The 56,261-nt window shown below is 63.7% G+C and carries 50 protein-coding genes and 3 pseudogenes (1 of these 53 running past the window's edge); 11 read left to right on the plus strand and 42 right to left on the minus strand.

The genetic code is table 11. The features are described 5' to 3' along the window. From AC1DRE_RS19830 to AC1DRE_RS19840, 3 genes are all read right to left on the minus strand, one after another. Positions 1-935: phosphoglycerate dehydrogenase (locus AC1DRE_RS19830; RefSeq protein ID WP_476986214.1), on the minus strand; the 935-nt coding region annotated here is incomplete at its 3' end. Positions 936-1,051: 116 nt separating this feature from the next. Continuing rightward, positions 1,052-2,425, minus strand: a complete 1,374-nt coding sequence (locus AC1DRE_RS19835; protein WP_476986215.1) for a cation:dicarboxylate symporter family transporter — start codon at positions 2,423-2,425, stop codon at positions 1,052-1,054. A gap of 93 nt (positions 2,426-2,518) precedes the next feature. After that, complete coding sequence (locus AC1DRE_RS19840) at positions 2,519-3,685, minus strand: mandelate racemase/muconate lactonizing enzyme family protein (protein WP_476986216.1); 1,167 nt, start codon at positions 3,683-3,685, stop codon at positions 2,519-2,521. Positions 3,686-3,920: 235 nt separating this feature from the next. On the opposite strand from AC1DRE_RS19840, the gene AC1DRE_RS19845 reads away from it, so the two are divergent. Continuing rightward, positions 3,921-4,622 carry a GntR family transcriptional regulator gene (locus AC1DRE_RS19845; RefSeq protein WP_476986217.1) on the plus strand — a complete coding sequence of 234 codons (702 nt, stop codon included), beginning with the start codon at positions 3,921-3,923 and terminating at the stop codon, positions 4,620-4,622. A gap of 984 nt (positions 4,623-5,606) precedes the next feature. On the opposite strand, the gene AC1DRE_RS19850 is transcribed toward AC1DRE_RS19845, so the two are convergent. The 4 genes and pseudogenes from AC1DRE_RS19850 to AC1DRE_RS19865 all read right to left on the minus strand — a co-directional run bounded on the left by AC1DRE_RS19850 (position 5,607) and on the right by AC1DRE_RS19865 (position 9,525). Continuing rightward, a complete protein-coding gene (locus tag AC1DRE_RS19850; protein WP_476986218.1) occupies positions 5,607-5,861 on the minus strand; it encodes a hypothetical protein in 255 nt (84 codons plus the stop codon). A gap of 248 nt (positions 5,862-6,109) precedes the next feature. Next, a pseudogene (locus AC1DRE_RS19855) lies at positions 6,110-6,516 on the minus strand (SDR family NAD(P)-dependent oxidoreductase); the annotation flags it as partial. Between the two features lie 52 nt (positions 6,517-6,568). Further along, a complete protein-coding gene (locus AC1DRE_RS19860) occupies positions 6,569-7,030 on the minus strand; it encodes a hypothetical protein (RefSeq protein ID WP_476986219.1) in 462 nt (153 codons plus the stop codon). Then, a complete protein-coding gene (locus AC1DRE_RS19865) occupies positions 7,027-9,525 on the minus strand; it encodes a molybdopterin oxidoreductase family protein (protein ID WP_476986220.1) in 2,499 nt (832 codons plus the stop codon). Before AC1DRE_RS19865 ends, AC1DRE_RS19860 begins: the two co-directional genes overlap by 4 nt. A gap of 449 nt (positions 9,526-9,974) precedes the next feature. Between AC1DRE_RS19865 and AC1DRE_RS19870 the strand changes: the two genes are divergently transcribed. Both AC1DRE_RS19870 and AC1DRE_RS19875 read left to right on the plus strand, forming a co-directional pair. Continuing rightward, complete coding sequence (locus tag AC1DRE_RS19870; protein ID WP_476986221.1) at positions 9,975-10,121, plus strand: lmo0937 family membrane protein; 147 nt, start codon at positions 9,975-9,977, stop codon at positions 10,119-10,121. Positions 10,122-10,161: 40 nt separating this feature from the next. Beyond that, on the plus strand, positions 10,162-10,416 hold the full coding sequence (locus AC1DRE_RS19875; protein WP_476986222.1) for a nuclear transport factor 2-like protein: 255 nt from the start codon (positions 10,162-10,164) through the stop codon (positions 10,414-10,416). Positions 10,417-10,682: 266 nt separating this feature from the next. Here AC1DRE_RS19875 and AC1DRE_RS19880 read toward each other — a convergent pair whose 3' ends face one another. The 8 genes from AC1DRE_RS19880 to AC1DRE_RS19915 form a co-directional block, all read right to left on the minus strand. Beyond that, positions 10,683-11,528, minus strand: a complete 846-nt coding sequence (locus AC1DRE_RS19880; RefSeq protein ID WP_476986223.1) for a fumarylacetoacetate hydrolase family protein — start codon at positions 11,526-11,528, stop codon at positions 10,683-10,685. A 2-nt stretch (positions 11,529-11,530) separates the two neighbouring features. Beyond that, the gene (locus AC1DRE_RS19885; RefSeq protein WP_476986224.1) at positions 11,531-12,316 is read right to left on the minus strand and encodes a 2-keto-4-pentenoate hydratase; all 786 of its coding nucleotides are present in this window, start codon (positions 12,314-12,316) and stop codon (positions 11,531-11,533) included. Positions 12,317-12,411: 95 nt separating this feature from the next. Next, complete coding sequence (locus tag AC1DRE_RS19890; RefSeq protein ID WP_476986225.1) at positions 12,412-13,992, minus strand: aldehyde dehydrogenase (NADP(+)); 1,581 nt, start codon at positions 13,990-13,992, stop codon at positions 12,412-12,414. A 46-nt stretch (positions 13,993-14,038) separates the two neighbouring features. Next, positions 14,039-14,455: an ester cyclase gene (locus AC1DRE_RS19895; protein ID WP_476986226.1), complete on the minus strand. Its 417-nt coding sequence runs from the start codon at positions 14,453-14,455 to the stop codon at positions 14,039-14,041. Then, positions 14,452-15,057 (minus strand): flavin reductase family protein, encoded by a 606-nt coding sequence (locus AC1DRE_RS19900; RefSeq protein WP_476986227.1) that lies wholly within the window; start codon positions 15,055-15,057, stop codon positions 14,452-14,454. The genes AC1DRE_RS19895 and AC1DRE_RS19900 overlap by 4 nt, the downstream gene beginning before the upstream one ends. 31 nt (positions 15,058-15,088) lie before the next feature. Then, on the minus strand, positions 15,089-15,604 hold the full coding sequence (locus tag AC1DRE_RS19905) for a flavin reductase family protein (RefSeq protein ID WP_476986228.1): 516 nt from the start codon (positions 15,602-15,604) through the stop codon (positions 15,089-15,091). Beyond that, entirely contained in the window at positions 15,601-16,902 is a 1,302-nt protein-coding gene (locus tag AC1DRE_RS19910; RefSeq protein ID WP_476986229.1) for a flavin monoamine oxidase family protein, read from the minus strand. The genes AC1DRE_RS19905 and AC1DRE_RS19910 overlap by 4 nt, the downstream gene beginning before the upstream one ends. Before the next feature lie 42 nt (positions 16,903-16,944). Beyond that, entirely contained in the window at positions 16,945-18,342 is a 1,398-nt protein-coding gene (locus tag AC1DRE_RS19915; RefSeq protein WP_476986230.1) for an LLM class flavin-dependent oxidoreductase, read from the minus strand. Between the two features lie 300 nt (positions 18,343-18,642). Here AC1DRE_RS19915 and AC1DRE_RS19920 point away from each other — a divergent pair, with 300 nt between their 5' ends. The 4 genes and pseudogenes from AC1DRE_RS19920 (at position 18,643) to AC1DRE_RS19935 (ending at position 22,357) form a co-directional block, all read left to right on the plus strand. After that, the gene (locus AC1DRE_RS19920) at positions 18,643-20,004 is read left to right on the plus strand and encodes an MFS transporter (protein WP_476986231.1); all 1,362 of its coding nucleotides are present in this window, start codon (positions 18,643-18,645) and stop codon (positions 20,002-20,004) included. 96 nt (positions 20,005-20,100) lie between these two features. After that, positions 20,101-20,907, plus strand: coding sequence for an HpcH/HpaI aldolase family protein (locus AC1DRE_RS19925; RefSeq protein ID WP_476986232.1), 807 nt, complete (start codon positions 20,101-20,103; stop codon positions 20,905-20,907). Positions 20,908-21,034: 127 nt separating this feature from the next. Further along, positions 21,035-21,413 (plus strand): annotated as a pseudogene (locus AC1DRE_RS19930) (zinc-binding dehydrogenase); the annotation flags it as partial. A gap of 107 nt (positions 21,414-21,520) precedes the next feature. Further along, positions 21,521-22,357, plus strand: a complete 837-nt coding sequence (locus tag AC1DRE_RS19935; protein ID WP_476986233.1) for an IclR family transcriptional regulator — start codon at positions 21,521-21,523, stop codon at positions 22,355-22,357. A 62-nt stretch (positions 22,358-22,419) separates the two neighbouring features. Here AC1DRE_RS19935 and AC1DRE_RS19940 read toward each other — a convergent pair whose 3' ends face one another. Together AC1DRE_RS19940 and AC1DRE_RS19945 are read right to left on the minus strand one after the other, a co-directional pair. Next, complete coding sequence (locus tag AC1DRE_RS19940) at positions 22,420-22,665, minus strand: hypothetical protein (protein ID WP_476986234.1); 246 nt, start codon at positions 22,663-22,665, stop codon at positions 22,420-22,422. Then, positions 22,662-22,874 carry a hypothetical protein gene (locus AC1DRE_RS19945; protein ID WP_476986235.1) on the minus strand — a complete coding sequence of 71 codons (213 nt, stop codon included), beginning with the start codon at positions 22,872-22,874 and terminating at the stop codon, positions 22,662-22,664. Before AC1DRE_RS19945 ends, AC1DRE_RS19940 begins: the two co-directional genes overlap by 4 nt. Positions 22,875-22,967: 93 nt before the next feature. Between AC1DRE_RS19945 and AC1DRE_RS19950 the strand changes: the two genes are divergently transcribed. Both AC1DRE_RS19950 and AC1DRE_RS19955 read left to right on the plus strand, forming a co-directional pair. After that, entirely contained in the window at positions 22,968-23,231 is a 264-nt protein-coding gene (locus tag AC1DRE_RS19950; protein WP_476986236.1) for a hypothetical protein, read from the plus strand. Positions 23,232-23,373: 142 nt separating this feature from the next. Continuing rightward, complete coding sequence (locus AC1DRE_RS19955; RefSeq protein WP_476986237.1) at positions 23,374-23,637, plus strand: hypothetical protein; 264 nt, start codon at positions 23,374-23,376, stop codon at positions 23,635-23,637. 191 nt (positions 23,638-23,828) lie between these two features. Here AC1DRE_RS19955 and AC1DRE_RS19960 read toward each other — a convergent pair whose 3' ends face one another. The 14 genes and pseudogenes from AC1DRE_RS19960 to AC1DRE_RS20025 all read right to left on the minus strand — a co-directional run bounded on the left by AC1DRE_RS19960 (position 23,829) and on the right by AC1DRE_RS20025 (position 39,279). Next, positions 23,829-24,830 carry a sugar phosphate isomerase/epimerase family protein gene (locus tag AC1DRE_RS19960; RefSeq protein WP_476986238.1) on the minus strand — a complete coding sequence of 334 codons (1,002 nt, stop codon included), beginning with the start codon at positions 24,828-24,830 and terminating at the stop codon, positions 23,829-23,831. Position 24,831: 1 nt separating this feature from the next. Further along, entirely contained in the window at positions 24,832-26,025 is a 1,194-nt protein-coding gene (locus tag AC1DRE_RS19965) for a Gfo/Idh/MocA family protein (RefSeq protein WP_476986239.1), read from the minus strand. A gap of 10 nt (positions 26,026-26,035) precedes the next feature. Next, positions 26,036-27,172, minus strand: coding sequence for a Gfo/Idh/MocA family protein (locus AC1DRE_RS19970; protein ID WP_476986240.1), 1,137 nt, complete (start codon positions 27,170-27,172; stop codon positions 26,036-26,038). Next, the gene (locus AC1DRE_RS19975; RefSeq protein WP_476986241.1) at positions 27,169-27,912 is read right to left on the minus strand and encodes a sugar phosphate isomerase/epimerase family protein; all 744 of its coding nucleotides are present in this window, start codon (positions 27,910-27,912) and stop codon (positions 27,169-27,171) included. The genes AC1DRE_RS19970 and AC1DRE_RS19975 overlap by 4 nt, the downstream gene beginning before the upstream one ends. A 49-nt stretch (positions 27,913-27,961) precedes the next feature. Continuing rightward, on the minus strand, positions 27,962-28,855 hold the full coding sequence (locus AC1DRE_RS19980) for a carbohydrate ABC transporter permease (RefSeq protein ID WP_476986242.1): 894 nt from the start codon (positions 28,853-28,855) through the stop codon (positions 27,962-27,964). Between the two features lie 12 nt (positions 28,856-28,867). Next, a complete protein-coding gene (locus tag AC1DRE_RS19985; protein ID WP_476986243.1) occupies positions 28,868-29,824 on the minus strand; it encodes a carbohydrate ABC transporter permease in 957 nt (318 codons plus the stop codon). A 2-nt stretch (positions 29,825-29,826) separates the two neighbouring features. Continuing rightward, positions 29,827-31,116, minus strand: a complete 1,290-nt coding sequence (locus AC1DRE_RS19990; protein ID WP_476986244.1) for a sugar ABC transporter substrate-binding protein — start codon at positions 31,114-31,116, stop codon at positions 29,827-29,829. Positions 31,117-31,288: 172 nt separating this feature from the next. Then, positions 31,289-32,362 (minus strand): LacI family DNA-binding transcriptional regulator, encoded by a 1,074-nt coding sequence (locus AC1DRE_RS19995; protein ID WP_476986245.1) that lies wholly within the window; start codon positions 32,360-32,362, stop codon positions 31,289-31,291. Between the two features lie 255 nt (positions 32,363-32,617). After that, positions 32,618-34,082: pseudogene (locus AC1DRE_RS20000) on the minus strand (glycoside hydrolase family 32 protein). 443 nt (positions 34,083-34,525) lie between these two features. After that, positions 34,526-35,647 carry an NAD(P)/FAD-dependent oxidoreductase gene (locus tag AC1DRE_RS20005; RefSeq protein WP_476986246.1) on the minus strand — a complete coding sequence of 374 codons (1,122 nt, stop codon included), beginning with the start codon at positions 35,645-35,647 and terminating at the stop codon, positions 34,526-34,528. 55 nt (positions 35,648-35,702) lie between these two features. Beyond that, positions 35,703-36,749, minus strand: a complete 1,047-nt coding sequence (locus AC1DRE_RS20010; protein WP_476986247.1) for a Gfo/Idh/MocA family protein — start codon at positions 36,747-36,749, stop codon at positions 35,703-35,705. After that, positions 36,749-37,534: an amino acid ABC transporter ATP-binding protein gene (locus AC1DRE_RS20015; protein ID WP_476986248.1), complete on the minus strand. Its 786-nt coding sequence runs from the start codon at positions 37,532-37,534 to the stop codon at positions 36,749-36,751. Before AC1DRE_RS20015 ends, AC1DRE_RS20010 begins: the two co-directional genes overlap by 1 nt. After that, positions 37,531-38,316, minus strand: a complete 786-nt coding sequence (locus AC1DRE_RS20020; RefSeq protein ID WP_476986249.1) for an amino acid ABC transporter permease — start codon at positions 38,314-38,316, stop codon at positions 37,531-37,533. The genes AC1DRE_RS20015 and AC1DRE_RS20020 overlap by 4 nt, the downstream gene beginning before the upstream one ends. A gap of 96 nt (positions 38,317-38,412) precedes the next feature. After that, a complete protein-coding gene (locus tag AC1DRE_RS20025) occupies positions 38,413-39,279 on the minus strand; it encodes an ABC transporter substrate-binding protein (protein ID WP_476986250.1) in 867 nt (288 codons plus the stop codon). A 161-nt stretch (positions 39,280-39,440) separates the two neighbouring features. On the opposite strand from AC1DRE_RS20025, the gene AC1DRE_RS20030 reads away from it, so the two are divergent. Further along, positions 39,441-40,571, plus strand: a complete 1,131-nt coding sequence (locus tag AC1DRE_RS20030; RefSeq protein WP_476986251.1) for a LacI family DNA-binding transcriptional regulator — start codon at positions 39,441-39,443, stop codon at positions 40,569-40,571. A gap of 399 nt (positions 40,572-40,970) precedes the next feature. On the opposite strand, the gene AC1DRE_RS20035 is transcribed toward AC1DRE_RS20030, so the two are convergent. The 7 genes from AC1DRE_RS20035 to AC1DRE_RS20065 all read right to left on the minus strand — a co-directional run bounded on the left by AC1DRE_RS20035 (position 40,971) and on the right by AC1DRE_RS20065 (position 49,359). After that, positions 40,971-41,783 (minus strand): biosynthetic peptidoglycan transglycosylase, encoded by an 813-nt coding sequence (locus AC1DRE_RS20035; protein ID WP_476986252.1) that lies wholly within the window; start codon positions 41,781-41,783, stop codon positions 40,971-40,973. A gap of 280 nt (positions 41,784-42,063) precedes the next feature. Beyond that, positions 42,064-43,749, minus strand: a complete 1,686-nt coding sequence (locus AC1DRE_RS20040; RefSeq protein WP_476986253.1) for a purine-cytosine permease family protein — start codon at positions 43,747-43,749, stop codon at positions 42,064-42,066. Between the two features lie 541 nt (positions 43,750-44,290). Continuing rightward, on the minus strand, positions 44,291-45,157 hold the full coding sequence (locus AC1DRE_RS20045; protein ID WP_476986254.1) for an AraC family transcriptional regulator: 867 nt from the start codon (positions 45,155-45,157) through the stop codon (positions 44,291-44,293). Between the two features lie 179 nt (positions 45,158-45,336). Next, the gene (locus AC1DRE_RS20050; RefSeq protein ID WP_476986284.1) at positions 45,337-46,188 is read right to left on the minus strand and encodes an SDR family NAD(P)-dependent oxidoreductase; all 852 of its coding nucleotides are present in this window, start codon (positions 46,186-46,188) and stop codon (positions 45,337-45,339) included. A gap of 11 nt (positions 46,189-46,199) precedes the next feature. Continuing rightward, positions 46,200-46,850 carry a hypothetical protein gene (locus AC1DRE_RS20055; RefSeq protein ID WP_476986255.1) on the minus strand — a complete coding sequence of 217 codons (651 nt, stop codon included), beginning with the start codon at positions 46,848-46,850 and terminating at the stop codon, positions 46,200-46,202. A gap of 591 nt (positions 46,851-47,441) precedes the next feature. Further along, positions 47,442-48,404: an adenosine deaminase gene (locus AC1DRE_RS20060; protein ID WP_476986256.1), complete on the minus strand. Its 963-nt coding sequence runs from the start codon at positions 48,402-48,404 to the stop codon at positions 47,442-47,444. Between the two features lie 277 nt (positions 48,405-48,681). After that, on the minus strand, positions 48,682-49,359 hold the full coding sequence (locus AC1DRE_RS20065) for a transposase (protein ID WP_476986257.1): 678 nt from the start codon (positions 49,357-49,359) through the stop codon (positions 48,682-48,684). 583 nt (positions 49,360-49,942) lie between these two features. On the opposite strand from AC1DRE_RS20065, the gene AC1DRE_RS20070 reads away from it, so the two are divergent. Further along, positions 49,943-50,629, plus strand: a complete 687-nt coding sequence (locus AC1DRE_RS20070; RefSeq protein WP_476986258.1) for a class I SAM-dependent methyltransferase — start codon at positions 49,943-49,945, stop codon at positions 50,627-50,629. 182 nt (positions 50,630-50,811) lie between these two features. Here the strand turns inward: AC1DRE_RS20070 and AC1DRE_RS20075 are convergent, their stop codons facing one another. The 4 genes in view from AC1DRE_RS20075 to AC1DRE_RS20090 are tightly spaced (at most 37 nt apart) and all read right to left on the minus strand, a layout consistent with a single transcriptional unit that may run on beyond the window. After that, the gene (locus AC1DRE_RS20075) at positions 50,812-53,208 is read right to left on the minus strand and encodes a bifunctional salicylyl-CoA 5-hydroxylase/oxidoreductase (RefSeq protein ID WP_476986259.1); all 2,397 of its coding nucleotides are present in this window, start codon (positions 53,206-53,208) and stop codon (positions 50,812-50,814) included. Positions 53,209-53,221: 13 nt separating this feature from the next. Next, the gene (locus AC1DRE_RS20080; protein WP_476986260.1) at positions 53,222-54,871 is read right to left on the minus strand and encodes an AMP-binding protein; all 1,650 of its coding nucleotides are present in this window, start codon (positions 54,869-54,871) and stop codon (positions 53,222-53,224) included. A gap of 37 nt (positions 54,872-54,908) precedes the next feature. Then, positions 54,909-55,862 (minus strand): acyl-CoA thioesterase, encoded by a 954-nt coding sequence (locus tag AC1DRE_RS20085; RefSeq protein WP_476986261.1) that lies wholly within the window; start codon positions 55,860-55,862, stop codon positions 54,909-54,911. After that, a protein-coding gene (locus AC1DRE_RS20090) for a cupin domain-containing protein (RefSeq protein WP_476986262.1) crosses the window boundary here: on the minus strand, positions 55,831-56,261 show its 3' portion. 58 nt of this gene lie beyond the right edge of the window; the window shows 431 of its 489 coding nt (coding positions 59-489); the start codon falls outside the window, past its right edge; the stop codon is at positions 55,831-55,833. The genes AC1DRE_RS20085 and AC1DRE_RS20090 overlap by 32 nt, the downstream gene beginning before the upstream one ends.

Consider the following 56,261-nt stretch of genomic DNA (forward strand, 5'->3'; position numbering starts at 1 on the left):
ACCGGGTGTGCCGGTTCGCGGTTTTCGAGGACGTCGATGACGGCGTGCGCGGCTGCCAAGCCGGCCCGTGTCCGGGCTTCGGTCGTTTGTCCGGCGAGGTGGGAGGTGATGAGCACGTTGTCCAGTCCCCGAAGGGGGCTGTCGCCTGGCAGGGGTTCGATCGCGAGCACGTCCAGCGCGGCGCCGGCGATGGTGCCGTCGGACAGAGCCTTGGCCAGAGCCCTTTCATCGACGAGTGAGCCGCGGGCCGTGTTAATGAGGACTGCGGTGGGCTTCATCGCTTGCAGCCGGGGCGCGTTAATGAGTTTGCCGGCGCCGTGGCCTCCGCGGGTGTGCAGCGAGAGGTAGTCGGCGTCGCGGATGACGGTGTCGAGATCGGCGAACCGGACCGCGTTGTTATCGGAGTCGGGGTGGGTGGTGCTGACCAGGACGGTCATGCCAAGGGCGACCCCCAGGGTTGCGGTGGCGCGTCCGCTGGGGCCGTAGCCGATGATGCCCAGGGTGGCACCGCGTAGTTCGTGGCCGGCGTCCCGGGGCCAGTGGCCCTGGCGGACGGCGGTGGTGACCTCGCCGAGGCGGCGTGCGGCCATGAGGATCAGCCCGATGGTGAGTTCAGCAACGGAGTGGTGGTTTGTTCCGGGGGCGTTGCAGACCCTGATTCCTTGTGCGGCCGCGGCCTGGACGTCGATGGAGTCGTACCCCACGCCGCTGCGGGCGATGACTTGCAGGGAGGCGGCGGTGAGCATGTCGGCGGTGACCGGTTCGCTGGCGAGGATCGCGCCGGAGATGCCTTCGAACAACGAGCGGCGTTCCTGCAGGGTCCGTGGCCCCCGCGACGGCGAGTAGACAGGTTCCAGCCCGCGTTCGCGCAGGAGCTGGTCAACTTTATCTCCGGGGTGGAGGTAGTCGGTGGTGATCAGGATGCGTGTGACCATGGTGCGGGTAGGTTCCTCTTGGCGTCGGTGGGGTTGCGCTGCCGTCAGCGGCTGTGGGTTCACGGTTCACGCGGTCAGGGCCGCCGCGTTGTGCGGCAGCCCTGACTGGTGCGGAGTTAGTGGACGTCGACCTTGTCCGCTTCCACGGTGGCCGGTGTCTTTGCCTCGATTTCGTTCTTCTTCTGGCCATGGGCGTGCAGGGCCTTGCGGGCCTGTTCCGGGTCGTAATCCTTCTCCCACTTGCCGACGACGACGGCTGCCATCACGTTGCCCAGGACGTTGATGAACACCCGGCCTTCGTTCAGGAGCCGGTCGATGCCGACAATAAGGGCGAGAGCGGCCAGCGGGATTCCGCCCACTGAGCTCAGAGTGCTGGCCAGGACAATGAACGCGCCGCCGGCAATTCCAGCGGTGCCCTTGCTGGTGAGCATCATGACGCCGACCATGACGAGCTGCTGTTCCCAGGAGAGGTCCATGCCGACGGCCTGGGCCAGGAACACTGAAGCCATGGTCAGGTAGACGGCGGATCCGTCGAGGTTGAAGGAGAACCCGGACGGGATCACGATGCCGACGGTGGACTTGCCGACGCCCATGGCTTCGAGCTTCTTGATCAGCTGCGGAAGGACCGCTTCGCTGGAGCAGGTGCTCAGGGCGATTAGCAGTTCTGCCTTGAAGTAGCGCATCACTGTGAAGATGTTCAGTCCGCAGGTACGGGCGATAATGCCCAGGACCACGAGGACGTAGAGGATGCAGGTCGCGGTGAACAGCAGGACGAGGTAACCCAGTTGCTGCAGACTCTGGGTGCCGTAGTTGGCCACCACGGCCGCCAGCGCACCGAACGTGCCGATCGGGGCAAGTCGCATGACCCAGGTGACGATCTTGAAGATCACCGTGGACAGGGCCTGGATGCCCTTGGTCAGGAAGGCACCGGCTTCGCCGGAGACGTTCATGGCGGCACCGAAGATGATGGAGACCATCAGCGCGGCGATGATGGTGTGGCCGGTTAGGGCACCGAACAGCGATTCGGGAATGATGTTGCTGACGAACTCAAGGCCGTCGAAGCCCTTGTTGGCGGCCGCCGGAACCTTGCTGGAGTCCAGCTGTGACGGATCGATGTTCATGCCCTCGCCGGGGCGGAAGACATTGGCCACGACCAGTCCGATCAGCATCGACACCAGTGACAGGGCCAGGAAGTAGCCCAGCGCCTTCACACCGATACGGCCGGCCTTTCGCAGGCTGTCCATCGAAGCGATGCCAAGGGATACGACGCAGAACACCACGGGAATGACGATCATCTTCACCAGGGCGATGAACCAGTCGCTGAGCGGTGTGAGCTGTTTACCGACGGAGGGCAGGAGCAGGCCGACGGCGATGCCCAGGACTGCACCCAGGACAACTTGGAACCAGAGTTCCCGGATCAGCCGGCCGAACCGGGATCGCTGCTGGGGCGGGGCGGAATGTTGCGGGTTCTGCATGGTGTGGGACGACATCTTGGGTGCTCCTTTGCACGACAGACAGGGAAAATTGGGGAGGTGCGGTCCCGGGCAGTGATGCTGCCCGGGACCGGGGCACTACCGGATTGGTTAGTTGTGGAGTGCGCGCAGGACCTTGTAGAACTCGGCCTTGCCTTCGAGCCCGATGCCCGGCAGGTCGCCCGGGGCCACTCGGCTGTTGACGATGACAGCGTCGTCGGTGAAGCCACCAGTGGGCTGGAACTCACCCGGGTAGGACTCGTTGCCGCCAAGCTTGAGGGCTGCGGCGATATGCAGGGAGAACTGGTGTCCGCCGTGAGGGATGCAGCGGCGTGAGGACCAGCCATGCTGGACGAGCATGTCCTGGATCCGGCGGTATTCGGTCAGGCCGTAGCTCAGGGCCGGGTCAACCTGGATGAAGTCGCGGTCCGGGCGCATCCCGCCGTAGCGGACCAGGTTCCGTGCATCCTGAAGGGAGAACAGGTTCTCTCCGGTGGCGATCGGGTTTTTGTAGTGCTCGGAGAGGGTCGCGTTCAGGGCGTAGTCCAGCGGGTCGCCGACTTCCTCGTACCAGAAGAGCCCGTACTGGTCGATGGCTTTGCCGTACGCCAGTGCGGTCTCCAGGTCGAACTTGCCGTTGACGTCCACCATCAGGCGGGAAGCGTCGCCGTCGAGGACCTCGATCACGGCTTCAATGCGGCGAAGGTCTTCGGCCAGGTCGGCGCCGCCGATCTTCATCTTGACCACGTTGTAGCCCTTGGCGAGGAAACCGCGCATTTCGTTCTGCAGGTCTTCGAGGCTCTTGCCCGGGGCGTAGTAGCCGCCGGCGGCGTAGACGAACACGTCCTTGTCCGGGTTTCCGTCACCGTAGTGATCCGAGATCCACCGGTAAAGCGGGACGCCGGCGATCTTCGCGGCGAGATCGTGCAGGGCCATGTCGGCCACGCCGATGGCGACCGAGCGTTCGCCGTGTCCGCCGGGCTTCTCGTTGGACATCATCAGGTCCCACGCCTTCTCCGGCGAGAGCTGGCCGTCCTCATCGAGAAGGTCCTCGGACGGGGCATCCATGAGGCGCGGAAGAATGCGGTCTTTCAGGATGCCCGTGGCGTTGTAGCGGCCGTTGGAGTTGAATCCGTAGCCAACCAGAGGCTTTCCGTCGACGAACACATCACTGACCAGCGCGATGATCGTGCAGTCCATCTTGGTGAAGTCAATGAAGGCGTTCCGGATCGAGGAACTGATGGGAATGGTGCCGACATGGGCGGAAACGATTTTCATCTTTGAATCTCTCTTTAATGGTTATCTTATTTCTTATAAGACTGGGATCAAAGCTAATCCGAGGCGGCGAGTGGCGTAAGCCTTCGTGCGAATATCTTATAAGACCTTGCCTCAACAGTAGCCGGGGGTGATGGGGAGTACAAGTCTTCCGTGGGATTTTCTTATAAGATGTTTCGAGGGCAGTACACTGTAAGCAACCAGGGCCACAACCCCGACGAGGGACTCGGAGCAGCAGATGAGCACCACGAACGTCTTTTCCAGTAAGGGCAGTCTGGCGTACAGCGAACTACGCCAGCTGATCCTCTCCGGTGGCCTTGCGCCGGGCTCGCGCGTCTCCCAGTACGAGCTGGCCGACAACATGCAAATGAGCATCACCCCACTGCGGGAAGCGATCCGCCGACTCTCAAGCGAGGGCCTGATCATCATGGACACCCACCGGGACTCCCGCGTGGCTGACGTCAGTGCTTCGGAGGCCCGCGAGCTGCTGGAGGTCCGCCTCTCGCTGGAGCCGTCGGCGACCGAGCTGGCAGCTTCCCGCCGGACTGACGCTGACATCGCTGCAATGCGCTCAGCAGCCGAGAAGCTCCTGCCTGTCACCCGGGTCTGGGGCGAGGACGCGATCACGGTGCACCGGGAATTCCATCGGGCCGTCTATGCCGCCTCCCACAATGCCACCATGATCAAGCTCCTGGATGACCTGTGGGACAAGTCTGACCGCTACCGCCGCCTTGGCCTGGAACTTCCTTCCGGCGATGAGCCCCGGACTCTCGACCTGAATCAGCACCACCAGATTCTAGAACTTGTAGCCTCCGGCGATGGTCCCGGCGCGGCCGAACTCGCACGGACCCACATCGCCAACAGCCTCACGGCCTCAGTCACCGGAGCCCTGGAAGAACGCGAAAACGTCCGGCCAGCAACCCTGGAGAAACCCGCCTAGTACCCGGTGGCGGCTTCCCTCCGACTGTCAGAACCGGCCGCTGCCGTCGCCCCATCGGCTGGCTCAATGCGAAGGACCCCCAAATGCTTTCTGGCGTCCGGCCAAGGAAGGTTCGACAGGTACGCAGTTCAGTGGCTGATGAGGTCTGAAGCAGACGCGGTACAACCGGCATTTGATCTCCTCGAGAAGGTGCCTCTAACGATGTCTCGCTCGACGCCACTGCCCGGTTGATTGCCTTGCATCTCGTCAGGCGCTAGCCACCGGGTCTGCGGGCTTGCCGGTTTGGCGGTTTCCCGGCCCCGTCATGTGTGTCTTCGTCGCGCGGGTAATGAGATGACTGAAGAGGAAGGTGACGGTGACTGTGGAGGTCCGTGAAGCTGACGAAGGGGCTGGACGGGCGTCCTGCTCTTTTGTGGCGTCCCGTCGTTCTCGGAATCTGAGGCCGCGGAAGTTCTTGCAGCTGAGCAGAATCTGTCAGGACAAAGAAGAACCGCATCCCTCGTTACGGGGTGCGGTCGGTGTCAGCGGTCTGTGCCTGGCGCCCCGGTGGTCTCTGAAGATGTGTGAGGGGTGGGGGGTGCCTGGCTGGTGGCCGCTCCGCCTGCTGGAATCTAGGGTTACGGGTCGTCCCTTCTTGCTGTTTCCGGTGGCCAACTGTTGGCTGTCATTCGTTCATGACCAAGAGTTGTGGTGACGATATGACCAAGGCGAATTTCCTTCGAGGATCTTCCTCGGATGGCTGCCTTCTGCGAACCAGGCCGACCAGGGCATCCAGCAACCGCAACGTCAAGCTCCGTGACGTCCCGGCATCTGTCATCGCCTCGATCTGCGGCGAAGCGGACATCCCGCCCTAATTCACGGAGTGACCGCAACGTCGGGAACGGGTCAGACTCGACGGGCAACGCATCGGATGACTGGTCCGACGACGTAGTTCGGGGACTGGGCTATACCCGGCAGCGGGTTTGTGCTGGTCGACGGAAGTGGTCAGGCAGTTGCCGGGTAGCTGGCCAGGATGTAATCCGCCGCCACGGGTCCTATCATCCGTCGCCGGCTGGTGCGCAGATCGATGCCGCGGCGCTCCATAGCGTCCCGGAAGGCGGTATCGCCCACGGGGCTGATGTTGTGAAGCAGGCACCAGCTTGTGTACAGGCCGTAGAGACAGTCCGGCCCCAGAGGGCAGTGTGTTTCATCCGGAACAGTGGCATCGAGGAGGAATCGTTCAAAGTGCGAGGTGGCCATTTCGGGCTCTTTTCCGCGGGTGCATCATTGTGCCACCGTTCGGCTACAGCGGCTCTCTTTGCCGCCGTGCACCCGGCGACAAAGGGTCCCCACCCGCGAGGGTGAACAGGACTGTTCCGAATTTACAAAGTTCAGGCGCATCTGTCCAGAGCACGGCCAGCGCACCAGATGCGCGCTCCAGACTTAGCTGGTGGGCGCAGGCCGGACAGGTTCACTATTCCTCGTCCCGTCGAGGTCCTTGCAGAACTGAGGATGTCGATACCACCCAATTCACGCAACGCGCGGTCTCTACCAGGGGCCGGCACATGGCGGCGTCCTTCAGGTCGCCCGGTGCCCGGACGGCTTTGCGGCCGGCCTTTTCGATCAGTCCGGCAATCCGGGCCGAGTCCTCTTCCTCCTCGGGCAGATAGGACAGCACGACGTCGGCTCCCTCGCGGGCGAAGGCGACGGCCGTGGCAGCCCCGATGCCCGACTCTGCACCGGTGACGATCGCTATTCGTCCCTCAAGGCGTCCCGTGCCGCGGTAGCTGTCGTCACCCAAGTCGGCTTTGGGCTCCGGCTCGGTGTCGAGGCCGGGTTCGGGCTGGTGCTGTTTGGGTGGTTCGATGTGCTCGTAAGCGGTGACAGGGTACCGGAAGGTGTACTGGTCGGTCATGGTGCTCCTCTGCGCGGTGGGATCAAAAGCCCTTACTGCTGTATTCGGCGCGTTAGGATGCCGCGATGAGCGCCTGGGGGGCAGCCTGCTTCATCCGTGTCTGGAGCCAGCGCAGCTGGCTTGACGTTTGTGCGTCGCAGTGCTGAACGACGGCAAGCAGCTCGTCGTCGCGCAAGGCGGATGCGGCCTGCCTAATCATGGTCCAGGTGTTGTCCACGAGGCTGGCCAGGAGGTACAGGTCCTGAAGGTCCCGCAGGAGGCCCACCGGTCCGCCGCGTGTGGTGGACAGGCCATCGGCGTGCAGCCGTTCGGGTTCGTTGTCGGTGGTCACTTCGCCGTATCGCTGTGTGATCGGCTCCAGGAGGTCCCGGTGGTGGTCGCACTGGCTCGCCAAGGTGTGGCAGAGGAAGTGAATATCTGGTTCGGCGCCGTGACCCTCGGCCACTTGGCGGAAGGATTCGGCCAGTGTCTTTTCGGCCTGGCGGAGCATGCCCAGATAGATGTTGAAGTTCATGGGTGACTCTCCTTGCCGTTTGTCGTGGCATCGAGGAACTTGCCCGGCTCCCGAGGGAAGGTCTCGGCGGCTTCCCCGTCCGGGCCCGCTGCTGTTGGCGGGACGTTCGGGGCGCCGGAGTGGTCGGCAGGCTTGGACGCTGTGGTTGTCGGCGCCGGCGCGGCGCCGGTACCGTCCGCGATCTTCTGCACTTTTACAGCCGCGTTTTTGAACATCGGCTGCTTGGACACGGGATCCCATTCGGTCAGGGTCAGTTCGTTGGCTGCTGTCGGGTGCTGGCCGGGACTGCCGCCGGTGTCCCAGTATCCGTAGTGGAACGGAGCGAAGACGGTGCCGGGCCGGATCCCGCTGACCTGGGCGGGGACTTCGATCAGGCCACGCCGGGAGGATACCCGCACCAGGTCGCCTTCGGTGATTCCGAGCCGGTCCGCATCGACGGCTGCCAGTTCCACCCACGGCCCGGGCGCGGCCGCGGAGAGTTGCCGGGACCTGCCGGTCTTAGTGCGGGTGTGGAAGTGATAGGCGGTGCGGCCAGTGGTGTAGCGGAACGGGAATTCCCCGTCGGGTTCCTCGTGCGGGGGATGGTACCCGGCGGTCTTGAGGAACGCCCGGCCGTCCGGGGCCTGGGCACGGAAGGCCTGCTCGCCGACTGTGGCCCCGGTCAGCAGATCGTGGCCATAGTCTTCGCAGTAGTCAGGGTCTGTGGGGAACACACCGTCCTCGTATAGCCGTGTCCTGCCGTCCGGGTTGTCCTCATTGCAGGGCCAGGGGATTCCGCTGCCGCCGCGCAGTCGCCCGTAACTGATGCCCGTGTAGTCGCAGGGCCTGCCGCGCGAGCAGGCTTTCCACGCTTCAAACGCGTCCTCCGGCCCGCTCCAGGGCAACAGCGGTGTGCCGTCCCGGCTGGTGAATCCCATCCGGCGGGCATAATCGAGAAAGATGTCGAGATCGCTGCGGGCGTCCCCGGGCGGATCGACAGCCTGGTCCGAGAGATGGACGGTGCGGCTCGCGTTAGTGAACGTCCCGGTTTTCTCACCCCAGCCCGCCGCCGGGAGGACCACATCGGCGTACTGTGCTGTTTCGGTCAGGTACAGGTCCTGGACCACGAGGAAAAGCTCCTGTTTGGAAAGAATGTCCCGGATCCTAGGAAGTTCCGGCATGGACACTGCCGGGTTGGTCGCCGAGATCCACAGCAACCCGATGGATCCCTGCTCTGCGTACCGGAAGATCTGCATTGCATGGGTCGGCGGTGCCCAATGCGGGATGATGGCCGGGTCCACGTTCCAGAGTTCGGCAAGTTGCTCAACGTGTTGTGGGTTCTCCCAGTTCCGGAACCCCGGCAGGTCGCCGTCGGCGCCGCACTCCCTGTTGTTCTGTGCCGTCGGCTGCCCATTCATTTGCAGGATCCCGCAGCCCGGCCGGCCCAGCATTCCGCGCAGCAGGTGCAGGTTGTTGACTTGGCAGGAGGCTGCTGTTGCCTGCGAGGACTGGTAAAAGCCCTGAAGGACCGTGGACAGGACCCTGCCTGAGGTTCCAAAGATCCGGGCCGCTTCCTTAATGTCAGCGGCCCTGACATCACAGACGACCGCGGCGGCTTCGGCCGTCCAGGGTGCCACTGTCTCGCGCAGGGCCTCGAACCCAAGGGTGTGGTTCTGAACGTAGCCGGGATCGTCCCAGTGGTGGTCGAGGATTTCGTGGATTAGGGCGTTCATCAGGGCGAGGTTGGTTCCGGGGCGGAGGGCGAGGTGAACGTCCGCGTGGCGAGCGACATTAGTGTCCCGGGGGTCGATGCAGACCAGCTTCGGCCGGTCCGGGCCGGCCAAACGGTCCAGAATCCTCGACCACAGCACCGTCTGGGTTTCGGCCATGTTGTGACCGTAGAGGAAGACGGCGTCGCAGCTATCGATATCCTCGTACGCGCCAGGCTGCCCATCGGCCCCGAAAGTCTCCTTCAGAGCCGCTGCCGCCGTGGCCGTGCACAGGCGTGTGTTGCCGTCCATGTGCGGGGTGCCGATCCCGGCCTTGCCGATGACAGCGAGAGCATAATACTCCTCGAGAAAGAGCTGGCCGCTGGTGTAGAAGCCGTGGCTGAGCGGTCCGCGTTCCCGCAACAATGCGGTGCTGCGCCCGACGATCCGGGTCATGGCAGTGTCCCAGTTGCACTCCACCAGGACCCCGTTTTCGCGGATCAACGGCCGCGTCAAACGATCCCGATGGGAAACGCCCTGCCAACTGGCGAAGAGACCTTTCGGCCCGAGCCGCCCGTGGTTTACCAGGTCACCGGCACGGCCGCGGATGCCAACCATTGCGCCGTCCTTGACCGCGATGTCGCAGGCGCAACCGTTGCTGCACAACACGCACGCTGACTGCACCCACCGGTCAACATCTTCCTCGGCGACGTTTGCGTCCAGCGCCTGATCAACACGGACCGGCCAGAGAGCGTCACGGCCATACACTGTGCGCGTTCCCCAAATATCCGCAATCCTGTCCGACATGGGAACTCCTCCTTCGCTGTGCCATCCAATGCTGCTGCAAGCCTGACATCAGAATTATCAGCACACTTATGATTAGTCCATAGCTTGCGACTCCTGGTTGCGCCCGGCCCGGGCCCTGACCGCCCGAAACGGGTGAATGGATCAGGAACGAGCGCGCTCCGCTACGCGCTCGATAGCTCCGCCCACCCCCGGACCGTCACCTCCTGCACGTACGAGGCACTCTTAGCATATGAGCAGGCAACTTTGCTGTCCCCGGCTGCCACTGCGGCACTCGAGCACGATCCCACGAGTGCCGCCTGCGGTGATTTCCTGACCGGGCCACTCCGCCATCGGGCGAGGTTCCACGTCACCCGACAATAGAAGACCGCCGCCCAGGCTGAAACAACCCGATCCCGACGTATAGTGATAGGCGCCACACGATTTTGGCTTGGCATTTGAAGGAGAATCTCATGCTGCTCTGGATAGCTATCGTCATCGCAGTTCTCTGGCTTCTCGGCCTGCTTGGCAACATCGGCGGCGGGTTAATCCACATACTTTTGGTTATCGCCGTGATCGTCTTGGTCGTCCACTTCATTCGCGGCAGGTCACGCGTTTAAATACGAAACTGTCGCCCGGACGGCGAGGGGAGTCCCGACCGTGAAGGGCAAGGACGTCGTGCTGGCGCAGATGGCCGAGATTGGCGGCAAGGTTGAATCCCTTGCCCACCCATTGATTAACGGCTGGCAGGAAGAAGACGGCGTGGTGGTGTTCGAGGTCGATAGCGCCTGGTGCTTCCTGGACGGGATCGAGTTGACGATCAGGGCGTGCTCGATTTTCACCGTCTCCGATGGCACGTTCACCGATCAGCGCATCTACGTCGACAACAGCCCTATCAACTCCTACCTCAGTTGAGCCGGGCGGGAAGAATTAGCGGCGCCCTGGCGGAGTCTGGGTCCGCCGCTGCACTTCCCAGTCGCCAAGCATGCCCCGTTCGAAACGATCCGAGAGGTTCCCTTCGCAGAAGAGGAAGTTCCCGTCCCAGAAGAGCCAATTGAGTGCAAGGCCCTCAAAGGGATAGGCCCCCAAAAGAGGATAGGAGCGCCGACCGGTCGTCGAAATCGTAGACGCGAGCGGGCAGCCTCAAAGTGTCGGGCAGTCCGCTGTCTATTTGGCGCCCGCTACTGCATTATGTGCCGCATCTCACCGACGCCGCGAACATAGGTGACTAGTTCGTCCTCGGGCTTGAGGAAGCGCTGCGGCACCCGGCCTACACCCACCCCGGGAGGCGTGCCGGTAAAGATCACGTCGCCGGGCAGCAGCGGCGTCACCTGCGAAAGCCGGGCGATGATCTCCGGCACCGGGAACACCATGTCGAGGGTGTTCCCCTTCTGGACTTCCTCACCGTTGATCGAACAGCCCAGTTCGATGCGGTCCGGGTCATCAAACTCATCCGGCGTCACCAGCAGCGGCCCAATGGGTCCAAACCCGGGAAACGACTTTGCCAGGCTGTATTGCGGCGCTGGCCCTGACGACTGCAGCGTGCGCTCTGAGAGGTCCTGTCCCGCGGACAGCCCTGCCACATGCTTCCATGCCTCCTCAACGGGGATGCGGGTTCCGCCGCGGCCGATGACGACGACGAGTTCGACCTCCCAGTCCACGGTGCCGGGCGGGAGAACGATGGTTCCGCGCGGCCCGGTCAGGGAAGTCACGAATTTCGTGAACACCGTCAGGTCATCGGGCACGGCCAGCGCGGCCTCGGCGGCATGCGCCGCGTAGTTCAGCCCGATCGCAAAAACCTGCCGGGGCTGCGGCGCGGGGTTTCCAAAGGACGACGGCGGCACGTCGGCCAGCGGGGTTCCGCTCCATTGCTCCAGCGTGAAGGCAACGCTGCGAAGCTCCTGCCAGCGCTCGTAGCAGTCCTGGATCCGGGGACTGAAATGTCCGCCGGTTTCCAGCGAAACGTCGATGAGGTGGTCGTCCGGCGTGACGAGGTGGAGGCGTCCGGAGATATTGGCCAGGCGCACGATCAGGCCGAAACGTCGAATTCGACGGTGCCCCAGCCTTCGAACGTCCCGGACCAGCGGCCGGCCTCGTTCATCGGAACGGCCTGGAGGCAACTGCCGGGAAGGATGACCTGGCCCGCTTCAAATTCCACGTCGTAGTCGGCAAGGCGGTTGATCAGCCAGGCGACGGCGGCGAGGGGGTTTCCCAGGATGTTGCCGGTGGTCCCGGAGATGACTTCGCGGTGGTTGAAGGTCAGGACTCCGCGGGTGTCGCGCAGGTTCAGGTCGGTGACTTTCCGGGGTGTGCCGCCCAGGATGACGGCGCCGGTGGAGCCGTTGTCTGCCAGGGTGTCCGGCAGGCCGATGGCCCAGTTCTTCACGCGGGAGTCGATGATCTCGATGGCGGGCAGCGCGTAGTCGATGGCGTTGATGACGTCCGCGATGGTGGTGTTCCGTCCGCCCAGGCGGGAGCGGAGCACGAATGCCGGTTCGAGTTCCACGTAGGGTGCGATGAAGTTCTCCCGCTGGAGGGTGGCGCCTTCGAATTCGAAGATGTCTGCAAGCAGGTGGCCGTAGTCCGGCTGGTCCAGTCCGAAGGCGTCCTGCATGACTTTGGCGATGTTGCCGAGCTTGTAGCCGACGAGCCGGTCACCTCCGGCGATGGCGTGTTCTACGTTGATTTTCTGGATCTGGAACGCGGCGTCGGCGTCAAGCGCGGGCCAGGTTTCCGTGGGTGGAGAGACGGGCTGTCCCTGCAGTCGGGCGGTGCGGAGCGTGTCGGCGATGTCTTCAAGAGTGATGGTTGGCATGGGGTCTCTCAATTTCTGCGGTTGGGGTTCCGGCCCCGGGCGACTCGTGCGAGAGGCGTGCCCGGGGCCGGAAGTTGCGGGTTGTGGCGCCGGGCCTAGTGCTGTTCCGGTTTGCCGTCGATGAGGCGGTTGACGTTCCAAGGGTTGGCGTCCTGCAGAGGCGCGGGCCGCAGCTCCTCAGGGAAGTCCTGGTAAGCCACAGGGCGGAGGAATCGTTCAATGGCCAGGGTGCCCACCGACGTCGTTTTTGCATCGGACGTTGCCGGGTAGGGGCCGCCGTGGACCATGGCATGGCCAACTTCGACGCCGGTGGGCCAGCCGTTGATGATGATTCGGCCAACCTTGCGTTCGAGTGCCGGGATGAGCGGAGCGGCTGCGGCGTAGTCTTCCGCGGTGATGTGCAGCGAGGCTGTCAGTTGGCCGTCGAGCTTGGTTGTTGCTGCAATCAGGTCCTCGACGCCCTTGTAGCGGACCACCAGGCTGGCCGCGCCGAAGATTTCCTCGTGCAGGACCGGGTTTTCGGTGAAGACGTCCAATTCGGAACTGAAGACCGCTGGTGCGGGTGCGTTCTCGCCGTGGCCCTTGCGGCCCCTGCCGAGGAGTTCGACGTCGGCAGCGGCCTCGAGGGCGTCGTGGCCGTGGTACCAGGCCGAGGCGATCCCGCCGCTGAGCATGGTCTGCCCGGACAGCGGGGTGATTTCGCCGGTGATCGCGGCCGCGAAGCGGTCGCCCGCTTCGCCGGCGGGAACGAAGACCAGACCCGGGGAGGTGCAGAGCTGCCCGGAACTGCCTGTCACCGAGGCGACGTATTGCCTGGCCAGAGCCTCGACGTCGCCGTCGAGGGCTCCGGGGAAGACGTAGACCGGATTGATCGAGGACATTTCGGCGTAGACCGGGATGGGTTCGGGCCGGGCTGCGGCGGTGCGCATCAGTGCAGTACCGCCGGCACGGGATCCGGTGAAGCCCACGGCCTTGATGGCGGGATCGGCAACCAGGGACTGGCCAATGCTGGCGCCGGAGCCATAGACGAGGGAAAACACGCCCGGATGGAGGCCCAGGTCGCGGGCGGCCTTGGCGATGGCTTGGCCCACGAGTTCAGCGGTGCCGGGGTGGGCGTTGTGGGCTTTGACGACCACGGGGCAGCCCGCGGCAAACGCCGACGCGGTGTCGCCGCCGGCCACGGAGAAGGCCAGCGGGAAGTTGCTGGCGCCGAAGACAGCCACCGGACCCAGCGGAATTTGGCGCTGACGGATGTCGGCCCGGGGGAGCGGTGCCCGGTCCGGCACGGCGGGATCGATGCGTACGCCGCGGAAGTCGCCTTGGCGCACCACGTCGGCGAACAGCCGCAGCTGGCCGACGGTGCGGGCGCGTTCGCCGCGGAGACGGCCCAGGCCGAGGCCGGTTTCGATGGACGCCCGCTCGATGAGTTCCTCGCCGATGGCTTCGATGTTTTCGGCGATAGCGTCAAGGAACCGGGCGTGCTGTTCCGGAGCGAGGGCGCTGAAGGAGTCAAAGGCGTCCGCCGCGGCTTCGGTGGCCGTCCGCAGCTGGTCGTCGCTGATCAGGGTATAGCCCGGTTCCAGCTGCCCGTTGGTCGCGGGGTTGATGCCGTAGGTGGTTCCGCTGTTTCCGGCGGTGGGGTCCCCTGCGATGAGGGAATGTCCGTGAAGTGTCATGATGGCGCCCTCCTGGGCGGTAGAAAGTAGGTCGGAGAGGTTCGGTTCAGGCGTTGCCCGGGCCCAGGTGCCAGATCCCGAGTGCGGAGAGGAGTTCGCGGGGATCCCAGACCACCCATTCCTCGGCCAGCATGTCGCCGTCGAAACGGAGGAAGGATGCGCCGGACACGGCGATGGTGCGGCCGGTGGCGGGTACGTCCATGAACTCGCCCTGATGGGTTCCCTTGGTCTGCCAGTGGATCGCGGCGGTGGCCCCGTCCTCGAGGATGTGCAGGATCTCGGTAGTGGTATCGGGGAAGGCCGCGTGGGTGGCCTCAATGGTCTTCCGCAGCGTGGCATAGTCTTCGCTGCCCGACTTGGACCGGCGGACGTAATCCGGTGCAAGCATCTGTTCGAAGGCGGTCAGGTCGCCGTCGCCCCATGCCCGGTTCCATGCGTCGAGGATGGTCTGCTGGCGGGTCATGATGCGCTCCTTGCCGGTACGGATTCAGCTGGTACGGATTCCTGTGCCGCGGGTGCGGCTGTATTTCTTGCCTGTTCGGCGGCCGGAATCTCGATGGGGAGGTATTGGCCGAACTTGCCGGCCCGGAAGAGCAGCGCCTCGCCGCTTCCTTCTTCCATGTTGGTCACGGCGCCGACCACCATGTAGTGGTCTCCTACAACGACCTCTGCAGTGACCACGCAGTCGATGTAGGCGGTGGCGCCGTCCAGGTGCGGGGTGCCGAGGGATCCCGCGGTGCAGGGCAGGCCTTCGAACTTCTGCGGTCCTTTCCGGGACAGCGACCTGCAGATGCTGATCTGGTCATCGGAGAGGATGTTGGCGGTGAATTTCTGCAGCTTGCGCAGCTTCGGCCAGCTGGAGGAAGACTTGTCCACGCAGAACATGACCAGCGGCGGATCGAGCGAGAGGGACTGGAAGGTGCCCACCACCAGGCCGAGCTTCTCGTCGTCGTCGTTGACGCCGGTGATGGCGGTGACGCCGGTGGGGAGTTTGCCTAGGATCTGGCGGTAGTGGGCGGGTGTGATCTCGGCCAGGACGGTGGTGCTGGCTGGGGTAATATCCATGTCAGTTTCCTTAGATAAGGGGTGTCGAGGCTCAGGCAGCTTCGCGGAAGCTTCCGAAGCGGCCGCCGTGGAAGATGAGCGGGGCGGAGGCCCGCTCAGCGGGTGTCATTTCCAGGACGCTGGCGATGACGACGACGTGATCCCCGGCTGTGAACTGCTGTTCAACCCGGCAGTCGAACCAGGCCAGGGAACCGTGAAGATGCGGGGTGCCCCACTCCGACGCGGACCAGCCAACGGAGCCGAGCTTGTCCTCGCCCTTGGCGGACAGTGCCCGGCAGACCTGCTGCTGGTCCTCGGCGAGCAGGCTGACGCTGAAGGTCCCGGCTTCGGAAATCTTCGGCCAGCTGGTGGAGGAATGCATGACGCTGAACGTCACCAGGGCCGGCTCCATGGACAGGGACGCGAACGTTCCCACGATCATGCCGTTCTGGATGCCGGTCATCGGGTCCGTGGAGCAGACAGCCGCGACACCGGTGGGCAGGTGCCGCATGACGGAACGGTAGCGTTCGGAGTCGATGGGCCGGGGGGCAAGGGCGGTGGCGGTCATGGCTGTTCCTTTAGCTCTGCGTGGACAGTGCGGCCCGCGCGCAGCCCGCTTTCTACGGCGCCGTCGAAGAAGCCGGCCCAGATATTGGCAATGTCACCGCTGGCAAAATGCAATGCGCCCTCGCTGGCTTGCTGCGCGGCGTGGTACTTGGTGAGCTGGCCGGGGCGCTGGATCTGCCAGGTTTCCTCGGCGTAAGGGTCTTCGCCCCACTTGTGACCGGTGACCTCAAGGACTTCCAGGTCGTCGCGCCACACCCGGATGGCTTCCTGCACCTGTTCGATGTCGGTGACGTCGATGCGGTTCGCGTCGGCACCGAAGCCCACCAGCACGGCATCGTCCTCGCCTACGAACTCGGTGCGGATCACCGAGAGGGGCTTGTCCTGGGCGGAGTACGCGAAGAAGGGCTTGATGGGACCCCTGACCCGGATCCACGCCTTGACACCCTGCGACGCGGTCTTTTCCCGGCTGGGTGCCAGCTTGCCTTCGGAGAGGGAGGGTCGGACATCGAGCTTGTGCAGCACGTTTTGCGGGAGGGTAATGACCACTTTCTTGGCCTGGATTTCCAGGCCGTCGCCGTAACTGACCGTGGCTCCGTTGCTGTCGTGGCGGATCGCAGTGACCGGGGTGCTGAGGCGGATGTCCGCGTTGGTGTCCTCGGCAATGGCGGTGACCAGGGTGTCGTTGCCGTCCTTGATGCGGTAAATCGCCGAGGCCTCGTGCATCAGGTGCCAGTGCCCGGAGGAGCCGGAGGTCCAGCGCAGGGCGTTGACGTAGGCGCACTGGTCCAGGGGTGCGTTGAAGTGGCCTACCCAGGCGGCCTCATTGGCGTTGCGCTCGTCCTCGGAGAGGTCCAACTTGTCCAACATCTCCTGCAGGTTGTACTGGTCGGCCTCGGCCAGGTTCTCGACGGTCAGCGGTGCGTCCGGGCGGGGCAGCCACTTCACGGTGTCTTCGAGCAGGCGGGTCATGCCTGGGTCGATCAGTTTCATGAAGTCGTCCAGGTTGCCGCGGCGCACTTCTTTGCCGGCCAGCCAGTAGGTTTCTTCCGACCGCGGGCCGCGGGAGACCTCCAGTCCGTAGCGGGTGACCTCGGCCCAGACGTGCGGCTGGGTCCAGTGCAGCCAGTTGCCCCCGAGCTCCAGTTTCTGGCCCAGGCGGCGCTCGGTCCACAAACGGCCGCCCAGGCGGTCTCGGGCTTCCAGGACGACAACCTTGTGGCCGCGGTTGCCGAGTTCGCGGGCAGTGATGAGGCCGGCCAGGCCGGCGCCGATGACGACGACGTCAGTTTGTTCAGTCATTGAAGGGTCCTTCGTTGATAATTCCGTTGGTGGCTGCAGCGTTTAGCGGGCAACGTCGCTGAGGTGCCTGGCGCGCTGTGCCGTGGCCGGGTGGCCGTCCAGTGTGTATTTCTGGCCGAAGAGCTTTTCGCGCAGCGTGACCGGTTCCTGGTCCTCGCCGCGTGCCGGAGCGACCAGTCCCTGAGCGCGAAGTTCTGGGAGCGCCAGTTCGATGAACTCCTCCCAGCCTCCGGGCTTGGTGATGTAGCTGAGGTTGATCCCGTCGATGTCTGCCTCGTCGCGCCAGCGGCGCAATTCGGCTGCAACGGTTTCCGGTGAGCCAACGATCGTGGAGCCGGTCCCGCCGACGGCGAGGAACTCGGCAATCTGGCGCGGGGTCCAGTCCCGGTCCGGGTCTGCCTTGGAGAACATGTCCACCATGGACTGGCCCGCCTTCGTGCCTACGGAGCGCAAGGGGGTGTCGAGTTCGTACTCGGACATGTCGATGCCGGTCCAGCCGCTGAAGCGGGCCAGGATGCCGTCGATCGGGGCTGTTTCCACGGCCTTGCTGTACTTCGCCTGGGCTTCCTCGTCGGTGGCTGCAACGACGACGGTGAGCAGGATGACGATCTTAATGTCCCGGGGATCACGGCCGGCGTCGGCCACTGCCTGCCGGAGCTTGGCCACCGTGCGCTTGGCGCCTTCCACCGACGTGCTTTGAATGAAGACGGCCTCGGCATGCTTGCCGCCGAATTCCATTCCCCGGGCGGAGGACCCGGCCTGGAACAGGACGGGAGTGCGCTGCGGGGAAGGTTCGCACAGGTGGAATCCGGGTACCGTGAAGTGCTCGCCCGCATGCTCGATGGGGTGCACCTTGGCCGGATCGATGTATGTCGCCGATTCAACATCGTGCACTACGGCGTCCTCTTCAAAGGAGCTTTCCCAAAGCTTGTACACCACGTCCATGTACTCATCGGCAAGGTCATAGCGCTCGGCCGGGGTCAGCTGCTGCTGTTTGCCCAGGTTACGGGCAGCTGCCTCCGAGTAGGACGTCACGATGTTCCAGCCGACGCGGCCGGCGGTCAGGTGGTCCAGTGTGCTGAACTTGCGAGCCAGCAGGTAGGGCGGCTCGTAGGTTGCCGAGACGGTTACCCCGAACGTGAGGTGTTTGGTTACTGCGGCCATGCCGCTGATCAGCACCGTCGGGTCGTTGATCGGAAACTGTGCGGCATCCCGGAGGGCTGCATCGCCGTTGCCGCGGTAGACATCGTGGTAGCCCACGTTGTCGGCGAAGAAGATGCCGTCGAAGCCGGCACTTTCCAGCATCCGGGCAATGCCGGTCCAGTACCGGAGATCGGTGTAGCGGTGGCCCTGGTCACCCTCCGCGCGCCAGGACCCGGAGGTCAGGTGGGCAGGGGCGAAGACGTCAAATGCGAACAGGCTGAGAGGTTCGTTTTTCATGGCAGCGGTGCTTCCTTGGACTCGTGCCGGATAATTCCGTGACTGAAGATGGAAACGTTCAATTTCTGAACACTGCGTTCAATTTAGAATGTTAGCCAGCTCACTGTCAAGAGGTGGATCTTGCGGGAACTTGCTTCGTCGTAACTATTGACACCGGATGTGGCGCATGCCATATTTTTGATCACGACGTTCGAAAGATGAACGAACTGGGCGTGAACAGCCGCCCCTCAATGACCCGGCATCACCAAGCCGGCGCTTGGAAAATTTCCCCAAAAAGCACGATCTACAAGGAAGTCCATCGTGAACACACCTGTTACACCCGCACCGAGGCCCCCAGTGCAGTCATCGGTTCCCCAGGACCCGCAAAAGAAGAAGTTCCTCGTCAAGCTCAGCGGCGTGATCGCCGGCGGCATGTTCATTGACGGCTTTATCCTGGGCGGCATCGGCCTGGTCATGCCGGCCCTGACCGCTGACCTGAGTCTGTCCGCCACCATGCAGGGGCTTATCGGAGCTTCGGCCCTGATCGGCATCTTCTTTGGCGGCCCCATCGGCGGATACCTCGCGGACAAGGTCGGCCGCAAGCCGATGTTCATTGTCGACCTCGCCATCTTCCTTGTTGGTTCCGCAGCCCAGTTCTTTGTGGCGGACGCCTGGCAGCTCTTTGTGATCCGCCTGCTCATGGGCATGGCAATCGGGGCCGACTATGCCATCGGCTGGCCCCTCCTTGTCGAATTTTCGCCGGCCAGGCTGCGAGGCAAACTCATGGCCTTCCAGGAGGTCGCCTGGTACGTGGGCTACCTGCTTTCCTACGCCGTGGGCTACTACATGTCCACCTCAATTCACGCAGACTGGCGCATCATCCTGGGCATGAGCACCGTGCCGTCCCTCATTGTGTTCCTGCTCCGGTTGGGATCGCCCGAATCTCCGCGCTGGCTCATCAGCAAGGGGCGGCGTGAGGAGGCGTTTGCCATCGCCCACCAGTTCATGGAGGACGCGGATGTCCAGGATCTGGAACACGAGAAACCCGAGAAGCCGAATTTCGGCAAGCTCTTCTCTCCGCAGTACCGAAATTCAACCATCTTCGTCTGCATGTACTGGGTCTGCAACGTCACCCCCTACTTCGCCATCGCCACCTTCGCCCCCATCGTCCTCGAAAGCCTGGGGGTTGAAGACGGCCTGGCCGGAGCACTCGTGCTCAATGGCGTCGTGGTGGCCGGCTCGTTGGCCGCGATGTTCCTCATTGAGAAGGTGGGACGCCGCAAGCTGTCCATCCCGCCGATGTGGATCGCCGCCGCCGCACTGGTTGTCATCGGGTTGTTCTCACACATGTCGCCGATGATCATCCTCATCAGCTTCATCGTCTTCTCGTTCTTCAACGCCGTCTCCACGGCCCTGACCGGCGTTTATCCCGGCGAGGTTTTCCCCACGGAAATCCGCGGCGCGGGAGTCGGCTTCGCCACGGCGATTTCGCGGATCGGCGCGGCTGCAGGAACGTTCATCCTTCCTTTGTCCGTCGCTGGTCTGGGCGTCGGAACCACGATGCTGATCGCCGCAGGCATCTGTGTCCTGGGCGCGGTGATCTCCCAGTACCTGGCGCCGGAAACCAAGGGCCTGAGCCTGAGCGACACCTCCGCGCCGCTACTGAAGGCGGCAGCGCAGTAGCTTTCACTTCATGCAGAGAGGCGCCTGGCCGGGCTGATTCCGGCCAGGCGTCCTTCGTAACCGCCAAGCATCGTCGACACCCCTCCGAAGGAAGCCATGAAAATCTACGGCGAAAGCGCCCACTCCACCGGACTCCCCACACCCCGCCTGACCCTTGACGACGGCGGCACCCACCCGGGGGCGTGGGTCAGCTTCCGCGATCCGGCCGTGGTGGATACCCTGGCCGCCGAAGGATTCGACTGGATCTGCATCGACGGCCAGCACGGCGGTCCTGAAACCTCCGGGCTGCAGACCCTGATTGAAGCCGCGCACCTCTTCGACGTGCCGTCGATCGTCCGCGTGCCTGGCCACGAAACGGGTACGCTCGGCAGGGTGCTCGACGCGGGCGCAGGCGGGATCATTTTTCCCACCGTCGAAAACCCCGCGACCGCAGCCACTCTGGTTGCCGCCACCCGCTTCGCTCCCCGCGGCAAGCGCAGTTACGGCCCCACCCGCCGCAGCCCCCGATACCCAAAGCCGGTCCCCGGGAGCCTGCAGGACGACGCCCTGTGCATCCTCATGATCGAAACGGCCGAAGGCCTGGCCAACCTTGATGCCATCCTGGCCACCAGGCCGGACGCCATCTTCGTTGGCCCCTACGACCTCTCCCTCAGCCTTGGAGTTTCACTGGAGGAACTCACCGGCGAAGGCCCGGACGGGATCCTCGCGGACATCGCGCGCCGCTGCACAGCAGCCGGCGTGGTCCCCGGCATCTACACCGGCGAACCCGCCTTGTCCGAAAGGATGATCGTGCTGGGCTTCCGCTTCATGCCCACGGCCTCGGACACCGGCCTGCTGGCCGTCGCAGCACGAGACGCCGTCGACGCCTCCAGGCGCTTGGTTGCTGAAAAGACCATGAACTAACCAGACGTCCAAGGAGGAACCCAGCATGCCCTATGCCATGCACATCCCGCGGGCGGGCGGCCCGGAGGTCTTCGAACGCGTCAACGTCCCCCGCCGGCACCCGGGCCGGGCCAGCTGCTGCGCACGGCCGGGCGACGCCGTCCTGGCCTACGCTGGGGCCGGGGGAGTCGGGCAACTACTGACCCAAATGCTCAAACATCGCGGTGCCACCGTCGTTACCACCACATCAACCCCTGAAAAAGCGGAACTGGCCCGGAATGCCGGAGCTCATCACGTCCTCACGTATCCGGAGGTTCCCGAGGACGTGCGTGAACTGACTGACGGACGGGGCGTCGACGTCGTCGATGACGGCGTAGGCAAGGACACGTTCGAAGGATCACTGGCCGCCCTGCGCATCCGAGGCATTGTTGGTGCTCTTCGGTGGCGCCTCCTGGCAAGTGCCCCCGTTCGACCTGCAGCGGCTCAATGCCCACGGGTCACTGACTGTCACCCGCCCAAGACTGGCGACTGAAACACTCTTGAACGCCCCGTTCGCTTCTTGAGGCATAGGATGGTGGGACATCCAACCGGGGCACCGTGCCCTGGGCAGACGTGAATGGAACCGGGGTTTAGTGTGGCAGCGGAAACAGGCGTGGACGTACAGGCGGCAGCAGACGGCGAGGACGCGGTGCCGGCCGAGGCTGTAGACCTCACCAACAAATCCGTTATCAAGGCCACTGTCCTGCTCAGTGAGCTGGGCCGGCACAGGGGCGGAATCACTGTCACCGAGCTTGCCCAGGCTGTGGGCATGACGCGTCCGACGGCTTTTCGCCTGCTGCTGAGCCTGGAACAAACGGGATTCGTGGACCGCGTGGACAACCGCTATACGCTCGGCTGGGAAATGGCCCGGCTGGGCCGGCTCGCTGACCCCTACACCGGTGCGGTGGCTCGGATCCAGCCCATCCTAGAGGAATACGCGCTCAGGCTTAACGAGACCGTGAGCTTCGCCATGGTGCGGGACACCGTGAACTATGACGTGATTGCCGAAGCTTCGAGTTCCCGGTATCTGAATGTAAAAATGTACGTCGGCGAAACCTACCCGGTGCACGCCAGCGCCACCGGAAAGCTGATGCTTGCGGAAATGAGCGATGAAGACGTGGCTCAGGCACTGCCAAAGAAACTGGAAGCGTTCACTCCGGGCACCATCACCAAGCGCGAAGCCCTCATCCAGGAACTGCACAAAGTCCGGGAGCAGGGCTACGCCATTCTTGACAACGAACTCGAAGAAGGTCTCTTCGTGGTGGCACTTCCGGTCCGGGACGTGGCAGGTGCAGTGGTTGGCATCGTCTCCGTCAACGGACCAGAGCAGCGGCTGAAATCGGAGCGGCTGCCGGACACTATTGAACAGCTGCGCACGGCCAGCAGGGACATCGCCAAGGCGCTGCTCGGTATTAGCCCAGGGGACTCCTGAGCGGATTTTCTGCCCGGCCTGGTGCTGAGCCCCGCCGTTCGCGGTGTTACGGCATCTCCCTACTAGGCTCCAGCCATGGCGAGAAGATGCTCCACGGAGGGATATTTCCAGCGCACGTACTGGACCGGCACTCCTGCCCGATCGGCCACCCGGTTGTGCGTTACTCCCTGCGGTCCCTCGCCCCGGCTCATCTCCCTGACGCATTGTGCGAGTGCAGCGGTCCTGCGCGCATCGCGTTCCCGTAGCATCTCGGCGGGTTCCTTGCGGCGCTTCTGTTTCTGCTTGTGGCGCCAGTAGGGCATCGTCATCCTGCAAAGTCCGGGAAAAGCGTCTGCTCGTAGTCCGGTGGCAGAACGGCGAGTGCAGGTGGCCGCGCGGTTGTTGGCGCGCCGAGCCGGGGCGACAGGTGTCGGAGGCCGGTGTTGGTGGGCTTCTCACGTCTTTTCATGGCCATCATCTCCATTGATGGAGGTCCGAGGACGGACTCATCGGGTATTATTTTGAACGTGGCGTTCATTTAATGAACACTTCTTATTGTGCCCCCTCCTTACGTTTTTTGGCAAGGAGGCGCCGCGTTCCATCTGCCACTCGAGTCGAACGGCCTACGAATATGTACGCAAACCCCAAAACCGCCACGCGTCGCCCGCGCCCGCCGCAGCCTGTGGCTGTCCCGGACTGGTCAAAGTTGTCCAGGGGCGACATCGTGCGGGTGTTCCGCAGGGACGGCAGTATTACTGCCGGCCTCATTGACATGCTCGCGCTGGATCGCAGCGTCCTCTGGATCATCCAGGATGGCGGCCGCGGGCGGGTCATGATCTGCAGCGCCGACAACCCGCGGGTGGTTGTTGCGGCTCCGACCGAAGGTGCCTGCTAGAAAACCCGTTGCGTCCACGGGTGAGCTGTGCCACACTATTTCTACGTTCAGTTCTCGAACGTCACGTTCAAGTTTAGCTCCTAGAAAGATTTGGCTCCGGAACACAGTGGTTCAGAAGCCAGCAGCAGAAAGGAAAGCGACCATGTCGATTTCAATTGGCCACCGCGCCATTTTTACCGCTTTCGGCCATAGCAGCTCCGCGCTGCGTGCCCATACCCCGTCCAAGCAGACGCCGTTGCCGGCCCAGACCGAAGCCCCTGTCTCCTTTGAGGGCGGTGAGCTGAAGTGCTCGCCGTGGGAAGGCCTGTACCTTGAGCAGGCACAGCCGCTCACGGCGAAGGGGAATGAATTAGCCGTGGGCCGCCAGCTGGACGCGTTCCTCGCCAGCCTGATGTACGGCGAATAGGCCATGACCAGTACGGCCCGCACGGTGGGCCGTTCCAGCTGTTCCGCCGCAGCAATGCGTTGATGACCGTCCGCGGGGAGCAAGATGTCGTCAAGGAGTCAGGCGGGGAGTTCCCTTGTCGGACGCTGTAGCCGCGTTGGAGACGTCTGTCGCACCGGCCGCACCCGTGACTTCCAGAGAACGAGCAGTGCCTAGTCTTTGCTGCTGAAGGCGGCGTCGAAGCTGGTTTGGGAGGCGGGGAAGTCGAACTTTTTCAGGGCTGCGAGGGCTTCGGGGGCGCCGTGGAGGCGGTCCATGCCGGCGTCTTCCCATTCGATGGAGATGGGGCCGGTGTAGCCGATGGCGGTGAGGGCGCGGAAGGATGATTCCCAGGGGACGTCGCCGCGGCCGGCGGAGACGAAGTCCCAGCCGCGGCGGGGGTCGCCCCAGGGCAGGTGGGAGCCGAGGACGGTGTTCCGGCCGGTGGGCCGGAGCTTGGTGTCTTTGCAGTCCACGTGGTAGAGCCGGTCTTTGAAGTCCCAGATGAAGGAGACGGGGTCGATGCCCTGCCACATGAAGTGGGAGGGGTCCCAGTTCAGGCCGAACGCTTCGCGGTGGCCGATCGCTTCGAGGGTGCGGACGGTGGTCCAGTAGTCGTAGGCGATTTCGGAGGGGTGGACTTCGTGGGCGAAGCGGATGCCGCATTCGTCGAAGACGTCCATGATGGGGTTCCAGCGGTCTGCGAAGTCCTGGTAGCCGGCCTCGATGACTTTTTCCGGGACGGGCGGGAACATCGCGACGTACTGCCAGATGGAGGAGCCGGTGAAGCCGACGACGGTGTCCACGCCGAGGGCTTGGGCGAGCCTGGCGGTGTGTTTCATTTCCTCGGCGGCGCGGGTGCGGACGCCTTCGGGGTCGCCGTCGCCCCAGACCCTGGACCCGACGATGGCTTCGTGGCGGAAGTCGATGGGGTCATCGCACACGGCCTGGCCCTTGAGGTGGTTGGAGATGGCCCAGACCTTCAGGTTGTATTTGGCCAGGACGGCGAGTTTGGCTTCGATGTAGCCGGGTTCGTCCCAGCGCCAGGCGTCCAGGTGGTCCCCGGAGATGGCGATTTCGAGGCCGTCGTAGCCCCAGCCGGAGGCCAGGCGCGCGACTTCCTCGAAGGGCAGGTCGGCCCACTGGCCGGTGAACAGGGTGTACGGGCGGGGCATATCAGGCTCCTTCGGTGGCGAGCGTTGCCTGGTCAACGATGCTCAGGGTGCTCTTGTTGTTGGCTGATTTTTCGACGGCTGCAATGACGCGCTGGACCTGCAGGCCTTCCTCGAACGACGGCGAGGGCTGGCCGCCGTCGACCGCGGTCAGGAAGTCCCGGATCTGGTGAGTGAACGTATGCTCCCAACCGATCACATGGCCTTGCGGCCACCATGCCTCCATGAACGGGTGCTCGGGTTCGTTGACCAGGATCCGGCGGAACCCCTGCTCCCGGACCGGGACTGTGGCGTCCAGGAAACTGAGCTCGTTGAACGATTCGAGGTTGAAGGTCATGGCGCCCTTCGTGCCGTAAACCTCGATTTGGAGGCTGTTCTTCTGGCCGGTGGCCACCCGGGATGCTTCGACTGAGGCGCCGATGTCTCCGGTGAGCCAGAAGGTTGCCCACGCGGCGTCGTCCACGGTGACGTCCTCCAGCCCGTCCGGACCTGGGCGCTGGGTTACGAACGTTTTGAGGACCCCGGAGGCCTCGAGGATGGTTTCCCCGGTGAGGTATTGGATCTGGTCGATGGCGTGGGAGGCGATGTCGCCCAGCGCGCCGGATCCGGCGGTTTCCTTGCGGAGGCGACAGCTCATGGGGGACCCGGCGTCGGAGAGCCAGTCCTGCAGATAGGCAGCCCGGACGTGCCGGACCGTCCCAAGCCTGCCTTCGGTGATGAGTTCCTTGGCCAAAGCCAGGGCGGGGACGCGGCGGTAGTTGAACCCGATCATGGACTGCACGCCCTTGGCGCGGGCGGCACGCGCGGCTACGGTCATGGATTCGGCCTCGGCCAGGGTGTTTGCCAGTGGCTTTTCCACCAGGACGTGCTTGCCGGCTTCCAACGCCGCGATGGCGATTTCCGCGTGCATCCAGCCCGGGGCGCAGATATCCACGATATGGATGTCATCGCGTTCCAGGACCTGGCGCCAGTCCGTGGCCGACTCGGCCCAGCCGTACTTCGCCGCGGCCTCGGCAACCTGCCCGGCGTCCCGGCCCACGAGGACCTTCTGCTCGAAGGCCGGGACGTCAAAGTACGACGCCACGTTCCGCCACGCGTTCGAGTGGGCCTTGCCCATAAACGCGTAGCCGATCATCGCCACGCCCAGGGTCGGGTTTGCTGGGGCAGTGGTGCCGTCCGTGCTTTCGGGGGAGTTCATTGCGTGATTCCTAGAGAGTGGAAGCGGTAGGGTCCCAGTCCGCGGGGAGGGCCGGGGACGCGGGCGCGGAGCTTTCGACGTTGATAAAGGCACCGGATTCCACTGACTCGGAAATCGAGACCATGGTGTCCAGCACATGGTAGGCAAGGTTGCCGGTCGCGCGGTGCGGGACTCCGGCCCGGAGGGAGCGGGCCATGTCCAGCACGCCCATGCCGCGCCCGTTGGCCGGTCCCGTGGCGGGAATGGTTTCCGCTTCTTCGGTTCCCGCCCGCCACAGCCTGATGTCGCCGTCGAAATAGTTCGGGTCCGGCAGTTCCAGGGTGCCCTCGGTGCCGGTGATCTCCACGAAACCCATCCGGAGGCGCGGGGACTCGAAGCTGAAGACGCTGTGCGACGAGGCACCGCCCTCGAACTGGAGCATCGCACTGACGTGCGTGGGAACCTCGACGGCGAATTTCTCGCCGGCCTTGGGCCCGGAACCGACCACGCGGACTTCCTTGGCTTTGGACCCGACGGCGGCGACCTTCCGGACCGAGCCGAACGTCTGGACCAGCGCGGTGAGGTAGTACGGGCCCATATCGAACAGCGGCCCCGCACCGTTCTGGAAGAGGAACGCCGGATTCGGATGCCAGGACTCCGGGCCGGGGGTCTGGAACATGGTCAGGGCTGTCAACGGTGTGCCGATATCACCGCGTTCGATGATCCGGCGGGCCGTCTGCAGGCCGGCGCCCAGGAAGGTATCCGGTGCGCAGCCGAGGCGGAAGGCCGCGGCGTCAGCCGTTTTCAGCAGCCCTAGCCCGGACTCACGGTCCAGCGAGAACGGCTTCTCGGTCCAGACATGCTTGCCGGCGTTGACGGCAGCCGTGGCCACCTCAACGTGGGCTGCCGGGACAGTCAGGTTCACGATGATCTCGACGTCGGGGTGGTTCAGGGCCGCGTCCACGCCACCCCACCCGGGGATGCCGTATTCCTTGGCCCGCGCTTCCGCGGCTTCCTCGAACAGGTCCGCGATGACGTGGATTTTCAGGTCCGGGAAGACCGTCAGGTTGTCCAGGTACTGCTTGCTGATGTTGCCTGCGCCGATGACGGCGACGCCCACCGGCCCCCGGCGGGTGGAAGGGGTGGACTGTTGCGTTGCGGCGCTCATGCGCTCAGGTCCTGTGCTGCGTTCAGGAAGGCGAGGCTCTCGGCGATGCCTTCGAAAATGTCTCCGGCGTAGTCGTCGAACTCCACGACGCCCACTTCCAGGGACTTCGCGGCGCCGATGACATCCCACACGGCGATTGTGCCCTGGCCGGCTGGCTGCTGGGCTTTGGTGTCCCTAGTGCCGGGGCCGTCCTTGATGTGGATGAACTTCACCCTGTCACCGAGGCGGGCGAGCAGCTCCACAGAGTCCTGGCCACCGACGGCGGCCCAGTAGGTGTCGAGTTCCAGGACCAGCTCCGGGTCCAGAAGGCCTTCGAAGTACTCCAGGGCCGTGGTGCCTTCGATAATGGACTCAAGTTCCCAGGCGTGGTTGTGGTAACCGACGCGGATGCCGTATTCCGCGGCCTTCTTCGCCGCGGCGTTGAGCTTGGCCGCGGTGGCCTGAATGTCCCCGGCCTGCTGCCAGTGCTCGGCGGGCAGGTACGGGTCGATGACGGTGCTGATGCCGAGTTCCTTCGCGGCGGCGAAGATTTCGTCCTGGTCCTGGCTCAGCAGGGGAGCGTGGCCGGAGGGTGCTGTGAGCCCGTTCTCCCGCAAGGCTGCGCCGAGCTCCTTGGCCGTGGCCACGAAGTTGTACGGCTCCACCTGCGTGAAGCCGATCTCCGCGACTTTCCTGATGGTGCCGGGAAGGTCTTCCTGCATTGCATCGCGCAGGGTGTACAGCTGGATGGAATAGTGCATTCGTTTCCTTGGTAAAAGGGGGCTGGTAGGTAGGTTTGCTTGGCGGTGGCTACTTGATGCCGGTCGCCGCTACGCCCTGGATGAAAAAGCGCTGCAGGGCTATGAACAGGGCAACGATGGGGGCGATGACCAGCACCGCACCTGCCAGCAGCAGGCCGTAGTCTGTTGCGTTCTGGCCGGTCGAGTACAGGGACAAAGCGACGGGCAGCGTGTATTTTTCTTCGCTTTGGGCGGCCACGAGTGGCCAGAGGAAGTTGTTCCAGGAGCCGAGGAAGGTGAGGATTCCGAGGGTTGCCAGCGGAGGCCCGCACAAGGGCATGACGATCCGGGTGAATGTCCGCAGCTCTCCGGCCCCGTCGATTCTGGCTGCCTCGATCAGGGACTCCGGTATCCCCATCATGAACTGCCGCATCAGGAAGACCCCCAGGGGCGAGACCAGGAAGGGCAGGATCAGCGCCGGGTAGGTGTTGACCAGACCCAGCTTGCTGACCATCACAAACAGCGGCACGAAGGTGACCACGCCGGGCACCATGAGGGTGACCATGATGCCCAGGAACAGGACGCGCTTGCCGGCGAAGTCCATTTTCGCCAGCGCGTACCCGACCATTGAGCAGAACAGCAGATTCCCCAGGACTGTAAACACTGCAACGAGCAGGCTGTTCATGAAGAAGCGGTCGATGTGCAGCTCACTGAACCAGCGCACGTAGTTATCCAGGGTAGGGTCCTGCGGCCACCAGGTCACGGGCCGCCGCAGCAGTTCCCCCTGGGTTTTGAAGGACCCGAGCAGCATCCAGACAAAGGGCAGAATCGTCGCGGCTCCGGCGAGAACAAGCGCGGCGTAAACCCACGCCCGCCCTGCCCACTTTGAGGAGAGCTTGGGGCGCGGTGTGGACGGTCGGGGAGTGGGGCGATCCCGCAGCGGTGCGGTTTTTGTATCGATCATTGTCTGCTCGCTTCAGTCTTTGGAGCGGAGGGCACGGAATTGGATCAGGCTCAGCAGCGCGATGGCCACGAACAGCACGTAGCTGGCGGCCGACGCCAGCCCGTATTTGCCGAATCCGAACTGGTTGAAGGTGAAGTAACTCACCGACAGGGTGGAATCCAGAGGTCCGCCCTTGGTCATCACGAAGGGTTCTTCGAAGAACTGAAGGAAGCCTACGGACAGCATTACCGCGCCCAGCAGCAGGGTGGGCCGCAGGATGGGCAGGGTGATCCGGATGAACCTCTGCCATGCGTTGGCGCCGTCAACCTGCGCCGCTTCCAGCACGTCCACGGGAACGTTCTGCAGTCCGGCCAGGAAGATAATCATCAGCGTGCCCATGTTGCGCCAGACAGCCATCATGATCATCGCCGGCATCGACCATTCGGTGCTGTTCAGCCAGTCCGGACCGGCAATGCCGACCCAGCCCAGCACGATGTTCAGAAGCCCGTCCGGTTGAAGGATGAACCTCCACACAACGGCGACGGCGACGATGCTGGTCACAACCGGGGTGTAGAAGCCGACCCTGAAGGCGCTTCGGAACCGGGTGATGCCATTGTTCAGCGCCACCGCCAGGGCCAGGCCGACGGCCATCGTCAACGGGATCCCGACGATCACGAAGTAGCCGGTGTTCAGCAGCGAGTGAAGGAACTGCTGGTTGCCGAAGAGCGCCGCGAACTGGTCCAGGCCGACGAACCCTACGCCGAAGGGATTCCGGACGTCCTTGCTGGTGAAGTCCGTAAAGGACAGCACGAAGGAGGAAAACAGCGGGACCAGCATGAAGAAGCCGAAAATGAGGACGAACGGCAAGGCGAAAAGCCAGGCAATAACAGACTGCCGGCGGCGTCTGGCGGCAGGGCCGCGACGCTCGGGGGCCCTGGGCGGGCGGACAGCCCGAATGCTGTCCGCCCGCCCGGTTTCAGTGGTGACCATGATTACTTGCCGGTCCCGATTTTGTCCGCGGTCGCCTGCAGCTCTTTCATTGCCGCTGCGGGGTCCATCCCGGACTTGACGATCTTTTCCAGCTCGGAGTCAGCTGCGCCGGCGACCTCAGTCCAGGTGGGGATCGTGGGCGGGAAGTTGGTGTCCTTCAGCTGCTCACCGAAAACGGCGAGTTTTTTGTCGTTGGCCAGCACGGGGTCCTTCCAGGTGCTTTCAACTGCGGGCAGGCTTCCTGAGACCTTGTACCATTTGGCCTGCACCTCGGGCTTGGAGAACCACTGAGCCAGCTTCCAGGCTCCGTCCCGGTTTTTGGCGTCCTTGAAAACCGTCAGGTTCGATCCGCCGATGAAGGAGGTCCCGGTAACTTTCTTGGGGATCTTGGCCACCATGTACTTGTCCTCGAAACCGGCCCCGCCGGCCTTGTTGATCTGCCCGAGAAGGCCCGGTCCGGCGATCAGCACCGGAGCGGTGCCGTTGACAAAGGCCGCTTCACCGGCGCCGGCCCCCGTCTCGGGGTTCTTGTTGGCCAGTCCGTCGGCGAAGAAGCCCTGGTAGTACTTCAGTGCTTCGACGATTTCAGGGGTGTCGAAGGTCCACTTGGAGTTGTCCTTGGTGATGAATTCAGCGCCGTTGGACCAAAGGAACGGAAGCATGCCTTGGAAGTCCTTGACCGGCAGCTGGAAGGGGTCTTTCACGCCTGGCTGGGCCTTGAGGGCTTTCGCCATGTCAGTCAGGCCCTCCCAGGTGGTGGGGAATTCGGTATAGCCGGCTTTTTCCGCCAGATCCTTACGGAAAAAGAACACGCGGGTGTCGACGTACCACGGGACACCCACCGCTGTACCGCCGACCTCTGTCGATTTGACCGAACTGGGCAGGAACCCTGACGTATCGATCTCGGCAGGCTTCGGATCGAAGGCGTCACCGAAGTCAGTCATCATCGTCGTGCCCATCTGGGCGATATCCGGTGTGGTGCCTCCGGCAATGGCTGCCTGGTACTTGTTGACCGCGGCATCCCAGGGGATGGCCGTGACATTGACCTTCACGTCGGGGTTCTCCGCCTCGAAATCCTTCACGAACGCCGGAAGTAACTCTGCTTCCCCGCCCTGGGCCCAGAGATTGACCGTGCCGGTGGCGGCTCCGCTCGAGATCGCCTTGCCGGTCGCCTCGCCCTTGGAGGCTTCACTGCCGCCGCGCCCGCAACCAGTCAGCAGTAACCCGGCAACCAGCCCGAGGGCAGCCGCCTTCCTAAGCCGGACACCTGTGTCCGTAGGGGCCTGGATCATGTTCGTTCCCTTCAATCAGGCGCCTAGGGCGCCAACAGTTAGACGAGTCCCCCCGATTGATGCGCTTAGATATGAGGATTTGAAATTGCCTCAATGCGCTTAGATCGGTGGTTGAGAGTTAATCTAAGCGCATTACTGTGACTTTGACAACACTTTCCCGCAATCGGCGGAGTTAGTTTCCCTGTGTGCTGCAGCCGCAGCTTTCCCGCACGGCAAGCCGGACAGGCAGCTGCCTGTGTGCAGGGGGAGCAGCGGGGTCCGTCAGGGCGTCTGCAAGGATTTCGACCGCCGTGCGTCCGATCAGTTCCATCGGCTGGCGAATGGTGGTCAGGGACGGTCGGGCAAGTCGGCCGGCAACGATACCGTCAAAACCAGTTACCGCCACCCGGTCCGGGACCGGGACTCCGGCGGCCTTGAGCGTCTCCATGACGACCAAAGCCTCCTGGTCGTTGGCGCAGACGAAACAGTCAGGGAGAGAGCCAGAGCCTAGCAGATCCGCGATGAGCCCGGCAGTCACGGCACTCGCGCCGGGACGGCTCTCCAGAGGCGGCAAAACCTCCAGTCCGTGCGCGTTCAGGGCAGTCCTGAACGCGTTGTACCTGGCCTCTGTCTCGGCGTTTGGGATGCTGACGAACATGAATCTCCGGAACCTGTGAACGCCGATCAGGTGCTCCATCAACTGCCGGATGCCCGAGGCATTGTCTATCGTGACGTGGTGGAGCCTGCTGTCGCCGGAGGGGTCGGAAAGTTCAACAACGGGGACTCGGCCAGAGATCCGACGGGTTACCTCGGTGGTAATGGTGCGGGCAAAAACGATCAGGCCGTCCACCCGGCCTGCGATGTCGGTCACCGCCCTTTCGCTGCTTGCCTTGTTGCCGCCACCAAGCATGAGCGCGTATCCCCGGCTGAAGCACTCCAGCTCGACCCCGCGCTGAACCTCGTCCACCCATATCGGAAACAGCCGGTAATCGTCATTGGGCTCCGAGCCAGCGACGGCGCCGTCTCCCTGTGCCTCCGGCAGCAGATTCAAGTAGTCGAACGAAAACAGTCCCAGGGCTCCGGTCCGGCCCTTGGCCAGCCCGCGGGCGCTGGCGCTCGGCACATATCCCAGCGCCCGTGCAGCATCCAGGACCGAGTTCCTCGTTGACTCCTTGACGCGGTGAGGCTGCGTGAAAGCAAACGAAACTGTGGCGATCGAAACCCCCGCCTGCTCGGCAACGTCATAAACCGTCGGACCCTTGACCATCGCTATTGCTTCCTTCCAGAGAACTATGCGCTTAACAATAGGCCGTGAAACAGCCGCGAGGACTCTAATCCTCACCACGACTTATGCCGGTTCCCGGTTGCCGGGTGGTCTTCGGCCCTTTCGGGCCGTGCTGGGTGCTGCCGACGAGGCTCCAGGGGTCGTCCCGGGTCACTTTGGTCTTCTGCCTCGAGCCAGGCCCGACATCGCGATGCCACACCCGGGGTACCCCTGTCGGTCTGGAAGCCGCAGCCTTTGTCAGTCCAGCGTGGTGAGCGTCAGTGAGGAAACGGTCGCGGTTCCTCCGGAGGCGTAGACCGCCACGCTGACGCTTTCCGGGTCCGGGAAGATCAGTTCGGTCATGGTGACCTGTCCGTCCTGCGCGAAGATCTCCACCGAGCAGTGGTCCACAAAAATACGCAGGTCATATGATCCTCCCGTTGCCTGCAGCGGTGCACTGTCGATGGATGCGAAGGCCTCGTGGAAGTCCGTGTTGCCCGAGGCTGTCCTGTCCACCGTGAGCCGGCCATCCCCTGGACGGATGCCGACTCGCGTCCCGTCATTGCCGTTGCCTCGGATCACGAGGCCGAATTCTTCCGCGGAGCCGGGAACAAACGTGGCCTCGACAAGTTGCACGGCGGTGCCGCCCTCCACAGGGTGGAGGCCGGCGTCGAGGTTGAGCCCTGTGTACGCGACCATGCGCGCGGGAGCCGCATCGGCTTCGCAGACGGCCCGCTGGCAGAGACGGAGTTGTCCGTTGGAGGTGATGAGTGAAACTTCGCGTGCGAGCGACATCGGGCTGCGCCAGGGCGCGGTCGGGATGTTGTTGCCGTACTGCCAGTTGTTCATCCACCCGAGCATGAGCCGGCGTCCGTCCGGGACGTTGTTGAAGGACACCGCGGCGTAGTAGTCCCTGCCCCAGTCGAGCCAGAGGTATTCGCTTAGGCGCGCTGGGTCCTGCAGGCCCTCGGTAACGGTGGTTGCCGAGCTGAACCTTACGCCGTCGAAGTGGCCGACGAAGTACTGTCCGGCGGAGCCCCCGTTGGGCCCGCCGGGATTGAGGTTGACGGTGAGGACCCATTTGATGTCGTCCTCATTGCCATCCAGGGGCAGGGGGAACAGGTCCGGGCATTCCCATACACCCCCTGTGCCGTTGGCGGGTCCGAAGCTGCTGAGATGTTCCCACGTTTTCAGGTCATCGGAGCGGTAGAGCACCACCGTGCAGTCGTGGGCTTCGACGGCGACCATAACCCAGTAGCTGCCGGCCGGGCCGCTATAGCGGAACACCTTCGGGTCCCGAAAATTTGCGGACTGGCGGTCCAGGACCGGGTTGGCGTGGTACTTGGTCCAGGTATAACCGCCGTCGGTGCTCCACGCGAGCGACTGGGCCTGGTGTCCGTAGTGGGGCGAGCCCTGCTTGAACGCGCTGGTGTAGATGGCCACAAGAGGGGCAGCCAGCGGGCCTCCGAGTCCACTGGTGTTGTACTCGTCCCAGACAATGCTGCCGGAGTAGATGTCTTCGGATTCGTCGCAGGTGATGGCGACCGGCTGCTCGGTCCAGGTCATTTCCCCAGACGTTCCCGAACGGGTTGTTCTGGTAATACAGGTGGTACGTGCCGTCGTGGAAGATCAGCCCCTTGGGATCGTTCAGCCAGGTGTCTTTGCTGGCATAGTGGAATGCCGGCCGGAATGCCTCGTTCACCGGGGAAGAAACGGCTGTCATAGCGTGGGGTCCTCTTTCATCGTGCAGGTGGATCTGAAACCGGGCGTCGGCAGCGTGGCCCTTGGCCGGCGGTTGGAGAGAGTGTGGAGACCACTGCCTGAATGACTTATGCGCTTAGATCCTAGCGGCGTTGACATCACCCTCGCTAGTGGCGCGGCTTGTCGGGTTGACGTCCTGTGAGTGCTCACAAACTGCGGTTACGAGGTCCACGACAGGCCGCACGACGAGCAGAGTGAGGATCCCTGGTAGCCGCGTCTCGCATGTGACCACCAGTTCGAACCGCCGCTCGACACAGAGGCCTGGTGCCCAGGCCTTTCAACCGACCCGCCCGCAAGTCGCGCATCAGATAATTAGCGACGAGACCTGGCCGGGATTCCGCGCCCCGAAGAGACGGCCCGGGCAGTGCAGGCAGGGCCGGTGTGAGGGTCCTGCCTGCATGCGGTTTACGAGAAGCGTCCCGGTCTGAAGGCGGCAAGCATGGGGTGTTTGTTGCCCGTCATGATCTCGCCGGAGAGGAGTTCGCCGGCGATGAGCCCGAGCGTGGCGCCGGAGTGCGTGAAGGCTACGAAGCAGCCGGGCATCTGGTCCAGTTCGCCGAAGACAGGTTCGCCGTCGCCGGGAATGGGCTTGTAGCCGATCTTCCACGATGCCGGCTTGAGGTCGGGGTTGCCGGCGATGAGTTTGGACGCCTCGTCGGCCAGTTCCTGGACCACTTCGTCGGGAATGCTGAACGTGCCGTCCGCATGCTCGGTGATGTGTTCCTCGTACCAGTCGTGGTCCAGTGCAAAGGTGTTGCCGGGGTTGGGGCGAACAGCGGCCCGCGGCGTATTCATCACGGTCTTTACATCGTGATCCACGGGTTTGGTCAGGACGAGCATGGAAACGGGCGAACCATTGGGGATGTGGACGCCGAGGGGTGCGACGACGGCGGGCGTCGCGGCGCCGCACGCCACTAGTACAGCATCGGCCTCGTAGTTCTCGCCGGCCGCTGTCTCGACACCGGTGGCCCGTCCGCCGTCGACCGTTACGGAGGCTTTGCCGGCGTTGAGGACCAGCTTCCCGCCGCAGGCGTGGAACTCCTCCATGAGGAATTCCACCAGGTCCGGGAGGCTGACCCAGCCTTCGCCGGGATTGAAGATGGCGTTTTCCGGTACTGCACTGGAATCAATGCCGGGGGTGACGGCTGCGATTTCTTCGGGTGCGAGCAGCCTGGAGTCGTAGCCGATGGACTTCTCGTAGGCGTGGCGGGCATCGGTTACGGCGTGCTGTCCGGCCGCATTCCACATGAGGCCGCCGTCGAACTGGAGCCACTCTCTTGCCGGATTTTGAGCGAAGAGGGTGCGGTAGCGGTCCACGCCCGCCACCCGCAGCTGGTGGTACGGCGTGGACCGCTCGCCGGCGGAATTGAGCCAGGAGAGGGATCGGCCGGTGGCTTCACTGGCGAGGCCGCGTTCGGTCAACAGGATTACGGATGCGCCTTGGCGGAGCAGGTGGACGGCAGTGGAGACGCCGAGGATGCCGCCGCCGATGACGGCGACGCGTTTGGGTGAGGCGGTGGAGGACATGCGTCTTCCCTTCTTGTTCGTTGGTTGGTCAGTTGCCCGCGGGCTGGCCCGGCGGTTAGGCGAAGGCGTGAATTTTTTCGACGATGCTCAGGACTTCGAGGGACTCGGAAGGCTTGACCGGCAACTTCTCCCGGCCGCGGATGGCCCCAGCGAGTTGGCGGTAGAACCCCGGATAGTTGCCTCGCTGGGCGGGAACGGGCGTTGTGTTGCCGTCAATACCCAGGGCCCCCCATGAGTCCTGGGGCTCAACGCCGTAGGCGGGATCCGAGGGTTTCAGTCCGGCAGCGAGGGCTGGTTCCTGGCCGTCCAGGCCCCATTTGGTGTAGCCGGCCTTGGAGCCCAGGACGTGGAAGCGCGGGCCGCCTTGGGCGGCCATGCCGTTCATCCACAACCTGGACCGGACCCCGGATTCGTGGAACAGGGACACGAAGGCTTCGGTATCGGCGCCCTCTGGATGTCCGTGGTTGGCGGTCTCTCCGTAGCTGTCCTGGACCGGACCGAAAAGCTGGATGGCTTGGTCGATCAGGTGGGCGCCGAGGTCGTGGAGTATGCCGCCGCCGTCCGTCAGGGAGGCAGTGTCCCGCCAGTTCCCGAATCCTTCCGGCCGCCACCACTCGAACCGCGACTCGAACGTGCGGATTTCACCCAGCGCTCCTTCCCGGACGAGTTTCTGGAGCGTCAGGAAGTCGGCATCCCATCGGCGGTTTTGGAACACCGTCAGATACACACCGGCGTCGGATGCCTGGGAGATAAGCGCCTGGCCCTCGGCCGATGTGGTGACAAACGGCTTGTCCACCACCACCTGAAGACCATGCGTTATTGCCGTTGCAGCCAGATCGAAGTGCGTGAGCGGGGGAGTGCCGACGATGATGAGGTCAAGGTCCGCGGCCAGAGCGAACAGGGCCTCCGCTGTCGGAACAATCCGGACCTTCGGGTAGAGCCGGGTCGCCTCAGCCGCACGCTCCGGATCCGCCGTCACGATCACGTCGAGGGAGTAACCGGGATCCGCCTCGATCAGCGGTGTGTGGAAGACCCTGCCTGAGATCCCAAAACCCACGACGGCGGTCCTGATGGGTGCCGCCGCAGCTGCGGTGCCCCCCATCAGAGCACTTCCGACAGGAATCGCTGGAGGCGTTCACTGCGGGGATTATCGAAGAGCTCGGCGGGCGTACCGGCCTCCACCACTTCGCCTTCATCCATGAACACGACCTGGTCGGCTACCTTGCGGGCGAAACCCATTTCGTGGGTGACGACCAGCATGGTCATGCCGCGTTTGCCGAGCCCGGCCATGAGGTTCAGCACGCCCTTGACGAGCTCCGGATCCAAGGCGCTGGTGGCCTCGTCGAAGAGCATCACCTCTGGCTCCATGGCCAGGGCGCGCGCGATGGCGACGCGCTGTTGCTGGCCGCCGGAAAGATCCCTGGGCCGGTGGTCCGCACGCTCCGCGAGACCCACCTCGGCGAGGCGGCGGCGGGCGCGTTCCCGCGCTTCGGTCTTGGGCATTCCCTTGACGCTCCAAAGCGCCAGGGCCACGTTCTCGAGGGCCGTGTGGTCCGGAAAGAGATTGAAGTGCTGGAAGACCATTCCAATGCGGGCCCGCAAGATGTCCGGTTTGACCTCGAGGGCACTCTCGCCGGCCAGCAGGACGTCCCCGCTCGTGGGTTCGTGGAGACGGTTGACCCCTCGCAAGAGGGTGGACTTGCCTGATCCGGAAGGCCCGATGATGCAGGTGGTGGTACCCGGGGCGACGGTGAGGCTGACGTTGCGCAGCACCTTGATGTCGCCGTAGGCCATGGTCAGGTTCTTTAGTTCCAGACTGGAGCCGTGGAAGGTCTCGATGTCCGGAACCGAATTGTTCGTGCTGGTGCTGCTGCTTGTGAGGTTCACGTGTTGCTCCCGGTAATCAGCGGCGAGGCCGCGTCGAGTTCCTTGACTTCCTGCAGTCCGCTTGTGGGGGCGGACGGACGGCGCCCGGTCCTGAACCTGCTGTCGAAGTAGTTGACCAGGTGGGTCAGGGGCACCGTGATCAGGAGGTAGAAGATGCCCGCCATGACCAGGGGGGAGAGGTTTCCGGACAGTACTGCCGCGTCCTGGCCCACGCGGAAGAGCTCACGTTCAGTAACGAGCAGTCCCAGGAAGTAGACCAGCGAGGAATCCTTGACGATCGCTATGAACTGGTTGACAAGCGCCGGCAGGACTCTGCGAATGCCCTGCGGAACCACTACCAGCGCCATGGACTTGGCGTAGCTCATGCCCAGTGCGCGACAGGCTTCGCCTTGCCCCTTGTCAACGCTCTGGATGCCGGCACGGAAAATCTCGCCAATGTAGGCGCTGGCGATCAGGCTCAGCGCGATGATCCCCAAGGGATAGGGCGACGGGCCGAAGATCGACTGGCTCAGACGCGCGAATCCTTGGCCAATCAGCAGGATAGTGAGGATGGCGGGGAGGCCGCGAAAGAGATCGGTGTAGATCCGGGCCGGCACACGGAGCCATTTCGAGGGGGAGATGCCCATGACTGCGACGACCATGCCAAGCGCCACGCCGATGATGGTGGCGGCGATGGAGATGATGAGGGTGTTAAGAAGACCGACTCCCAGTAGCTGGGGCAGGACTTCGGCCATTGCGCCGAAGTCGAAGAAGGTGCGGATGATGGTGTTGAACCAGTCCATGGGTTGCTCCCAGACGTAGGTAGCTTGTGAATCCCGGGCGGGCCGCGATGCGCGGCCCGCCCGGTCCTGAGCCGGATTGTTCGCCGGCGGTGGTGCTTACTTGCTGGGGGTCGGCGTGGCTTTCTGCTCAGCCTTGGGCAAGTACTGCTCGGGCATCGGGGAGCCGGGGAACCACTTCTGGTACAGCTTCTTCCAGGTGCCGTCCTCCATCGCCGCAGCGAGACCGTTGTTCAAAGCGTCCCTGAAGGCTGCTTTGCCCTTGGCGATGGCGAATCCGGCGGGCGCGTCGAAGGACGGAATGTCTGCCGCACTGACCAGGCCGTGCTGTTCCTCATAGGCCTTGGCGGCTTCGTAGTCCAGGAAATGGGCGTCCACGGTGCCGCTGTTCACAGCGGCAATGGCGGTGTTGTTGTCCGGGAATCGCACCAGGTTGGCCGACGTGAAGTTCTTGACCGCGTAGGCTTCCTGCAGTGTTCCCTGGACCACGCCGAGCCGTTTGCCGGACAGGCCGGCGGCGTCCTTGATGCCCGAGGTCTTCGTGGTGATGACCGTCAGGTAGCCTGCGAGATAGCCATCGGAGAAGTCGACTGTTTCCTTGCGCTTGTCCGTGATGCCGATGGCGGCCACGCCGACATCGAACTGGCCGTTGGCCACGGCGGAGAGCAGCCCGGAGAAGTCCTGTCCGGTGAAAACCACGTTGTCCACGCCGGCACGGTGGGCCACGTCCTTGAAGAGCTCGACGTCGAAGCCGGTGAAGTTACCCTGCGCATCGGCGAAGGTATAGGGCTTTGAGTCGCCAAGGCTGGCTACCCTTATGGTGCCCGGCTGTATCAGGCCGTAGGGGTTGTCCGCTGCGGTCGAGGATGATGCGGGAGTCGATCCTGCGCAGCCTGACAGCGCGAGGAGTGCCGCGACGGCACCAGCGACGACCGCTCCGGGGCGGAAGTTGAATCGTTTGCTCAAGGGTATTCCAATCGTGGGAAGCAGGGCGGATAGCTTTTATCGTGGGGAATCTCTTGTTGAGTCCGGTCTCAACCGCTACGATTGAGACCGGACTCACAAGGGTTGCTACGAATGTAACCCAAGCCACATTGGCCGTCAAGGCCTCTTTTCGGAAGGCCGAAATGATCAGTAATGGATCCAGGCGACGTGACATCACGGTCGCGGACGTCGCAAAAGCCGCCAACGTGTCCAAAGCCCAGGCGGCACGTGCTTTGGGGAATTACGGCGCCGTGAGCGAGGACGTTCGGGAGCGGGTCCTGGCTGCTGCAGAGGAGCTTTCCTACCGTCCGAATGAGCTCGCCCGCAGCATGAATACGGGAAAATCACACACTATCGGCGTTGTGGTGGGGGACATCGAAAACCCTCACTTCGGCCTGGCCACGCGAGGCATTACGGACACCGCGAAGAAGAGCGGCTACAACGTTATTCTCGTCAATACCGACGAGGAAGAAACGGCCGAAGTGGAGGCCGTCCAGGTGCTCTTGGACAAGCGGGTTGACGGCCTCATCGTGGCACCCGCGTCGTCCGTGGAAACAGAACATCTACGGCGCATCTACGATTCCGGGCGTCCTTTGGTCCTTCTTGACCGGGCCGCCGCAGGGCTTGAGGTCGAGACCTTCGCAGTTGACATGACGGCGATCTCCTACGAGTCCACGCGGTATCTGCTTGAGGCCGGGCACCGGCGGATCGCATTCGTCTCGACCCTCAAAACGGACCGGCCATATGTCGCGGGCATGGAATTGGCCTCCTCGCAGATCTCCGAGCGGCTGGACGGCATGCGGCGTGCGTTCGACGAGAAGGGCCTCAGCCAACCTGTGGATCTGGTCCGGCTCAATGCCGGCGACGCTGAATCCATCAAGGGGATCACCAGGGGCCTGTTGGAAGGACCGGATGCGGCGACGGCCATCGTTGCCTCGGATGGTCTTATCGCGTTGAGCATCGTGGAGGCCATCCAGGAACTGGGACTGTCCATTCCCGCAGATGTCTCCTTCCTGATGTACGACGACTTCGCGTGGACTCGCCTCACTACGCCGCCCCTCACCGTTATTGCCCAGCCTGTCTATGAGATGGGGATAGCGGCCGCCAGTGCCCTCATTCGGCAGATCGAAGGACGCAAACAATCCGCACCCGCTACGGAACTCACGGCGCGACTGGTCCGCCGCGGTTCCGTGGGGTCGCCCGCGCCCGAGAAGCGTTCAGCTGACGGCGGGGCGGGCCATACGAAAAATCACAATCAGTTCACTCCTGCTTGACCGAAATCCGCTATCGGCCTTCCAAGCGGACGCAGACTTTGGAAGTAGCAGACTTCCACGGAAGTCCGTGTCTTCCCTCCCTGATAAGTCGAGACCTCAAGTCGGGGCCCATCGGAGACAGTGAAGGACTGGCCATCACACCAGCGGCAAGTTTGGAGAGGCCTGTTGAGCACGACGTCAGTGCCCACCTGTCCCCACTAACGTCTTCGATTCTGACGGGAGCACTGTCGCGCGCCAACGGCGGCGTGGGACATTAGTTCGGTCAACGAGCAATGAGTGTTTGGTTCAAAACCGGAGCGTCCCGCGGGTTCGGTGCCGAGATAGGGCGCGAGGCCTTGTCCCGCGGCCACCAAGTCGGTTCGGGACTAGGGGTAGGCTACGGTTCCTGTCGGTGCTGAGCTAATGAGTGGCCGATGCCAGCGTTACCCTCACACCCTCTGGCATAGTCGAGCACGCATCAGGGTTGTTCCGCTTTGCCCTATGGTCAGCTGCTTGATCCGTGATGCCGATTGTCGCGACGGTTGCTTCCCAGCCGCCGAGTCCTTCCAGCTGTTGGGGTAGCCGGACGTTAGCCGCTTCCTTGACGTTTTTCCAGACCAGGCTATCTACTTCCCTATCGAGGAAGATGCCGCCGTCCTTCAAGCGCTGTACCCGATTCGGAAATGGCAAGACACCAACTAACTGCGCGGCCTCATACGGCGTCATCTCGAATGGGGCATGGCCAAAGTAGTACCAGGTTGCCGCGCAGATGCCGTAGAGATTGGGGCCGAACTGTGCATAGTTGAGGTACAGCTCCAAGATGCGCCTGGGCGACAGCGTGAGACTGAACTCAGCGGCAAGGCCGGCCTCCAGAGCCTTTCTAAATGCGTTCTGATCCGGCCATAGATAGATGTTCTTGGCGAGCTGTTGCGGGATGGTTGAACCGCTGGGATCTTTCCCGCCCTCCAGAAATTCCATAGCCCTGGCGTTGAAGTCATCGAGATTGAAGGCGCCCTCGCGGGTGCCGAGCTGCTGATCCTCATGGGCGATAGTCGCTGCCAGAACATACCGGCTCATGTGGTCGATCGAGACGAACTGGTACGCAACCGGCTCGCCTTCCTGCAGCATGTAGGAGGTGCGCGGGGGAGTGATCCAGATGAACGAAACGGCCGCAGCTTCTGTGATGATGACCAGGGTGACGATGAGTTTGAGGAACCTGTCAGCGACTTTCATGACGCGCCCTTTAATTTTCCTCGTAGGTAGTTCATGAGGAAAAGGATGAACCAAGGGTCTGACAATTCGTGAAGCGTTTTTCTAAGTTCCCACAGCTAAATTGATAGCAACATAGCTTTTGCACTTTAGGGGAAGCTTTCGGGCCCGCGGCGAGGAAGTTCCAGCGCTCCGTGGACGAGCTTCTGCGGTTCCCCGGCGGAATGCTGGCTCGTCGATGGTGCGCGCTTAGGCCCGGTGCTATTCGGCCGGGCCTCCTAGGTAATCGTGGACCCGGCCCAGCCTACTTTCCCGCCGGTAGCACGAGTTCGCCGGACTTGTCCGTTGACAAGGCGAGGGAGGAGATGAACCGGGGTTCGCCGTCGGGCCCGTCCTGACCTGAGCGGAGCATGTCCGGGCGTTCGAACTCAAGTCCGGTGACGTGGCAGAGCAGTTTTGTATCGCTCGGGTTGCCGTCGGCGTCGAACATTGGCAGGTCAATGCCGTCGTCGGTGCGCCGAAGGTAATAGCGGCCCTTCGTCGCCAGCGCGAGGACCGGCGGGAGTATGAGCGCCAGCGCCACGGCGAAGATCGGGGAGTACGGCTGGACTCCGGCGCCGAACGCCCCGAAGAACACGGCGATGGAAACTCCGGCCGAGACCAACATGGACACGAAGCCAACCGGATTCACTGCGTGGAGCATGCCGCGGCGGAATTCGGGGACCTTCGGCGAGATCTTGAGCAGGTACTTGTTGATGGCGATATCCGAGGCCACTGTTACCACCCAGGCCATGGCGCAGTTCGCGTAGAAGCCCAGGATCGTATTCAGGAATTCGAACATGTTCGACTCCATGAGTATCAGCGCGATGATGAGGTTTACCGCCACGAACACCATGCGGCCCGGGTAAGTCTTGGTGATTCGGGTGAAGCTGTTGGTCCAGGCGAGCGAGCCTGAGTAAGCGTTGGTGACGTTGATTTTGATCTGTGAAATGACCACGAGCACCACGGCGAGGGACATGGCCAGCCACGCGGGCATCATTTCCTGGTACACGCCAAGAAACTGGTGGACGGGCTCGTTGGCGTGGATGGATGCTGCGGGATCGAGTGTGGCAATGAGGTAGATGGCAATAAACATGCCAACGATCTGCTTGATGGCCCCGAAGATGACCCAGCCCGGTCCGGCGAGGATTACAGCACGCCACCAGGCGCCCTTGTTTTCGGCGGTCTTGGGCGGCATGAAGCGCAGGTAGTCGATCTGCTCGGCGATCTGGGCCATGAGTGAAAGACAAACACCGGCGGCCAGCATCACCGACGCGAGGTTTGTGCCATCCTCACCGGAAGCGCCGGTATAGGCGAAGAAGGCGTCGATGCTTTCCGGGTGGGACAGCAATAGGTAGCCAACGGGAACCACCATGAGGAGCAGCCACAGGGGAGTGGTCCAGACCTGCAACGTGGCCAGTGTCTTCATTCCGTAGATCACCAGCGGAATGATGATGATCGTGGAGACCGCGTAGCCAAGCCACTGCGGGACCCCGAGTCCCAATTCCAGGCCTTGGGCCATGATGGAGCCTTCGAGGGCGAAGAAGATAAATGTGAAGGTCGCGAAGATGACGTTCGTCACCACCGAGCCGTAGTAGCCGAATCCGGACCCGCGCGTGATGAGGTCAAGATCGATGTTGTAGCGGGCTGCGTAGTACGCGAGCGGGAAACCCGTGGCGAAGATGATCACGGCGGCCACGATGATGCCGAAGGTGGCGTTCACCGTACCGTATGCGATGCCGATGTTCGCGCCGATGGAGAAGTCGGCCAGGTATGCGATGCCACCCAGGGCACTCGTTGCCACAACGCCAGCGCTCCATTTTCGGTACGAGCGCGGAGCGAACCGGAGGGTGTAATCCTCCAGGCTCTCCTTAGCTGCGCTCATGGCGTCGGCGTTACCTGCCGTAGTAGGCGGCTCCAGTGTTCGGGTACTCGTCAGATGCTCGCTCATACGTCATCACTTTCGTTGTGGGTGCGTCGTCGCCCCTGACACTAACCACGTGCGGCGACGACCCGATCACCAGCGTGTTTCACACCTGTAACTTCTGACCCAGGCATCCCGCGATCCGCAAGCACAGAGGAGGCATCATGGTCGAACGCTGGCAGCCCCACGCGTAACCAGGCAAGGTCCGATGCCGCACGACGCCGGCCGCCACGGTCCTCAAGACGCCAGGCTGGCGGCAGCTAGCCAGTGAAATGGCGACCGGGCGGCCGTTCATCCTTTGTATTGTTTTCAGGCGGTCATCGACGGTGTCCGCTGGCCGGCCTTCGTTTGTGGAGGCCGGCAGGGTGATGTGGTTGGTCGGTTCGATGGCGCTGCCGCGGTAGACGAATGCGTGCCTACCTGAGTCCGCCTTCGTTTGCCGGGAGGTCAACCCCGAGCGTCGCCCGGCACTGTTGGCGTCCAACGTGATGCTCACGAGGCTCTCGCGCGGCCAGAACCCGAGGGTGTGCCCGCCGGATGACCATTGTCCTGTCGGCGGGCTGATCCGTCAGGCGCGTTCTACTGGGAGCCACAATTCGCAGCTCGCTGTGCTGAAGTCGGCGGCGCGATCTAGGACTGCCACAATCGAGGGGCCCGGGCGCAGCCGCCACGGGTTGGACGGGAACCAATCGGTGGCGGTGGAGGCCCAAGTGGACTGCAGGACCTCCGGGTACGCCCCTTCGGCGTGGAACACCGCCCAGGTGCCTGCGGGGACCTCGATGACGTCGAGCTCCTCGGGCACCGTTGTCGTTTCGGTGACGGCGACGCCATGAAGGTAGGTCAGCTCGCTGCCCTCCGTGTAGTCCAGGTCGACGTCGGCGCTCACCTGGAGCAGGCCCGCGGGGTCCGTGTTGCTCAATTCCTTGAGCCGGGCGTGCTCTGCTGCTGGTAGTGAGGCGATGTGCGCCTGGATGTGCAGGTTTGGGCCGTGGTAAATAAGCGGCACACGGGCCGAACGGCCGACGAGTCGGAATGCCGGCCGATCTGCGATGCGAGTGTTCATCGTGATGTTCCCTTCTACGGTCAGGCGGAACCTGAGCTGCGGTTGCGTGCGAAGGGGCCCTCCGTCCCGGCGCACGTCGCCGGGGCCGACGCCGTGCACTGATCGGAACGCCCGGCTGAAAGCCTCGGCTGAGCCGTAGCCATACCGCACCGCGATTGCCAGCAGCTCGCCCTTTTCGAGAACGTCCGTTGCAGCCGCCGTCATGCGGCGCCTGCGGACGTACTCGGAGAGCGGCATGCCGGCCAGTGATGAGAACATTCTGCGGAGGTGGTACTCCGTCATGCCGAGACGGACCGCCAAGTCATTAATGTCAATCTCCTCCGTGAGGTGACCGTCGATGAAATCGACGAGTTGGTTTAGCGCAGAGATCACGGTTCCCCCTTCGACTACAAGCCTGCTCGTCTGGTTTACCCCGCACCCTACTATTGCGGTCCGATTCGATCGCCGCTCACCCTGTAGAGCGCGCGTAAGCCGGTCCCCAACGACGAAGGTCCGACCGTCTTGTGCCCGCCCGGCAGGCGGGGAATGCCTGCGGCCGGGGACCGATCAGCTCAGCTGAGGACTTGGGCATCTCCTCCGTCGACGAAGACCTCTGAGCCGGTCATAAAGCTGGCCTGTTCGGATGCAAGGAAGAGGGCGGCGTTCGCGATGTCCGCGGGGTCGCCGATCCGGGCGAGTGGAATCTTGGCCGCCATGGCAGCCAGGAGCGCCTGCTCCCGCGCCGGGTCGCCCTTTGCGATACCACGTATTCCCGGTGTATCCGTCGGACCCGGGGTAATGGTGTTCACTCGGATTCCGCGGGGCGCAAGTTCCGCCGCCCAAACGCGAGTGAGTTGCCTAACGGCCGCCTTTGATGCCGAGTAAACGCCGAATCCCGGGTGCCCGCGGCTGGCGGAGGTCGACCCGGTGATGATGATCGATCCGCCATCGGTCATCAAGGGTAGAGCCTTCTGAACGGTGAAGAGGGTGCCTCGCACGTTGGCACCGAAGACCTTCTCGTACATGTCGACGGTGATGTCGTCGATCGTCACCAGTCCTGATCCGCCCCCGGCGTTAGTGAATAGCACGTCCACGCCGCCGGCTTCATGTTGTACCGTCGCGAACACACGGTCGAGATCCTCGAGGATTGACACGTCGCCCTGGATTCCGGTGGCGTGGCCGCCGAGGAGCGTGACCGCGGCGTCAAGCTCCGCTTGGCGGCGGCCCGTGATGAAGACCCGTGCACCCTCTTCGATGAATCGCTTGGCTGTGGCGAGGCCTATCCCGCTGCTGCCGCCCGTGATTACCGCGACCTTCGCGTTGAGCTGGCCTCGCTCCAGGAAAGAACTAGGCGAAGCGGAAGCCCTACAACTGGAGCCGCTGGACCGAGCGTTGGCGTTGTCGGCGCCGCCGAACAGCCATATTGAGTGCCAGGCTACGGCGCCGGTTCAATGGACTCCACGGCATAGGGTTTGGTTGCCGACCGCTGCAGTGGAGGACGCAGGCGCACCTGGTACGGGCCACTCCGGAACGTGGCGCGGGGGTCTAACTGGACAATCAACAATGGCTCGTCGCGGGCGGCATCCACCCGCACCACTATGCCGTCGCGCCGCCCGCCCACGAGCAGCGGTGTCGCCGGCTCTACTGCGGTCTCCTTAAGTCGTTCCTGATATTCCGGTCCCGCCGCGAGGAAGAGGATTCCGTGGGCGACCCCAACGACACTCAGCGGGATCACCGCGTTAGGCGGTGGGGGTACCGGGGTGGGCAGGGTTTGCAGTTGGTTTTCCGGCGCAGACGACGCTCTGGCCGTCTTCAAGGCACGATCGCATTCCTGGCACGGGGTCCGCGCCCCGACGTCGGCCAACAGCGTCACGAACAGTCCTCTGGGTGCGTGGCCCCATTTGTCGGCCACGATCCGGCACCACGCCGTGTGGTATTCGCTCCCGTACTTCATCACGTAGACCTGAGCCTGGCCGAGGACCGGCGCCCCTTCCCTCCGAGCGGCCGGCTCGACTGGCTTGAGCTCGCCGAGGGCTCTGGCGTCGGCCTGGGCCGGGTGGCTGGCCTTGACGTACTTGCGGATCAACGGACTGAGTTGCCGTTTTGGCTTTGGAATTGTCCCATCCCCTTGCGCCATGTAAGAAATACTCTGCGGGACTTTCCGAATAACGGTGGATCCTCCGTTATTCAGACAGTCCCTCTAGAGGTCGAAAGCCTTGAAGAATGGCTGACCATGGGCCGCTGGCCGGCCGGAGTCGGCCAGCAGCAGTGAGCCCGGCACCGTAGCTAGCCGCCGCCGTCGGCAGCGGTGCTCCGTCGTCCATGTAGGCGCAGGCGGCCACGCTAACGGCCACAACTATGCCGACAATGAATGACCCAAGGCAGCGGACCGATCCCGTTCCCCCATAACTAGGCGGGTATCCAGTCTACTGTTCAGTCATCGGGTGGCAAGTCAACGGCTGGGGACTGGCTGGCATTGACGATGCTCCTATAGGCGTCAAATCGAGGAATTCAACGGGACCGGGGGTGCCCTTTTGCTTCCCTCCCTGGACTTGGCGGCCCTTCTGCCGTGCTGCTCCGTGCTGCCCCGCAATGAGGGAGCAGTACGGAGTATATGGCTGGCGTGGCTGAGGCGCGCTGGCGGTGCCTTGGCCGTCTGGTCAGGGCCGGACGCAGGTCATGTGGGCATCCGCGAGAAGACCCGGCAGACAGCGAGGCTGAACCAGAGCTGAAGGTCGTGGAACCTGTCCCGGAGTAGATGGCCCGTGAACAGTCCGGTCGGCTCCTGGTGTCCGGAAAGCCAGTCTCGCGCCCGGTCTGTCTCCTCCGACTTGAGGTCGGGTCGGATGAAGCTGATGGTGTCGAGGGCAGAGACGAGGTCGGTCATCCAGAAGGGGAAGCTGAATTCGGTCCAGTCGGCGATCCGACCCTTGTCCGGATAGGCGTCCGGCTCGAAGAAGCGGCCCGCCAGCAGGTCAGCGGCCAACTTGGCTGAGGGGCTCGTGCAGTGCCGAGGGTGGGTTGCGTACGCCCTGAGTACCACGCCTGTGATGAGGTGTGAGAACGGGCGCGTCGGATCGGCGGAAATGGTATGCGGGTCCTCAAGGGCGTCGAGGTTCCTTCCACGTGTACGGAGCGGGAGGGCCCAGCCGCCGTCGTCCTGTCGCGAAGCCTCGAGCCAACTGAACGCGAGTTCCACACGTGGGTCGTCCGGGTACCCGGCCTTGACGAGGAGCCCGAGGAAGCCCGCGGTGTAGTTCGGAGAATATTGGTTGCCGTAGATCCCCCGCAGGTCGCCTTGGGGCGACTGGTGGGAGAGCACGTATTCGGCGGCCGCGGCGAGTGCCGGGTGCTCGCGTGTGAGCCCGAACATCTCCACGAGGAACCCGAGCTGCCGGTAGGTCTCCAGCAGGTCGTAGTCCGTCCGGGCACGGGGGCGCCGTCCCGGGTAGACCCACGACCCGTCCGCTCCTTGGCGCCGCACGATCCGGCACGGGACCGGAAGGCCCCAGAGGGCCTCAGCAGGCGGGTCCGCGGAGCCTTGGACCAGCTCCCGGGTCGCCCAGTAACGTACGGCCGGGTGCCCGCTCGCCAGCAGCGGGGCGATCGGGTCAAAGCGGAGGCTGTCCAGCCAAGTCATGACACCATGATCGCGGATCGGTCGACGCGCCGCACTCCGTGTCCGTCAACTCCCTGGTCCATTCCACCTCCTCCGATGCCGCGGCCCATTGATGCACCGAAAATCAGCGCGTGGCTTGTGCTCGGGCATGAAGTGAAATCAGGAGAGTCCCGGTGGAGGGCATAAGTCCCGGAGCCTATCGGAAGCTCTAAACGGGGTTGGCGATGTCACTGAAGTCCGACTCAAGGTTCCTCAGATTGAGACCTCACGTCGACTGCAACCTTGGTTGCTTGCTCGGTCAGCCATTGGCGGTAGTGCGTGGCCAGGGTGTCGTTCCGGAGGAGTCCCCGTTCCAGGAGGGAAATTTTGGAGGGCCATTGGCCAAGTTCGCGGGCTGCGGCCGTGATGGTGCAACCGAGTGTGGTGCGGATTGGCGCAGATCGGTGTTGTTTGGGGCTGCTTGGGGGTTGGTGATCTGGCGGTAGATTTCCCGGGCTGCGTAGCGTTTGAGGCAGCGCATGATGTCCCGTTTGCTCTGGCCTTCCGCTGTGCGTTTGGCTACGTAGGTCTTGGTCCGTTGGCACGAGGCCATACGGACCAGCACGACCTGGTACAGAGCATGGTTGGCGTTGCGGTCGCCGCCGCGGCTTAACCGTTGCCGGGTTGTTTTGCCGGATGATGCGGGTATGGGTGCGACGCCGACGAGGGCAGCGAATTGGGCCTCGTTTTCTATGCGGTCGGGGTTGTCTCCGATGGTGACCAGGAGTTGGCTGGCTACTTCCGTTCCGACTCCGGGAAGGTCACAGAGCATCGGCGCGTAGGTGCCGAGGATTTCCTGGAGGGCGGCGTCGGCGGTGGCGATCTCTGCCGCGAGGGACTGGCAACGGGTGGCCAGTCCCTTCAATGTCAGCAGGCACACGTACTCGGGGTCACCCATATGGCCGGTTGGTCTGGTCCGCTGCAGGGACGTGATCATCGCTGAGGTTCCAAGCCCCCCCGGGTATTTCGCCCGGAGTTTGTCCGGAGCCGAAACGAGGAGGCCTTTGATCTGATTGATGGCTGCGGTGCGGGCCTTCACTGCCGAGGTGCGCCCGGCGCGCAGGGTCTTGGCGATTTCGGCCCTGTAGGATCCTGTTCCTTCGAGCCCTACGGCGTGACTGTGCCGTAGCTGGTGATGAAGTCCACGATCTTGCGGTATCCCGATCCCACTGCCAGGAACTCTTTGCCGCGAGGGGCTTGCCGTGTTCGTTGATGACGGCCACGTGGTGTGTGTCGGCGTGGGTATCGATGCCGGCGATGACGTTGGTTGTTTCGGTTGCCAACATGGAAGTTGCCCCAGTCGAGTTCTAGCTGATGGATGGGGCGCGGGCCAGGTGGCCAGACAAAACGGTAATGGGATTAGTCGTATCAGGCTCCTATGAAGGCATTGCCGCCAGGCACGTCGGTTTTTTGCTGAGTCACGCCGGCTCAAGACCTTTTCCAGTATTACCGATTTTGCCGGGAACTACTCCGCTGAGAACGAAGCCAGCCTCCTCATCGCCTACTACGAGCGACCGGCGATGATTGGCCATGCCGGTGACGTCGACGGTCACCGGGTCCTGGACGCAGGGTGCGGCTCCGGTCCCCTGTCCGCTGCACTGAGCGCGAAAGGCGCGATCATGACCGGCTTCGATTCCAGTCCTGCGATACTCGATTTGGCAGGACAGCGATTGGGTGCGGCTGCAGACCTGTACGTGGCCGATCTCAGCAAGCCGCTCCCTTTCGCCGATGGCTCCTTCGACGACGTTGTTTCATCCTTGGTGCTGCACTATCTGGAGGACTGGTCAGCACCACTTGCCGAACTGCGGCGCGTGCTGAAGCCGGGCGGTCGTCTGATCCTGTCGGTTAACCACCCCACGGTCAGCGTGATCAACCAACCAACCGAGGACTACTTCGCCATCCGGCAGTACTCGGAGGATTACGTGTTCGACGGCGAGCCTGCGGTCCTGACCTTCTGGCACCGACCACTTCACGCGATGATCAGCGCCTTCACATCGGCTGGATTTCAAGTAGCCACCGTGAGCGAGCCAGAGCCGTCTCCAGACGCACCACACGAACTCCTTCCGCCGCGCATCCTCAACGGCGAGAGGATAGCTTTCCTGGCCTTCATCTTCTTCGTACTCGAAGCAAACAAAGTCAGAACTCGAACTCACATGCCCGTTTCGGCCGATGAGGAACTGGCTCAGGGGTTTGTTGACCGCCGGTGAAGCTTCCGAAAATACTGAGGTCGTGCCGCGGCCACCCTTGTCTCCCGGCCCAACTCGGCCACGATGCCAATGCGATTCACTTCTTCTCCTCATGCAGTTTCTAGGGAATTTCCAGTCCCACCTCACAGTCCTGTGGGCCTGACCCTTCAACGGGGCAGACCCACAGGACTTTGGCGTGCTACCTACTGCGGAAGCAGGGAGGATTCCTTCGCCAACGTTTCGGGCGTCCAGCGCAGGTGCGCCGGTGTTGCCTCGGTGTCCGGTTCCCGCAGGAGGGAAAGACGTGGGCGGACGGCGTCGGTGCGGGAGCTCGGCGGCTTGCGGCGACCCGCCCTGAACTGGTGGATCCACTGGGCGCCGGGGCCGTGGTATTCCTGTTCGGCGGCTGCATGCAGTGTCCACTGCGGGTCGTACAGGTGCGTGCGGCCCAGTGCCACGAGGTCGGCCCGGCCCGCCAGCAGGACGGAATTGACGTCGTCGTACGTGGAAATGGCGCCAACGGCGATCACGGCCACGCCTGCCGGAGCGGCAATTTCCTGCCGGATGCGGTCGGCGAACGGCGTCTGGTAGCTGCGGCCGAAGGCCGGCTTTTCCTCCTTGGCAACCTGGCCGGTGGAGACGTCGAGCCCGGCAGCGCCGTGGGCGACGAAGGCGCGGGCAATCTCGACGGAATCGTCGGAAGTGTTGCCGCCCTCGATCCAGTCGGTGGCGGAGATGCGGACCGTCACAGGCTTGCTGGCGGGCCACGCCGCGCGGACGGCGTCGAACACCTCCAGCGGGAACCGCAGCCGGTTCTCCAGGCTGCCGCCGTATTCGTCGGTCCGCTTGTTGGAGACCGGCGAAAGGAAGGAGGACAGCAGGTAGCCGTGGGCGGCGTGAATTTCGAGGAGGTCGAAACCAGCGTGGTCGGCGCGGAGGGTGGAGGAGACGAACTCCGCCTTGATGGCGTCCATGCCTGCCGTGTCCAGCTCGGCGGGAATCTGGTTGTCGGGACCGTACGGCAGAGCCGACGGGCCAACCGTGGACCAGTTGCCGGACTCGAGTGGCTGGTCGATGCCTTCCCACATGAGCTTGGTAGAGCCCTTGCGGCCCGAGTGGCCCAGCTGTGCGCCGATCTTGGCGGTTGAACGGCTGTGGACGAAGTCCACGATTTCCTTCCAGCTGTCGCGCTGACGGTCCGTGTACAGTCCGCTGCAGCCGGGGGTGATGCGGCCGGCTTCGGAAACACAGACCATTTCGGTCATGACCAGACCGGCGCCGCCGAGTGCCTTGGATCCCAGGTGGACTTTGTGGAAGTCGCCGGGGACGCCGTCAACGGCGGAGTACATGTCCATCGGAGAGACCACGATGCGGTTCTTCAGTTCCAGCCCGCCGATGCGGAACGGCTGGAACATGGCCGGTGCAACCTCGGCGAGGCCCTGGGATTCGGCGAAGTCGCGGTCCACGGCGTCGGCGAATTCGGGGTCGCGGAGGCGCAGGTTTTCCTGCGTGATGCGGCGGCTGCGGGTGAGCAGGTTGAAGGCGAACTGCGTGGGGTCCTGGTCCCTGTACTGGCCGATGCGCTCGAACCACTCAAGCGAAGCCTGCGCAGCACGTTGCGTGGAAGCGACCACGGGCCGGCGCTCGGCCTCGTAGGCCACCAATGCCGACTCAACGTCCGGGTGCTCGTGCAGGCAGGCTGCCAGGGCCAGCGAGTCCTCCATGGCGAGCTTGGTGCCGGAACCGATGGAGAAGTGAGCGGTGTGGGCGGCGTCGCCGAGCAACACCACATTGTTGTGGCGCCAGCTTTCGTTGCGGACAGTGGTGAAGTTGATCCACTTGGAGTTGTTGGACAGGACTTCGTAGCCGTCCAGCTCCTCTGCGAAGATCCCGCGGATCCTGGCGATCGCCTTTTCGTCCGAGACTCCCGGGGGGAAGACCTCGTCGGCGGTCTCGTCGAAGCCTGCCGCGTGCCAGACATCCTCGTGCATTTCCACGATGAACGTGGAACCCTCATCCGAGTACGGGTAGCCGTGGATCTGCATGACGCCCCACTCGGTTTCCTTCACGAAGAACTTGAAGGCCTCGAACACCTGGTCCGTCCCGAGCCACATGAACTTGTTGGTGCGCGGGTCCAGGTCAGGCCGGAAGGAGTCGGCGTACTTGGCCCGGATCTGCGAGTTGACGCCATCAGCGGCCAGCACAAGATCGTAGCCGGCCTCGAGTTCCCCGATGGCTGGGGCCAAGGTGCTGAAGCGCACGTCGACTCCGAGCTCGATGCAGCGGCGCTGCAGCAGTTCCAGCAGTTCCTTCCGGCTCATGGCGGCGAACCCCTGGCCGCCCACGGTCACGGTCTCCGCGCGGAAGTGGATGTCGATGTCCGACCAGCGGGCGAAGCGGCGGCTCATGTATTCGGCAACCACGGGATCGGCGTTGCCGATGCCGCCGAGCGTTTCATCGGAGAATACGACGCCGAAACCAAAGGTGTCCGTGGCGGCGTTGCGTTCCCAGAGGGTGATGTTGTGTGACGGGTCGAGCTGCTTCATCAGTGCTGCGAAGTACAGGCCTCCGGGGCCGCCTCCGACGATTGCGATCTTCATGGATCGGTCCCTTCTAGGCTTGGGGTGCGGCCGCGTGGGCCAGCTGGTCGTTGTTGTTTTCGAGGATTTGCCGCAGCTTGAAGTGCTGCAGCTTCCCGCTGGGGTTGCGCGGCAGTTCAGCCACGAACCGGACATCGCGCGGATACTTGTACGGGGCGATCGTTTGCTTGACGAAGTCCTGGATTTCCCTGCCCTTCGCCTCGTCGCCGTCAACGCCTTCGCGAAGGACGATGAAGGCACAGACCACGGTTCCGCGTTCCGGGTCCGGCCGCCCGACGACGGCACTCTCCAGGACCTCGGGGTGCTGATTGATGGCCGCCTCCACTTCGGGGGCGCCGATGTTGTAGCCGGAGGAGACGATCATGTCATCGGAGCGGGACTGGTAGACGAAGTAGCCGTCCTCGTCCCTGACGAAGGTGTCGCCGGTGATGTTCCAACCGTGGGCGACGTAGCGGGATTGGCGCTCGTCATCGAGGTAGCGGCAACCGGTGGGTCCCAGGACGGCAAGCCTGCCGGGCTGGTTCGGGCCCAGCTCGGTGCCGTCCTCGTCCAGGATGGTCGCCCGGAACCCGGGGACGGTCTTGCCCGTTGCGCCGGGCCGGCTGTCATCGGCGGTAGCCGAAATGAACACGTGGAGCATTTCCGTGGCTCCGATGCCGTTGACCAACCGGACTCCGGTGGCGTCGTAGACAGCCTGCCATGTTTCCTTGGGCAGGTGCTCGCCCGCCGAGACTGCGACCCTCAGCCGGCTGAGCAGGTCACCGCGCCCGGCCTTGAGGATGGCCCTGTACGCAGTGGGTGCCGTGAAGAGGATTGATGCACCGGCCGCGGCCGCGTTCTCAGCCAGTTCGACGGGCGTTGCGCGCTCCGTCAGCAGTGCGGAGGCCCCAAAGCGGAGGGGAAAGATGACCAGGCCGCCGAGTCCGAAGGTGAATGCAACCGGCGGCGAGCCCGCGAAGACATCCTCGGCGGTGGGCTGGAGGATGTGGCGGCCGAAGGTGTCGGCGATGGCCAGGATGTCCCGGTGGAAATGCATGGTGATCTTGGGGGTGCCGGTGGTGCCGGAGGTGGGGCCCAGGATCGCGACGTCGTCGGCTGCCGTTGCAATGGTGGTGAACTTTCCGCTCTTTACGGCGCAGCGGGCGGCGAAATCGCCGGGGCCGGTGCCTCCATAGGCGATGACGGCCACGGCGCCCGCAGCGGCGGCCATGTCGTCAATGAAGCGGTGGTCGGAGAGCGCCACGACAGGCTTGGTCAGCCGGATCAGGGTCTGGATCTCGGCGGCCCGCAGCATCGGCATGGTGGTGACGACGACGGCACCTGCTTTGAGCACGCCCAGCCAGGCTGCGACAATCCAGGGGTTGTTGGGTCCCCGCAGCATCACGCGGTTGCCCGGAACTACGCCGAAATCCTCGGTGAGCACCTGGGCCGCCTGGTTGGCCCGAAGCTGCAGTTCGCCGTACGTCCAAACCTCGCCGTCGGGCGTTCGGAGCGCTGGCCGGTCGGCACCGTAGCGGGCAACGGTGTCGTCGATCAGTACCGCCGCTGCATTCAGCTGTTCGGGGTACTGAAGTTCCGGCAGGGTGAACTCGAGCGCCGGCCATGTCGTTGCCGGCGGTAGGTGGTCCCGCGTAAATGTGTCCACATGGGCCGATGTGCTCATGGCCACTCCTTCTATGGTTCGTTCTTCTGATGTCGGATTAGGATCCGGGCCGGATCATGCCCTCTTGGGCGACGGTGGCGAGCAGGCGGCCTTCGCGGTCGAAGAAGTGGCCAAGGGCCATGCCTCTGTTGCTTTGACCTGAGACTGCCTTTTGCGCGTACAGCACCCATTCGTCTGCACGGCCATCGCGGTGGAACCACATGGAATGGTCAAGGCTTGCCGTGGTGAGCCCGGGGGAGGACCAGTGCAGGCCCTGTGCCCTCAGGAGGGGCTCCAGGATGGTGTAGTCGCACACGTAGGCCAGGGCGATGCGGTGCAGGTTTGCGTCCAGTTGCAGGTTCGCGGAGCCCGGCAGTGCATCGAAGGCCTTCACCCAGATGGCCTGGTGCGCCTCGCGTCCGCCTTCAACCTGAACGTAGACGGGGCCGGGGACATGGCGCATGTCGAAGCTGCGTCCCGTGGACCAGTACTCCGCGGCAGGGCCATCGATGTCCTGGAGGACTTCTGCGGCACTGCGCAGGGATTCCGGATCGATGTCCGTGGGGGCCGCCTGCCCGGGCGTAACGGGCTGGTAGTCGGCCCCGTCTTCGGGAACCTGGAAGGAACCCATGGCGACGAAGACGGTTTTGCCGTTCTGGTATCCGCGGACGCTGCGGGTGGAGTAGCCGCGGCCATCACGGAGGCGTTCCACTTCGTACCGGACGGTTGATCCCACATCCACCGGACGCATGAAGTAGCTGTGCATGGAGTGCAGCGACCGGTCCCCGTCAACTGAACGCATCATCGCGGCAGCTGATTGGGCGACCATGTCTCCGCCGTAGGCCTTGGGCCAGGGAACGTACTGGGTGACAGCCTCGTACGCTTCGTCGTGGACCAGGGCCGGGACCCGGGTCAGTTCGATGGCCCGCAGGAACGCTGCGGAGGTCATCGTGGGGGTGGGGGCGGGAGCGTCCATGGCGTTATGCGCGCCGGTAGTCGGCGAGGGTGTCATCCGGAACGTCCTCGAGGTTGACCACGATGTTCTCCGGCGTGCGGGTGGTGAGCCAGACGAGTTCTTCGGTGACGGACATATTCGCCTCAACGTGTGGCATGAACGGTGGCACGAAAACCCAATCTCCGGCTTTCATGTCCTTGTATTCGGAGTAGTTTTCGCCGTAGTAGATGCGGCCGTGGCCGCGCAGGACGTAGCCGCCGGTTTCGGCTTTGCCATGGTGGTGGGGGAGCGAGCGGTAACCCGGAGTGTTGGATACCTGTCCGAACCAGATCTTCGTGGCGGGCGTGTGCTGGATGGAGACGCCGGATACGCGGACGCAGTCGCCGGACTGCGCCGTGTTGGTGTCTTCCTGCCCGGCCCGGGTGACGACAGGAACAACCTTGCCGTCGGGGCCGG

The organism is Arthrobacter sp. P4_H3, assembly GCF_056400885.1.

What these genes read in the sequence shown, in the direction of transcription:
- AC1DRE_RS20060 (WP_476986256.1), bottom strand. Translation starts at nt 48,404, where the DNA reads ATGACTTGGCTGGACAGCCTCCGCTTTGACCCGATCGCCCCGCTGCTG.
- AC1DRE_RS19995 (WP_476986245.1), bottom strand. Translation starts at nt 32,362, where the DNA reads ATGGTCAAGGGTCCGACGGTTTATGACGTTGCCGAGCAGGCGGGGGTT.
- AC1DRE_RS19865 (WP_476986220.1), bottom strand. Translation starts at nt 9,525, where the DNA reads ATGTCGGACAGGATTGCGGATATTTGGGGAACGCGCACAGTGTATGGC.
- AC1DRE_RS20010 (WP_476986247.1), bottom strand. Translation starts at nt 36,749, where the DNA reads ATGGGGGGCACCGCAGCTGCGGCGGCACCCATCAGGACCGCCGTCGTG.
- AC1DRE_RS20020 (WP_476986249.1), bottom strand. Translation starts at nt 38,316, where the DNA reads ATGGACTGGTTCAACACCATCATCCGCACCTTCTTCGACTTCGGCGCA.
- AC1DRE_RS19835 (WP_476986215.1), bottom strand. Translation starts at nt 2,425, where the DNA reads ATGTCGTCCCACACCATGCAGAACCCGCAACATTCCGCCCCGCCCCAG.
- AC1DRE_RS20030 (WP_476986251.1), top strand. Translation starts at nt 39,441, where the DNA reads ATGATCAGTAATGGATCCAGGCGACGTGACATCACGGTCGCGGACGTC.
- AC1DRE_RS19950 (WP_476986236.1), top strand. Translation starts at nt 22,968, where the DNA reads ATGTACGCAAACCCCAAAACCGCCACGCGTCGCCCGCGCCCGCCGCAG.
- AC1DRE_RS19840 (WP_476986216.1), bottom strand. Translation starts at nt 3,685, where the DNA reads ATGAAAATCGTTTCCGCCCATGTCGGCACCATTCCCATCAGTTCCTCG.
- AC1DRE_RS19895 (WP_476986226.1), bottom strand. Translation starts at nt 14,455, where the DNA reads ATGACCCGCCAGCAGACCATCCTCGACGCATGGAACCGGGCATGGGGC.
- AC1DRE_RS19905 (WP_476986228.1), bottom strand. Translation starts at nt 15,604, where the DNA reads ATGACCGCCACCGCCCTTGCCCCCCGGCCCATCGACTCCGAACGCTAC.
- AC1DRE_RS19940 (WP_476986234.1), bottom strand. Translation starts at nt 22,665, where the DNA reads ATGACGATGCCCTACTGGCGCCACAAGCAGAAACAGAAGCGCCGCAAG.
- AC1DRE_RS20075 (WP_476986259.1), bottom strand. Translation starts at nt 53,208, where the DNA reads ATGAAGATCGCAATCGTCGGAGGCGGCCCCGGAGGCCTGTACTTCGCA.
- AC1DRE_RS19990 (WP_476986244.1), bottom strand. Translation starts at nt 31,116, where the DNA reads ATGATCCAGGCCCCTACGGACACAGGTGTCCGGCTTAGGAAGGCGGCT.
- AC1DRE_RS20035 (WP_476986252.1), bottom strand. Translation starts at nt 41,783, where the DNA reads ATGAAAGTCGCTGACAGGTTCCTCAAACTCATCGTCACCCTGGTCATC.
- AC1DRE_RS19980 (WP_476986242.1), bottom strand. Translation starts at nt 28,855, where the DNA reads ATGATCGATACAAAAACCGCACCGCTGCGGGATCGCCCCACTCCCCGA.
- AC1DRE_RS19925 (WP_476986232.1), top strand. Translation starts at nt 20,101, where the DNA reads ATGAAAATCTACGGCGAAAGCGCCCACTCCACCGGACTCCCCACACCC.
- AC1DRE_RS19970 (WP_476986240.1), bottom strand. Translation starts at nt 27,172, where the DNA reads ATGAGCGCCGCAACGCAACAGTCCACCCCTTCCACCCGCCGGGGGCCG.
- AC1DRE_RS19850 (WP_476986218.1), bottom strand. Translation starts at nt 5,861, where the DNA reads ATGGCCACCTCGCACTTTGAACGATTCCTCCTCGATGCCACTGTTCCG.
- AC1DRE_RS19975 (WP_476986241.1), bottom strand. Translation starts at nt 27,912, where the DNA reads ATGCACTATTCCATCCAGCTGTACACCCTGCGCGATGCAATGCAGGAA.
- AC1DRE_RS19955 (WP_476986237.1), top strand. Translation starts at nt 23,374, where the DNA reads ATGTCGATTTCAATTGGCCACCGCGCCATTTTTACCGCTTTCGGCCAT.
- AC1DRE_RS20065 (WP_476986257.1), bottom strand. Translation starts at nt 49,359, where the DNA reads ATGATCACGTCCCTGCAGCGGACCAGACCAACCGGCCATATGGGTGAC.
- AC1DRE_RS19945 (WP_476986235.1), bottom strand. Translation starts at nt 22,874, where the DNA reads ATGAACGCCACGTTCAAAATAATACCCGATGAGTCCGTCCTCGGACCT.
- AC1DRE_RS19960 (WP_476986238.1), bottom strand. Translation starts at nt 24,830, where the DNA reads ATGCCCCGCCCGTACACCCTGTTCACCGGCCAGTGGGCCGACCTGCCC.
- AC1DRE_RS19985 (WP_476986243.1), bottom strand. Translation starts at nt 29,824, where the DNA reads ATGGTCACCACTGAAACCGGGCGGGCGGACAGCATTCGGGCTGTCCGC.
- AC1DRE_RS19965 (WP_476986239.1), bottom strand. Translation starts at nt 26,025, where the DNA reads ATGAACTCCCCCGAAAGCACGGACGGCACCACTGCCCCAGCAAACCCG.
- AC1DRE_RS19885 (WP_476986224.1), bottom strand. Translation starts at nt 12,316, where the DNA reads ATGCCAACCATCACTCTTGAAGACATCGCCGACACGCTCCGCACCGCC.
- AC1DRE_RS20005 (WP_476986246.1), bottom strand. Translation starts at nt 35,647, where the DNA reads ATGTCCTCCACCGCCTCACCCAAACGCGTCGCCGTCATCGGCGGCGGC.
- AC1DRE_RS19915 (WP_476986230.1), bottom strand. Translation starts at nt 18,342, where the DNA reads ATGAAAAACGAACCTCTCAGCCTGTTCGCATTTGACGTCTTCGCCCCT.
- AC1DRE_RS19910 (WP_476986229.1), bottom strand. Translation starts at nt 16,902, where the DNA reads ATGACTGAACAAACTGACGTCGTCGTCATCGGCGCCGGCCTGGCCGGC.
- AC1DRE_RS19845 (WP_476986217.1), top strand. Translation starts at nt 3,921, where the DNA reads ATGAGCACCACGAACGTCTTTTCCAGTAAGGGCAGTCTGGCGTACAGC.
- AC1DRE_RS20080 (WP_476986260.1), bottom strand. Translation starts at nt 54,871, where the DNA reads ATGAGCACATCGGCCCATGTGGACACATTTACGCGGGACCACCTACCG.
- AC1DRE_RS19890 (WP_476986225.1), bottom strand. Translation starts at nt 13,992, where the DNA reads ATGACACTTCACGGACATTCCCTCATCGCAGGGGACCCCACCGCCGGA.
- AC1DRE_RS19870 (WP_476986221.1), top strand. Translation starts at nt 9,975, where the DNA reads ATGCTGCTCTGGATAGCTATCGTCATCGCAGTTCTCTGGCTTCTCGGC.
- AC1DRE_RS19860 (WP_476986219.1), bottom strand. Translation starts at nt 7,030, where the DNA reads ATGAACTTCAACATCTATCTGGGCATGCTCCGCCAGGCCGAAAAGACA.
- AC1DRE_RS20070 (WP_476986258.1), top strand. Translation starts at nt 49,943, where the DNA reads ATGATTGGCCATGCCGGTGACGTCGACGGTCACCGGGTCCTGGACGCA.
- AC1DRE_RS20040 (WP_476986253.1), bottom strand. Translation starts at nt 43,749, where the DNA reads ATGAGCGAGCATCTGACGAGTACCCGAACACTGGAGCCGCCTACTACG.
- AC1DRE_RS19900 (WP_476986227.1), bottom strand. Translation starts at nt 15,057, where the DNA reads ATGGATATTACCCCAGCCAGCACCACCGTCCTGGCCGAGATCACACCC.
- AC1DRE_RS20085 (WP_476986261.1), bottom strand. Translation starts at nt 55,862, where the DNA reads ATGACACCCTCGCCGACTACCGGCGCGCATAACGCCATGGACGCTCCC.